58 protein-coding genes and 1 other annotated feature (2 of these 59 only partly in view) are annotated in these 57,671 nt (G+C 35.2%); of the genes, 41 read left to right on the top strand and 17 right to left on the bottom strand.

All coding sequences use genetic code 11. From position 1 onward, the window contains the following. The 8 genes from trpE to EDD66_RS02315 form a co-directional block, all read left to right on the top strand. On the top strand, positions 1-291 hold the end of the coding sequence (gene trpE, locus EDD66_RS02350) for an anthranilate synthase component I (protein WP_123607939.1). 1,170 nt of this gene lie to the left of the window's left edge; 291 of the gene's 1,461 nt are visible here — the last part of the coding sequence; its start codon lies off the left edge, out of view; it ends in the stop codon at positions 289-291. Beyond that, positions 288-869, top strand: coding sequence for an anthranilate synthase component II (locus EDD66_RS02345; protein WP_123607938.1), 582 nt, complete (start codon positions 288-290; stop codon positions 867-869). The genes trpE and EDD66_RS02345 overlap by 4 nt, the downstream gene beginning before the upstream one ends. Beyond that, the gene (trpD, locus tag EDD66_RS02340; protein ID WP_123607937.1) at positions 866-1,873 is read left to right on the top strand and encodes an anthranilate phosphoribosyltransferase; all 1,008 of its coding nucleotides are present in this window, start codon (positions 866-868) and stop codon (positions 1,871-1,873) included. The genes EDD66_RS02345 and trpD overlap by 4 nt, the downstream gene beginning before the upstream one ends. 74 nt (positions 1,874-1,947) lie before the next feature. After that, the gene (gene trpC, locus EDD66_RS02335; RefSeq protein ID WP_123607936.1) at positions 1,948-2,745 is read left to right on the top strand and encodes an indole-3-glycerol phosphate synthase TrpC; all 798 of its coding nucleotides are present in this window, start codon (positions 1,948-1,950) and stop codon (positions 2,743-2,745) included. 25 nt (positions 2,746-2,770) lie between these two features. Continuing rightward, on the top strand, positions 2,771-3,388 hold the full coding sequence (locus EDD66_RS02330; RefSeq protein ID WP_123607935.1) for a phosphoribosylanthranilate isomerase: 618 nt from the start codon (positions 2,771-2,773) through the stop codon (positions 3,386-3,388). A gap of 74 nt (positions 3,389-3,462) precedes the next feature. Continuing rightward, a complete protein-coding gene (gene trpB, locus EDD66_RS02325) occupies positions 3,463-4,647 on the top strand; it encodes a tryptophan synthase subunit beta (RefSeq protein ID WP_123607934.1) in 1,185 nt (394 codons plus the stop codon). After that, entirely contained in the window at positions 4,640-5,410 is a 771-nt protein-coding gene (gene trpA, locus EDD66_RS02320) for a tryptophan synthase subunit alpha (RefSeq protein WP_123607933.1), read from the top strand. The genes trpB and trpA overlap by 8 nt, the downstream gene beginning before the upstream one ends. Positions 5,411-5,470: 60 nt before the next feature. Beyond that, positions 5,471-6,007, top strand: coding sequence for a cysteine hydrolase family protein (locus tag EDD66_RS02315; protein ID WP_123607932.1), 537 nt, complete (start codon positions 5,471-5,473; stop codon positions 6,005-6,007). Positions 6,008-6,509: 502 nt separating this feature from the next. Here the strand turns inward: EDD66_RS02315 and EDD66_RS02305 are convergent. From EDD66_RS02305 to EDD66_RS02275, 7 genes are all read right to left on the bottom strand, one after another. Continuing rightward, on the bottom strand, positions 6,510-7,511 hold the full coding sequence (locus tag EDD66_RS02305; RefSeq protein ID WP_123607931.1) for an asparaginase: 1,002 nt from the start codon (positions 7,509-7,511) through the stop codon (positions 6,510-6,512). An 87-nt stretch (positions 7,512-7,598) separates the two neighbouring features. Next, the gene (locus tag EDD66_RS02300) at positions 7,599-8,330 is read right to left on the bottom strand and encodes an amino acid ABC transporter ATP-binding protein (protein ID WP_123607930.1); all 732 of its coding nucleotides are present in this window, start codon (positions 8,328-8,330) and stop codon (positions 7,599-7,601) included. Further along, a complete protein-coding gene (locus tag EDD66_RS02295) occupies positions 8,311-8,976 on the bottom strand; it encodes an amino acid ABC transporter permease (protein WP_123607929.1) in 666 nt (221 codons plus the stop codon). The genes EDD66_RS02300 and EDD66_RS02295 overlap by 20 nt, the downstream gene beginning before the upstream one ends. 16 nt (positions 8,977-8,992) lie before the next feature. Continuing rightward, a complete protein-coding gene (locus EDD66_RS02290; protein WP_123607928.1) occupies positions 8,993-9,778 on the bottom strand; it encodes a transporter substrate-binding domain-containing protein in 786 nt (261 codons plus the stop codon). Positions 9,779-9,859: 81 nt separating this feature from the next. Continuing rightward, a complete protein-coding gene (locus EDD66_RS02285) occupies positions 9,860-10,522 on the bottom strand; it encodes a GntR family transcriptional regulator (RefSeq protein WP_243115277.1) in 663 nt (220 codons plus the stop codon). Positions 10,523-10,747: 225 nt separating this feature from the next. Beyond that, a complete protein-coding gene (locus EDD66_RS02280; RefSeq protein ID WP_123607926.1) occupies positions 10,748-11,602 on the bottom strand; it encodes an ABC transporter permease in 855 nt (284 codons plus the stop codon). Continuing rightward, positions 11,599-12,513 carry an ABC transporter ATP-binding protein gene (locus EDD66_RS02275; protein WP_123607925.1) on the bottom strand — a complete coding sequence of 305 codons (915 nt, stop codon included), beginning with the start codon at positions 12,511-12,513 and terminating at the stop codon, positions 11,599-11,601. The genes EDD66_RS02280 and EDD66_RS02275 overlap by 4 nt, the downstream gene beginning before the upstream one ends. Before the next feature lie 124 nt (positions 12,514-12,637). Between EDD66_RS02275 and EDD66_RS02270 the strand changes: the two genes are divergently transcribed. Further along, a complete protein-coding gene (locus EDD66_RS02270) occupies positions 12,638-12,976 on the top strand; it encodes a 2'-5' RNA ligase family protein (RefSeq protein ID WP_123607924.1) in 339 nt (112 codons plus the stop codon). Positions 12,977-12,989: 13 nt separating this feature from the next. Here the strand turns inward: EDD66_RS02270 and EDD66_RS02265 are convergent, their stop codons facing one another. Together EDD66_RS02265 and EDD66_RS02260 are read right to left on the bottom strand one after the other, a co-directional pair. Further along, positions 12,990-13,253, bottom strand: coding sequence for a YkgJ family cysteine cluster protein (locus EDD66_RS02265; protein WP_123607923.1), 264 nt, complete (start codon positions 13,251-13,253; stop codon positions 12,990-12,992). Then, positions 13,243-14,046, bottom strand: a complete 804-nt coding sequence (locus EDD66_RS02260; RefSeq protein ID WP_123607922.1) for a CPBP family intramembrane glutamic endopeptidase — start codon at positions 14,044-14,046, stop codon at positions 13,243-13,245. Before EDD66_RS02260 ends, EDD66_RS02265 begins: the two co-directional genes overlap by 11 nt. A 269-nt stretch (positions 14,047-14,315) precedes the next feature. Here EDD66_RS02260 and EDD66_RS02255 point away from each other — a divergent pair, with 269 nt between their 5' ends. Continuing rightward, the gene (locus EDD66_RS02255; protein ID WP_123607921.1) at positions 14,316-14,789 is read left to right on the top strand and encodes an acyl-CoA thioesterase; all 474 of its coding nucleotides are present in this window, start codon (positions 14,316-14,318) and stop codon (positions 14,787-14,789) included. A 133-nt stretch (positions 14,790-14,922) separates the two neighbouring features. Here EDD66_RS02255 and EDD66_RS02250 read toward each other — a convergent pair whose 3' ends face one another. Then, a complete protein-coding gene (locus EDD66_RS02250; protein WP_123607920.1) occupies positions 14,923-15,390 on the bottom strand; it encodes a pyridoxamine 5'-phosphate oxidase family protein in 468 nt (155 codons plus the stop codon). A 541-nt stretch (positions 15,391-15,931) separates the two neighbouring features. Here EDD66_RS02250 and EDD66_RS02245 point away from each other — a divergent pair. The 6 genes from EDD66_RS02245 (at position 15,932) to EDD66_RS02220 (ending at position 25,817) form a co-directional block, all read left to right on the top strand. Then, positions 15,932-17,626, top strand: coding sequence for a methyl-accepting chemotaxis protein (locus EDD66_RS02245; protein ID WP_123607919.1), 1,695 nt, complete (start codon positions 15,932-15,934; stop codon positions 17,624-17,626). A gap of 342 nt (positions 17,627-17,968) precedes the next feature. After that, positions 17,969-19,423 carry an ABC transporter substrate-binding protein gene (locus EDD66_RS02240; protein ID WP_123607918.1) on the top strand — a complete coding sequence of 485 codons (1,455 nt, stop codon included), beginning with the start codon at positions 17,969-17,971 and terminating at the stop codon, positions 19,421-19,423. A 91-nt stretch (positions 19,424-19,514) separates the two neighbouring features. Beyond that, the gene (locus EDD66_RS02235; protein WP_123607917.1) at positions 19,515-20,423 is read left to right on the top strand and encodes a carbohydrate ABC transporter permease; all 909 of its coding nucleotides are present in this window, start codon (positions 19,515-19,517) and stop codon (positions 20,421-20,423) included. 11 nt (positions 20,424-20,434) lie between these two features. Then, positions 20,435-21,313, top strand: coding sequence for a carbohydrate ABC transporter permease (locus EDD66_RS02230; protein ID WP_123607916.1), 879 nt, complete (start codon positions 20,435-20,437; stop codon positions 21,311-21,313). 6 nt (positions 21,314-21,319) lie between these two features. Next, a complete protein-coding gene (locus EDD66_RS02225; protein ID WP_123607915.1) occupies positions 21,320-23,629 on the top strand; it encodes a glycoside hydrolase family 65 protein in 2,310 nt (769 codons plus the stop codon). A 7-nt stretch (positions 23,630-23,636) separates the two neighbouring features. Next, positions 23,637-25,817, top strand: coding sequence for a glycosyl hydrolase family 65 protein (locus tag EDD66_RS02220; protein ID WP_123607914.1), 2,181 nt, complete (start codon positions 23,637-23,639; stop codon positions 25,815-25,817). Between the two features lie 97 nt (positions 25,818-25,914). Here the strand turns inward: EDD66_RS02220 and EDD66_RS02215 are convergent, their stop codons facing one another. Next, positions 25,915-26,937, bottom strand: a complete 1,023-nt coding sequence (locus EDD66_RS02215) for a LacI family DNA-binding transcriptional regulator (protein ID WP_123607913.1) — start codon at positions 26,935-26,937, stop codon at positions 25,915-25,917. Between the two features lie 208 nt (positions 26,938-27,145). On the opposite strand from EDD66_RS02215, the gene pgmB reads away from it, so the two are divergent. From pgmB to EDD66_RS02170, 9 genes are all read left to right on the top strand, one after another. Next, positions 27,146-27,799 (top strand): beta-phosphoglucomutase, encoded by a 654-nt coding sequence (pgmB, locus tag EDD66_RS02210; RefSeq protein WP_123607912.1) that lies wholly within the window; start codon positions 27,146-27,148, stop codon positions 27,797-27,799. Positions 27,800-27,871: 72 nt separating this feature from the next. Continuing rightward, complete coding sequence (locus EDD66_RS02205) at positions 27,872-29,431, top strand: glycosyl hydrolase family 28 protein (RefSeq protein ID WP_123607911.1); 1,560 nt, start codon at positions 27,872-27,874, stop codon at positions 29,429-29,431. A gap of 12 nt (positions 29,432-29,443) precedes the next feature. After that, positions 29,444-30,061: a discoidin domain-containing protein gene (locus EDD66_RS02200; RefSeq protein ID WP_123607910.1), complete on the top strand. Its 618-nt coding sequence runs from the start codon at positions 29,444-29,446 to the stop codon at positions 30,059-30,061. Between the two features lie 92 nt (positions 30,062-30,153). Next, the gene (locus EDD66_RS02195; RefSeq protein WP_123607909.1) at positions 30,154-32,286 is read left to right on the top strand and encodes a methyl-accepting chemotaxis protein; all 2,133 of its coding nucleotides are present in this window, start codon (positions 30,154-30,156) and stop codon (positions 32,284-32,286) included. Positions 32,287-32,346: 60 nt separating this feature from the next. Continuing rightward, positions 32,347-34,065, top strand: coding sequence for a S8 family peptidase (locus tag EDD66_RS02190; RefSeq protein WP_123607908.1), 1,719 nt, complete (start codon positions 32,347-32,349; stop codon positions 34,063-34,065). 304 nt (positions 34,066-34,369) lie between these two features. After that, on the top strand, positions 34,370-34,909 hold the full coding sequence (locus EDD66_RS02185; protein WP_123607907.1) for an NfeD family protein: 540 nt from the start codon (positions 34,370-34,372) through the stop codon (positions 34,907-34,909). A 55-nt stretch (positions 34,910-34,964) separates the two neighbouring features. After that, the gene (locus EDD66_RS02180) at positions 34,965-36,425 is read left to right on the top strand and encodes a flotillin family protein (protein WP_123607906.1); all 1,461 of its coding nucleotides are present in this window, start codon (positions 34,965-34,967) and stop codon (positions 36,423-36,425) included. Positions 36,426-36,641: 216 nt separating this feature from the next. Continuing rightward, positions 36,642-37,616, top strand: a complete 975-nt coding sequence (locus EDD66_RS02175) for a hypothetical protein (protein ID WP_123607905.1) — start codon at positions 36,642-36,644, stop codon at positions 37,614-37,616. A 19-nt stretch (positions 37,617-37,635) separates the two neighbouring features. Next, positions 37,636-37,908: a helix-turn-helix domain-containing protein gene (locus EDD66_RS02170; RefSeq protein ID WP_123607904.1), complete on the top strand. Its 273-nt coding sequence runs from the start codon at positions 37,636-37,638 to the stop codon at positions 37,906-37,908. Between the two features lie 96 nt (positions 37,909-38,004). Here the strand turns inward: EDD66_RS02170 and EDD66_RS02165 are convergent, their stop codons facing one another. Then, positions 38,005-40,008, bottom strand: coding sequence for a methyl-accepting chemotaxis protein (locus tag EDD66_RS02165; RefSeq protein WP_123607903.1), 2,004 nt, complete (start codon positions 40,006-40,008; stop codon positions 38,005-38,007). A gap of 282 nt (positions 40,009-40,290) precedes the next feature. Between EDD66_RS02165 and EDD66_RS02160 the strand changes: the two genes are divergently transcribed. Beyond that, positions 40,291-40,884 (top strand): DNA-3-methyladenine glycosylase, encoded by a 594-nt coding sequence (locus EDD66_RS02160; protein WP_123607902.1) that lies wholly within the window; start codon positions 40,291-40,293, stop codon positions 40,882-40,884. Between the two features lie 84 nt (positions 40,885-40,968). Here EDD66_RS02160 and EDD66_RS02155 read toward each other — a convergent pair whose 3' ends face one another. The 4 genes from EDD66_RS02155 to EDD66_RS02140 form a co-directional block, all read right to left on the bottom strand. Further along, positions 40,969-41,793 carry a hypothetical protein gene (locus EDD66_RS02155; RefSeq protein WP_123607901.1) on the bottom strand — a complete coding sequence of 275 codons (825 nt, stop codon included), beginning with the start codon at positions 41,791-41,793 and terminating at the stop codon, positions 40,969-40,971. 109 nt (positions 41,794-41,902) lie between these two features. After that, positions 41,903-43,282 carry a sensor histidine kinase gene (locus EDD66_RS02150; protein ID WP_170164216.1) on the bottom strand — a complete coding sequence of 460 codons (1,380 nt, stop codon included), beginning with the start codon at positions 43,280-43,282 and terminating at the stop codon, positions 41,903-41,905. A 2-nt stretch (positions 43,283-43,284) separates the two neighbouring features. Next, complete coding sequence (locus EDD66_RS02145; RefSeq protein WP_123607899.1) at positions 43,285-43,941, bottom strand: response regulator transcription factor; 657 nt, start codon at positions 43,939-43,941, stop codon at positions 43,285-43,287. Between the two features lie 68 nt (positions 43,942-44,009). After that, the gene (locus EDD66_RS02140; RefSeq protein ID WP_123607898.1) at positions 44,010-44,384 is read right to left on the bottom strand and encodes a RidA family protein; all 375 of its coding nucleotides are present in this window, start codon (positions 44,382-44,384) and stop codon (positions 44,010-44,012) included. A 146-nt stretch (positions 44,385-44,530) separates the two neighbouring features. Between EDD66_RS02140 and spoIIID the strand changes: the two genes are divergently transcribed. The 8 genes from spoIIID (at position 44,531) to EDD66_RS02100 (ending at position 51,850) form a co-directional block, all read left to right on the top strand. Beyond that, the gene (gene spoIIID, locus EDD66_RS02135) at positions 44,531-44,797 is read left to right on the top strand and encodes a sporulation transcriptional regulator SpoIIID (protein ID WP_123607897.1); all 267 of its coding nucleotides are present in this window, start codon (positions 44,531-44,533) and stop codon (positions 44,795-44,797) included. A 216-nt stretch (positions 44,798-45,013) separates the two neighbouring features. Next, positions 45,014-46,339, top strand: coding sequence for an electron transport complex subunit RsxC (gene rsxC / locus EDD66_RS02130; RefSeq protein ID WP_123607896.1), 1,326 nt, complete (start codon positions 45,014-45,016; stop codon positions 46,337-46,339). Then, the gene (locus tag EDD66_RS02125) at positions 46,336-47,271 is read left to right on the top strand and encodes an RnfABCDGE type electron transport complex subunit D (RefSeq protein WP_123607895.1); all 936 of its coding nucleotides are present in this window, start codon (positions 46,336-46,338) and stop codon (positions 47,269-47,271) included. The genes rsxC and EDD66_RS02125 overlap by 4 nt, the downstream gene beginning before the upstream one ends. Continuing rightward, positions 47,268-47,894 carry an RnfABCDGE type electron transport complex subunit G gene (locus EDD66_RS02120; protein WP_123607894.1) on the top strand — a complete coding sequence of 209 codons (627 nt, stop codon included), beginning with the start codon at positions 47,268-47,270 and terminating at the stop codon, positions 47,892-47,894. Before EDD66_RS02125 ends, EDD66_RS02120 begins: the two co-directional genes overlap by 4 nt. A gap of 1 nt (position 47,895) precedes the next feature. Further along, positions 47,896-48,672, top strand: coding sequence for an electron transport complex subunit RsxE (gene rsxE / locus EDD66_RS02115; protein ID WP_123607893.1), 777 nt, complete (start codon positions 47,896-47,898; stop codon positions 48,670-48,672). A 13-nt stretch (positions 48,673-48,685) separates the two neighbouring features. Beyond that, positions 48,686-49,261: an electron transport complex protein RnfA gene (locus EDD66_RS02110; protein WP_123607892.1), complete on the top strand. Its 576-nt coding sequence runs from the start codon at positions 48,686-48,688 to the stop codon at positions 49,259-49,261. A 15-nt stretch (positions 49,262-49,276) separates the two neighbouring features. Next, positions 49,277-50,068 (top strand): RnfABCDGE type electron transport complex subunit B, encoded by a 792-nt coding sequence (locus EDD66_RS02105; RefSeq protein WP_123607891.1) that lies wholly within the window; start codon positions 49,277-49,279, stop codon positions 50,066-50,068. A gap of 201 nt (positions 50,069-50,269) precedes the next feature. Continuing rightward, positions 50,270-51,850 (top strand): helix-turn-helix domain-containing protein, encoded by a 1,581-nt coding sequence (locus EDD66_RS02100; RefSeq protein WP_123607890.1) that lies wholly within the window; start codon positions 50,270-50,272, stop codon positions 51,848-51,850. 68 nt (positions 51,851-51,918) lie between these two features. Here EDD66_RS02100 and fliD read toward each other — a convergent pair whose 3' ends face one another. Next, positions 51,919-53,184: a flagellar filament capping protein FliD gene (gene fliD, locus EDD66_RS02095; RefSeq protein WP_123607889.1), complete on the bottom strand. Its 1,266-nt coding sequence runs from the start codon at positions 53,182-53,184 to the stop codon at positions 51,919-51,921. A 315-nt stretch (positions 53,185-53,499) separates the two neighbouring features. Here fliD and rpmG point away from each other — a divergent pair, with 315 nt between their 5' ends. The 7 genes from rpmG to rplJ form a co-directional block, all read left to right on the top strand. Next, entirely contained in the window at positions 53,500-53,649 is a 150-nt protein-coding gene (gene rpmG, locus EDD66_RS02090; RefSeq protein ID WP_123607888.1) for a 50S ribosomal protein L33, read from the top strand. Positions 53,650-53,713: 64 nt separating this feature from the next. Beyond that, positions 53,714-53,923 carry a preprotein translocase subunit SecE gene (gene secE / locus EDD66_RS02085; RefSeq protein WP_123607887.1) on the top strand — a complete coding sequence of 70 codons (210 nt, stop codon included), beginning with the start codon at positions 53,714-53,716 and terminating at the stop codon, positions 53,921-53,923. Positions 53,924-53,933: 10 nt separating this feature from the next. Further along, positions 53,934-54,455 carry a transcription termination/antitermination protein NusG gene (nusG, locus tag EDD66_RS02080; protein ID WP_123607886.1) on the top strand — a complete coding sequence of 174 codons (522 nt, stop codon included), beginning with the start codon at positions 53,934-53,936 and terminating at the stop codon, positions 54,453-54,455. 102 nt (positions 54,456-54,557) lie between these two features. Then, on the top strand, positions 54,558-54,983 hold the full coding sequence (rplK, locus tag EDD66_RS02075; RefSeq protein ID WP_123607885.1) for a 50S ribosomal protein L11: 426 nt from the start codon (positions 54,558-54,560) through the stop codon (positions 54,981-54,983). Positions 54,984-55,186: 203 nt separating this feature from the next. Next, positions 55,187-55,879: a 50S ribosomal protein L1 gene (gene rplA / locus EDD66_RS02070; protein ID WP_123607884.1), complete on the top strand. Its 693-nt coding sequence runs from the start codon at positions 55,187-55,189 to the stop codon at positions 55,877-55,879. Positions 55,880-56,345: 466 nt separating this feature from the next. Next, positions 56,346-56,873, top strand: coding sequence for a GNAT family N-acetyltransferase (locus EDD66_RS02065; protein ID WP_123607883.1), 528 nt, complete (start codon positions 56,346-56,348; stop codon positions 56,871-56,873). Positions 56,874-56,997: 124 nt separating this feature from the next. Beyond that, positions 56,998-57,135, top strand: a sequence feature (ribosomal protein L10 leader region). 47 nt (positions 57,136-57,182) lie between these two features. Further along, a protein-coding gene (gene rplJ, locus EDD66_RS02060; RefSeq protein WP_123607882.1) for a 50S ribosomal protein L10 crosses the window boundary here: on the top strand, positions 57,183-57,671 show its 5' portion. The gene runs 6 nt beyond the window's last position; only the first 489 of its 495 coding nucleotides appear in the window; it begins with the start codon at positions 57,183-57,185; its stop codon lies beyond the right edge, outside the window.

Raw genomic sequence — 57,671 nt, 5'->3', positions numbered from 1 at the left:
GGAACATTATCAGGTGCACCCAAAATAAGAGCATGCGAAATTATAGGAGAGCTTGAAAAGAATCCAAGAGGAATCTATGGAGGTGCAATTGGATATATTGACTTCTCAGGGAATATGGATACATGTATTGCAATTCGAATGGCAGTTAAAAAGGACAATAAAGTTTATGTGCAGGCAGGGGCCGGAATTGTCGCAGATAGTATTCCGGTCAGAGAATATGAAGAATCCGGGAACAAAGCCAAGGCAATTATAGAGGCAATTGAACGAGCAAGTGAGGTGGATGATCAATGATACTATTAATTGATAATTATGATAGTTTTACTTATAATCTGATGCAGCTTGCCAGCAGTATCATAGATGACATTAAAGTAATCCGTAATGACGAGATGAGTGCTGATGAGATTGTAAAATTGAATCCATCCCACATTATAATTTCTCCAGGACCAGGATATCCGAGGGATGCAGGTGTATGTGAAGAAATGATTCATAAAATGAAAGGAATGATTCCCATACTGGGAGTGTGCCTGGGACATCAGGCGATCAGTGAAACATTTGGAGCAGAGATTGGTTTAGCAAAACAGTTAATGCATGGGAAACAAAGTACCATTCATATAGCAAATGGGAGCCGTATCTTCAAGGGGCTGGCACCTATGATAGAGGCAGCCAGATACCATTCTTTAATTGTGAAGAGGGAAACCTTGCCAGATGAGTTATTGGTCATAGCAGAAGATGAGAGTGGAGAAGTAATGGCAATCAAACATAGGGATTATGAAATCTATGGATTGCAATTCCATCCGGAATCTATTTTAACTCCACAGGGTGAGCTGATTATGAAGAATTTTTTGAGTATAGGGGGTAATACAGTATGATTCAAGAAGCAATCTATAAATTAATGAATAGAGAAGATTTAACATTGGGTTTAGCAGAAGCGGTGATGGATGAAATTATGGGTGGAGAAGCAACCAATGCACAGATATCTTCCTTCATAACGGCCATGAGAATGAAAGGAGAAAGTATTGATGAGATTACTGCCTGCGCTCTTAGTATGAGAAAACATGGTACAAAACTAAATCCTGATATGGATGTCTTAGAAATTGTTGGAACTGGCGGGGATGAAGCATTTACATTTAATATTTCCACCATATCTTCTTTCGTAATTTCGGCAGCGGGTATTCCAGTGGCAAAGCACGGTAATCGTAGCGTTTCCAGTAAATGTGGAAGTGCAGATGTGCTAGAGGCATTAGGTGTGAACATTGATATCCCTGTAGAAAAAAGTGAAAAAATATTAAAAGAGACCGGGTTATGTTTCATGTTTGCCCCAAGATACCATTCTTCTATGAAATACGCTGCACCAGTAAGAAAAGAATTAGGTGTGAGAACAATCTTTAATATACTGGGACCTTTAGCCAGTCCAGCCAGAGCAAACCTTCAATTACTTGGAGTATATGATGAAAATCTGGTAGAGCCCCTTGCTAAAGTATTAGCAAATTTAGGTGTAAAAAGAGCCATGGTGGTACATGGGCATGATGGTCTGGATGAAGTTACATTAACAGCCTCATCTACTGTCTGCGAAGTGAATAATGGAAACCTGAATAGTTTCTTCTTAGATCCACGGCAGTTAGGTTTTGAATATTGTGAACCGGAAGATTTAGTAGGAGGAGATCCTAAAGAAAATGCTGAGATTGCAAGGAGAATCCTAAATGGTGAGAAAGGCCCAAAGAGAGATATTGTAGTGCTCAATTCTGCTGTCTGCCTGTATATGACTTATAATGATATTACTTTAAGAGAATGTGTAAAAATGGCAGCAGATATGATTGACAGTGGGAAGGCAATGGAACAGTTAAATCAATTCATTAAATTATCCAATGAGTAACTGATGATTGATATTAAAATTGCCGTTTTATGAAAGGAATCTGTGAAGAAAAGATTTAAGAAAGGAGGATCTATATGATCCTTAATACCATTGCTTCTTCCAGCAAAAAGCGTGTGGAAGAAGCAAAAAAGAAAGTGTCTTTGGAAGAATTAAAGAGAAGGATATATGATGGAGATAAGGTGAGGAGATTTCATAACAGAGAAGATTTTGCTTTTGAAAAAGCTCTGAAAAGCAGGGATATATCATTTATCTGCGAAGTGAAAAAGGCATCTCCTTCAAAAGGGATAATTGCAAAAGATTTCCCATATATAGCTATAGCAAAAGATTATGAGGACGCAGGTGCTTCAGCAATATCTGTATTAACGGAACCGGAATATTTTCAAGGAAGCAATATTTATCTGGAAGAGATAAGTAAAGAAGTAAATATTCCTGTACTTCGGAAAGATTTTACTGTAAACGAATATCAGATTTATGAAGCTAAAATAATGGGGGCAGATGCGGTTTTATTAATTTGTACTCTTCTGGATGAAGAAATAATTGAAAGATACCTTAAGATTTGTGACGAACTTAAATTATCCGCTATTGTAGAGGCCCATACGAGGGAAGAAGTCCTGCTGGCATTAAAATCTGGTGCAAGAATCATAGGTGTGAACAATCGTAACCTTGCAACTTTTGAAGTCGATATTCATAACTGTATTCATCTTCGAAAATTAGTACCGGAAGACATTCTTTTTATTGCAGAAAGTGGAATTCAGACAGCAGAAGATATCAAAGAATTAAAATCAGACAAAATAGATGCTGTTCTAATCGGCGAAACTCTTATGAGAAGTGGGAATAAAAAAGAGATGTTAAGGTATCTAAGAGGACGTTAACATCTGATCAGATGAGGATAAGAAAGTGGCAAAAATAAAAATATGCGGTTTAACAAGAACCAAAGATATCATGGCGGTAAATGAAGCATCACCTGATTATATTGGATTTGTATTTGCGAAAAGCAAAAGACAGGTAAATTATGATACAGCAAAAGAGTTAAAATCCTATTTGGATCCCAAAATAAAGTCTGTTGGTGTTTTTGTAAATGAAGATATAGACAATATTGCAACTCTATGTAACGAAAAGATTATTGATTTAGTCCAGTTGCATGGGGATGAAACGAAAGAGTATATAGAGAGGTTAAAAATGAAGATATCCTGCCAGATTATTAAGGCGGTCAGGGTAAAAGAATCCCAAGATATCTTTAAGATCCATCAAATGCCATGTGATTACATTCTTCTGGATGCATATCATGAAGATCAGTATGGCGGAAATGGAATTAGTTTTGACTGGAGCTTAATCTCAATCAGGAACAAGCCATTTTTCTTAGCAGGAGGAATTCATTATGGAAATATACAAAAAGCCATAAAGGAAACGAACCCATACTGTATAGATATAAGCAGTGGTGTGGAAACAGATGGATTGAAAGATCCTGAGAAAATAAAAGAGATTGTTGACTTAGTAAGGATAAGTGCTTATTAAAATATATAAGAAAAACTGGGATAATATTAATTAGAATAAGACAAAGTAAATTCTTTAAGGAGAGTGACAGGAGTATGTTAAAAGGAAGATTTGGAGTACATGGCGGGCAGTATATTCCAGAAACTTTAATGAATGCAGTAATTGAAGTGGAAGAGGCTTATAATCATTATAAGGACGATGAAGATTTCTGTAAGGAATTACAAGAATTGTATAGGAATTATGCCGGAAGACCATCATTATTATATTATGCAAAGAAGATGACGGAAAATCTTGGTGGGGCAAAGATTTATCTAAAAAGAGAAGATTTAAATCATACAGGTTCCCATAAGATCAACAATGTATTAGGACAGATGCTGCTTGCCAAAAAGATGGGTAAAACAAGAGTAATCGCAGAAACAGGAGCAGGTCAGCATGGAGTTGCGACGGCTACAGTTGCAGCACTTATGGGAATGGAATGTGAAATTTTTATGGGAAAAGAAGATACAGACCGGCAGGCCTTGAATGTATTTCGAATGGAACTGCTTGGAGCTAAAGTTCATCCTGTTACCAGTGGAACGAAGACCCTAAAAGATGCTGTCAATGAAACATTAAAAGAATGGACTGCCCGTGTGGAGGATACCTATTATGTATTGGGCTCTGTTATGGGACCTCATCCGTTTCCAACAATTGTACGTGATTTTCAGAGTATTATTGGGAAAGAAGTTAAGAAACAGATAGTAGAATCAGAAGGAAGACTTCCAGATGCCCTGATTGCTTGTGTAGGAGGCGGGAGCAATGCAATGGGACTATTCTATGATTTTATTGATGATAAAGATGTAGATTTAATCGGCTGTGAGGCAGCGGGCCATGGCCTGGATACGGATAAAAATGCAGCTACCATTGCCAATGGAAGTATTGGAATCTTTCATGGTATGAAGTCGTATTTCTGTCAGGATGAATACGGTCAGATTGCACCTGTATATTCCATTTCTGCAGGTCTGGATTATCCTGGAATTGGACCGGAGCATGGGAATCTTCATGATACAGGCAGAGCAAGGTATGTTTCAATCACTGATAAAGAAGCGGTAGAAGCATTTGAATATCTATCAAGAACGGAAGGAATCATACCTGCCATTGAAAGTTCTCATGCGGTTGCATATGCAATGAAGCTGGCACCAACTATGGATAAGGATAAGATTCTTGTCATAAATTTATCTGGCAGAGGAGATAAAGATGTAGCGGCAATTGCTCGTTTAAAGGGGGTCAGAATTCATGAGTAGAATAGAAAAAGTGTTTGAAAAAGGGAAGGCGTTCATACCATTTGTTACGGCAGGAGATCCCTCTCTTAAAGTAACGGAAGAACTTATTATTAAAATGGCGAAAGCCGGGGCTGATATTATAGAAATAGGAATTCCTTTTTCTGATCCGGTAGCGGAAGGGGATGTAATTGCCCAGGCAGATGAACGGGCATTAAAGGCTGGAACTACGACAGATAAGATCTTTAAGATGGTCGAGGGAGTACGTGAAAAGACATATGTTCCTTTGGCATTTATGACATATGCCAATCCAATCTATACTTATGGTTCTGAGAAATTTATTAAAAATTGCTTCCGTTATGGAATTGATGCAATTATCGTTCCGGATCTTCCTTTTGAAGAAAAAGATGAGATAAAACCATACTGTGATAAATACGACATAGATTTAATTTCTTTAATTGCCCCCACTTCCAGAGAGAGGATTAAGATGATTGCAAAGGAGGCAGAAGGATTTGTGTACTGCGTCTCATCTATGGGAGTAACAGGTGTCAGGAAAGAGATTACAACTGATATTAGTGAAATGGTTAAATTAGTGAAAGAAGAAAAAAACATTCCATGTGCAATTGGATTTGGTATCTCAACTCCAGCACAGGCAAAAGAGATGGCCAGGTATGCCGATGGAGTTATTGTAGGCAGTGCCATTGTCAGAATGGTAGGAGAATATGGTGCAGGTTGTGTTGAACCAGTATATGAGTATGTGAAAAAGATGAAAGAGGCAATTATTTAGGATTGACATTAAATTTATATTTGGTTATATTTAACATAAAGTGATAGAGGAGTGGAATCAATGAATAGACTTTTAGTTGTAGTAGATATGCAGAATGACTTTATCAATGGGGCCTTAGGGACGAAAGAAGCAGAACTGATTGTAGGAAACGTAGTGAATAAAATTAAAGAATACCAAAGAAATGGAGATTCTATTATATTTACCCAGGATACTCATTTTGATAATTATCTTGAAACAAATGAAGGTAAAAAACTTCCGGTGAAACATTGTATTAAAAACACAGATGGCTGGGAAATCAGCAAAGAGATACAAAAAATCTGTAATTTAAAAGATCACAAAGTTTATGAAAAAGTCACCTTTGGATCAAGTGAATTAGCAAAAGATCTGGCAGATGGTGTATATAATGAATATTCAGAGATAGAACTAATTGGAATCTGTACGGATATCTGTGTTATTTCAAATACTTTATTAATGAAAACATTTCTTCCGGAGAAATTGATAACGGTTGATGCAGCATGCTGCGCCGGAATAACTCCACAAAGCCACAAACAGGCCTTAGAAGTTATGAAAATGTGTCATATAGATGTGATGGAATAATGTAAATAATAACAGGTAATAATGAAGCTTTGGCGGAATGTCTGGCCAGCGAGTTTCAGGCAAAACATATTAAAGTATCCGTACAGAAGCCCGTCACAATGGGGTCTATCGTTCTGGATATACTTTTTTCGCGGATGCCTAAGGTTCAGCCCGCCCCAGATGTTCTTCAGCAATGTGATCTAGTACTTTTTCTGGGGCCTGTTTGGATGGGCCAAGTGGCATCTCCGCTCCGGACGTACTTAAACGATTTAAAACAAAATCCCAAGTCGTATGGCTTTTTATCCATAAGTGGCGGGGCCGATGGCGGAAATCTGAAACTGTCAAACGAGCTTCTGCGAAGAACAGGAAGGCAGCCCTCCATACTGATAGACCAGCATATTGCGGACTTGATTTCTCCGAGTGGTTCAACTACACGTAAGGAGACTTCCGCTTACCGGATCAATGAAGAGGATCTAAAGCGATTGACTAAGGTTGCAGTAGAAAGGATTAAACAATCCCCGCTTTATTCCGGAAGATTCACTTCTCCTGACAGGCTTTTCTGAAAATACATCCTGATTTCTTCCGGATTTTCTGTTTGCCCCAGAACCCACATAAGCTTTGTGACGGAGGCCTCCGTAGTCATGTCATAGCTTTGCAAAGCCCCTTGCTGTAATATTTTTTGCCCGGTCTGATATATGGATAGATTGCTTCCATCATAGATACATTGGCTTCCTACTAAGATTGTCATACCATTTTTTATGGCATTGCCAATAGATTCTGCTAAATCTCTTCGATAAAAAGGCAATCCACCGATACCAAAAGCTTCAATGAAAACTCCTTTATACCCCATTTGATGAAGCACCTGAAATATATCAGGATCTATTCCTGGAATCAATTTAAGCAAGAATACTTTCGTATTTAATTCTCTTTTAAATTTAAGGGGATCCTTTGGAGGAATAATGGTATACCTGGCCAGGTCCAAACCGTTGGAATTTACCACACCCACATAAGGGCTGTTAATACTTTCAAATGCATCAAAACTAATGGTACGCACTTTGGAAGCACGACATCCAAGGATTACCTTACGGTTAAAAGCTATAAATATACCAGGTACATTACTGGCTGCCATATTAAGAGCCAGACGGCAATTCTCTTCCGCATCTGCAATTGGATTTAAGATAGATAATTGACTTCCAGTAAGAACAACGGGTTTTGATATATTTTGAAGCATGTAAGACAGGGCAGAAGAGGTGTATGCCATAGTATCCGTTCCGTGTATTATAATGATACCATCGAAATTATCCAGATTTTTATAAATTGTATCACCTAGAATCTGCCATTCTTCAGGTTGAATATTGGAACTGTCCAAAGAAAATAAATCTACGGTTTCAATATCAAACTCCTTTGCCATTCCTTCAATTCTTGAAAATATATAATTACTATCCAATACAGGAACTAATCCTTCCCTGCCGTGGGAAGAAGCCAGTGTTCCTCCGGTTGTAATAATGAGAATTCTCTTTTTCATAATGATTCCTTCTTTGACTTTTAGTAAAAAAGTATGTAATAGAACAACCTCTTAAGCAGCTGCGGTAAGAGGTTGAACATTTACTTTTTATTCACAATTAATTACTTTATTTAAAAATTCCTTGCATCGATCACTTGTTGGATTGGTAAATATATTTTCAGGAGTATCGTCTTCTAAAATATAACCTTGATCCATAAAGATAACACGATCGGCAACATCTCTTGCAAATCCCATCTCATGAGTAACGATAACCATGGTCATTCCTTTGGAAGCTAAATCTTTCATAACTTTAAGTACTTCCCCTACCATTTCCGGATCAAGAGCTGAAGTTGGTTCATCAAACAACATGATTTTGGGGTTCATTTCCAGAGCCCTTGCAATAGCAACTCTTTGCTTCTGGCCACCGGATAAAGTATCAGGATATACATCTTTCTTATCAAGTAATCCAACCTGGTCAAGTAATTCTTCCGCTTTCACTTTCGCATCAGCTTTTGACATTTTTTTAAGTTCAACAGGAGCTAAAATCATATTTTCTGTTACTGTAAGATGAGGAAACAGATTAAAATGCTGAAATACCATGCCAATATTTTCGCGTATTTTATCAATTTTTTTATTCTTAACCAAATCATTTCCTAATATGTTAATCGTACCAGCCTGTATCTCTTCCAGACGATTCAGACATCTAAGCAATGTACTTTTACCTGAACCGGAAGGTCCAATGATACATACAACTTCACCTTCAGTGATCTCTAAGGAGATATCTTTTAACACTTCTAATTCACCAAAATGTTTTTTAATATTAGTTGCTTTTATGACCACGGTGTAATCTCCTTTCTACATAAGATGAAAATATACTTAGCGCTGTAATTAAGAGAAAATACATAACTGCTATCACGCCATAGGTTTCTAATGGTTTGAAGTTTCTTGCAACAATAATCTGCCCACTGGCAGTTAATTCCCGGATACTGATAACAGTAAGAATAGAAGTATCTTTCATTGTTACAATAAACTGGTTGATAATTGATGGAATCATTATCTTAACGGCCTGAGGTAAGATAACTTTTTGCATTGTTTTAAAATAACCCAGACCTAAACTTCTGGAAGCTTCCATTTGACCAAAATCTACAGCTAAAATTCCTGCTCGGAATATTTCAGACATATAAGCACCTGCATTTAAGGATAAAGCGATAACACCACAGATAAATGGATCACTTCTAGGTATAATTAAAGGAGCAATACCAAAATAGATGAATAATGCCTGAACCATTAATGGCGTACCTCTAATAATATATAGATAACCAACAGCGATGCCTTCTAATATCTTAATTTTACTTAATCTAAAAATTCCAAACACTATTCCTAAAACAACCGCCACAAGCAATGATATTATTGATAGCTTAATCGTAACCATGATACCGGATAATATGCTTGGCAGATTATCCATGAATATATTAAATAGCTGCATTTTATTCGCTCCTTATTTATTCTCCTACATATTGGCCCACGATTTTATCGTAAGTTCCATCTTCTTTGATCTTTTTCAGACCATCGTTGAACATTTTTAATAATTCCTGGTTATCGTCTTTCTTAACAGCAAAACCATAGTCAACAGTGTATAGTTTGTCACCAGCGATTCTTAATTTAGAATCACCATCCACTTTGATCTTATAAGCAATAACCGGATAATCCTCTAATAAGAAATCGGAGTTACCATTTTCAACATCCAGGAACATAGTTGGTGAATCATCAAAGTAGTTAAGTTTTAGTCCATATTTATCGGTATTATCTTCGGCAAATTGAGAACCTGCTGTCCCTTTTTTAATGGAAGCGGATTTGCTTTGTAAATCTGCTTCGCTATTAATATCTGTATTATTAGCATTAACAACGATGGATAAACCGGATTCAAAATATCCTTCAGAGAAATCAAGTGATTGTTTCCTTTCATCTGTAATACTCATACCAGCAATAGCTCCATCAAGCTGACCTGAAGTGATACCTGGAATAACAGCACTAAAATCCATTGGTTTAAGTTCATATTTAAAACCTTCTGTTTTAGCAATGGCATCTAGAAGTTCAACGTCGATTCCTTTGTATGTACCATTTTCTTCAAATGAGAATGGAGCATATTTAGCATCGCAGGCAATTAAGTATACTTTATCATCAGATGCAGTATCGCCAGCTGTTTCCTTTTTTGAGCCACATCCTGTAAGTGCCGCCATAGCAAGTATTAAAGTACAAGTTAGTGCAATAAATGTTTTTCTTTTCATAGTCATTCTCCCTATTCTTTGATTGATAATTTATTGTTACAATAGTTTCTATAAAGAAAATCCTAAGATTGTTCCTTAATATTATTCGTTCCATACATGATTATCATGAAGGTGTAATCGCTCGTCCAAACTATATATATGGGATACTAATAGTTCCTCGGTTTTCGGAATGTCCCGGTTTATTAAAGCTCTTGCTATTTCAGCATGAGTGACCTTTTCTTCTGGGAAGGTCAGGTAATAAGTATCCTGCATTCGCATACGGGTAAGACTTTCCATCACCTGTCCATACATCTCTACAAGCTGTGAGTTATGTGAGGCTTTTACCATTGCCATATGGAATGAATCATTGAGGTGATTAAATTGCAATAATTCTTCTTGATGTATTCTTGCAGGTAATTGTTCTGCAAGTTGATATAATTGTTCTAATTCTTTATCATTTGCATTCAGGATTGCCAGTCTTGCAGCAGCTTTTTCAAAAATAATACGCATTTCCAGAGATTCTTTCATGTCCTTTCCAGTAACGGGTTTAACAAGGTAACCTTTTCTTGGAAGGGAGATAAGATAACCCTTACTTTCAAGTGTACCTAACGCATCTCTGATTGGAGTTTTACTAACCTGATACTTGTGTGCTAATTCAGCTAAAGTAAGAAATTCTCCATCTGTGATAGCTCCATTAAGAATATCTGATTTAATTTTTTGATAAATTTCTTTTGAATAAGATTCCTCAATACTGCTTAATTCCAATATTAGATCACCTCCTAGTATCCAGATGAAATCCCACTGATATATCAGTCAATACAAATAAAAAAGCGGCAGGCATCCATTCATGCACCGTCGCATTCTTATCTGACATTTAATATGGTGTTGATTATAAATTATATATCAGTATATGTCAAGAATTTTTATAATAGAACTTATTATTTTTTGCTGGAAGTGTAATGAGTTTTACGATAAATTGTCAAGCTTTAATTACTTGGGCTTATATGTAATTTGCTTTATGGATAAGGCACAGAACAACACCGTTATTATCAGTATATATAATATACTGGCATAGGAACTAAGAACTTTATCTCCTAATTCAAAGGATATCCCCATGGATAATCTGAATTCTTCCAGAGCCTCCACCGGTGCTCCTGCAAAGGAAATTTTTTCAGCTTCTTCCATCATTATTTTTCGAAGAAGGACAGCAGAATGGGAAGGCGGAAATATTTTTACTACAGTTTGAACGGAACCAGGTAATTCACCGATTGGTATGTAAACTCCGGTTAAAAAACCAATCAAAGTACCTATTACGGTACTTGCAGTCGCAAAAGCATTGTTACTTTTAAAAAATGAAACCATAAAAAACATCATGAAACTGGAATATAAAACAGTAAGAATTGTTAGCCCTACAACTTTAAGAAAAGCTTCCAGGGATAATAGTTCACCGCCATTCATCAAAACATATATTTCCGCCAGTATTAAAGTTATAAAAGTTAAGATCAGACTTACAATAAAACTATTGATGATATATCCACCGGCTAAAACACTTCTTTTCACTGGCGAGGCCAAAAAGTCTTTATAGATCTTTCTTTGTTTATCCTCTATCATTATTCCCAACGAGCCAAGAACTGTAGTGATTGGAGTTACTGCTAATAAACCAGACATTATCCAGCTATCCATTAAGAATCTGGCACCTGGTGTATCATTCATACCTTTTACTAACATATCACCTAAGAAAAGTACATATAGACCGATTATTACAAATACACCAAGAAGAGAGAAGAATACAGCTGCTTTATCTCGAAAGAAAATCAACAGATTACGTTTTATTAAATTTTTCATTCTCTTAACTCCTTTCCTGTAATATTAATAAATGCATCATCCATAGTACCTTTCATAACCTGAAAACCAATCATTTTACCTTTACATTTCTCTAAGATAGGAAGTGCTTGTAACGTAGATTCCAGCTTTATTGTAACGGCATCTACATTGATTTCATACTTATATCCAAGTTCCATAAGAATCTTTGTTACATCTTCCATATCTGAAGTATGAATTGCCATATAATCAGAACTATAAGCTTCTTTTAGTTCTGAAGGTGTTCCTTTGGCAGTAATTTCACCACTATCTATTACTACAACATAGTCAGCTCTTGCAGCTTCTTCCATATAGTGGGTAGTAAGAAATATAGTCATTCCTTTTTCTTTTTTTAGCCGTTCAATGGTTTCCCATACATTTTGCCTGGTCTGAGGATCAAGTCCTGTAGTGGGCTCGTCTAATATAAGGATCTTAGGAGTATTTATCAGTGCTCTTGCAATATCAGCTCTTCTCCTTTGGCCTCCTGATAATTTACCATAAGGACGGTCTAGAAAATCTTTCACTCCAGTACACTCTGTAGCATATTCTACAGACTTTTTTAATTCTTTGGTATTTATCTCATATAGATTGCCTCTTGTCATTAAATTTTCTTTTACTGTCAAAAGATTATCTAACAGACTATCCTGAAATACGATACCAAGAACAGAACGAATTTTACTATCATCTTTACCTAAAGTATAACCATCAATTAAAATCTCTCCCTCATCAGGTTCCAAAAGGGTGCTGATCATATCGATGGTGGTTGACTTTCCTGCGCCATTAGGGCCTAAGAAGGCAAAGAGCGTTCCTGGTTCTACATAAAAATCAATCCCATTTACAGCCTTCACATTACCATAGGACTTTTTTAGTCCTTTGATCTCAATAATATTATCCATGATTTGTCCTCTTATAATTTCCTGGTAAATTTTTATATAATTGTATATTATCCCAAGGAAATAAGCAACATAAAATGGTAAATATTAGTTAATAAGAGCTTAAACTAAAGTCCAGGAGGTATGTATGCGTTTATTTATTGCGATTCTATTTCATAAAGAAGTGAAAGATTATTTAAAGAGCATTATGAAGGAGTTAAAAGAATCTTCATTACGAGGTAATTTTGTTGACTATAATAATCTGCATCTGACCCTTGTATTCTTAGGAGAACTTGAATCTGACCGAAAAGTAAGACAAGCTATGGAACTGGCGGTTAATAAAGCCGGTGTAAATGAATTTCCCATATCTATAAACGGCTTAGGAAACTTTAAACGTAGAGAAGATAAGCCTGATGAAATCGGAGAGGGAGAATGGAAAACTGGTCTATACAGAGGTGTACGGGGTGAAGTTGGAGTAAGAGATTAGAGAGATAACCAGATTACTGACTATCCCTTCCCGTAATCTTCTCCAGCTCCTCCAGATATTTAAAGGCTTCCTTATCACTCGTTCCGCACATTTCCACCGAAGCCCTTAAACTTCCACATACTGCTGGCCGCTCTTTTTTGCCGAATAACTTACATTTATTATCATCTGTTAGTTGAATACACCTTATTCCCGGGGGCTTGCCATCGGACATACCTGGGATTGGCGATGATATGGAGGGTGCAATGCAGCAGGCTGCGCACCCAATTCTACATTTCATAAAGATATCTCCTTTTATTGTATATCACAACGGTTACAATTGAAACAAGGACAATCACAGAATTTGCGGCAATTGTTCCCGCCCAAGTCATAGTAATGGTGCCAAAGATGGGGGACGCCGCATTGAACATGGTGTGGAATAATACGCACATAAACACACGGCCTTTTCCTGATATTTTATAGATTGCCCCGTTGAAAAACCGAAACGCCACGAGTTGAACTGCAAACATCCAAAAGTTAATGAGTCCCTCTCCGTGATTTGTCCCCGGAATGAAGAAGAGAGGGATATGCCATAAAGCCCAAATGATCCCCAAAAAAATAGAAGATAAAATAAAGCCATATTTTTTGTCAAGCTCAGGCTGCAATATGTACATCCAGCCAGCTTCCTCCAAGCCACCGATAATAAGACTACCAGGCAGGGAAAGTAAGAACGTATAAAATGGAAGTACCATTTCCGTGCGGCCTGAAACAGCAATATGTATCAAAAAATACAGTACAAGCCCTCCAACAACGAACAAATAGAGAGAGATATTATTTTTAGCATAAAAAACAGTTTTCAACCATTCTTTAAAATCTGCTATTTTGTTATTTTTCTTCAGGACGATATATGAAGCAATAGCGGGAGACAAAATATAGATTGCAAAAGGAATATTCATTCCAAATTGCTGTAAGGAGTGAACCCAGTTGTGAACCAAATATCCGAATTGTCCAAGAGCAATCAAAGAACCTGACACAAGATAGGCTATGCAAAATGTCAGCATCGTAAATTGTATTGCAATTTTTTTGTCTGTCACGATTTCTTCACCTCACATTTTGAAGTATACATTAATTTTGACGGATGGACGCCTTATCGTCCAAAGGCGAAGTACCGAATCAAAAATATCACTTCAAAATTATACCATATGCATTAAGCTGAAACAATAATATTTCTCTACCTTAAAAAGTTCCTCAATCATTAGATAAAAACAGGCTGCCATCTATACAGAAACTTAAGTTAAAGGTATAATATTTAAGTACAATATATTGTGGTTAAATTTAATTTTAATATAACAGGAGATATTATATGAAGAAAGAGAAAAGAGTACAAGATACTATAATGGAACAGGCGTATCTTATCATGCATAAACATATTAATGGTTACGGGAGGTTGTTTGGTGGTCAATTGCTTCAATGGATTGATGAAATGGCAGGAATTATCAGCAAACGTTATTCTGAGACAGAAGTAACAACAGCAGCTATTGACAATCTTAATTTTAGGGGTGGAGCATATCTGAATAATACAATTGTTCTAGTTGGAAGAGTGACTTATGTAGGAAAGACTTCTATGGAGATTAGAATTGATACGTATGTTGAGGCATTGGATGGTATGAGAAAGATGATTAACAGAGCATATATTGTAATGGTTGCCATTGATGATAAAGGAAACCCGGTTGTGGTACCAAAACTTATCGTAGAGACAGAAGCCCAGAAAGGGGAATGGGAAGGTGGTAAAAGACGATATGCTCTGCGAAAAGAAAGAAGAAGAGAAGGATTCTGATGAAAATTTAAATTAATATTTAAATATGTAAAGAAGGTATGAATTATTATAAATGAATCATACCTTCTTCTTTTATTTGTTCACAGTAAAAGGGCAATCTGGCAGTTTTATACCGCAATTTACACAATCTCTTCTATAAATAAACTTTTCCGGTAATCTTATCTACAGTCAACTTAAGAACAGTAACAGCATTCACTGCCCTCTCATCATATGATAAATCTTCTCTAGGAGTATATTGTTTCATTAAGGCTCTTAATCCAGTCATTTTTTCGGAATCAGAGGCAATTTCTATGGTACCATAACCAATGACGCTTTCATAATTCATAGTATAATCGCATGCCTTTTCTCCTTCAATTAGTTTATTAGAACAATCCATTTCGAAGCATACTTTATTATTCTTCTGAATAAGGGATATTTTTTTCCCTTCTTTGGCACAGTGGAAGTATAAAATTATCTTTTTGCTTTGAATGTCAAATCCAAAGTTAAGAGGAACGATATAAGGATATTCTTCATCTAGAAAAGCCACACGGCATACATTACTTTTCTTAATAATCTCAACAATTCTATCCAATTCAGTTATTTCACGATCTTTTCTTCTCATCACTAATATCCTTTCTGAAGTAATATTAATGATTATAAAACATAGAGTTATTAATTACAATATTATGTTATAACTTATTATTGGATAACATTGTTATAAAAAAGACAAATAAATATGGCTAAATTATGGGAAAATTTACATATTATGTTCATGTTGAGAAATTATTAGCTTTAAATAGCAAAATTATCAGAGTTCAGTAATTTACTGTATTATACAGATATGGTAAAATAGTCCTCAATCTGTATAGGCTTAATAGTAATAATGATAAAAATTTAACAAGTATATTAACCTTTGATAGGAGTTCATTGATATACTGGGAAGATTTCTATGTTTTGCTAATATCTTCAGGCTGATAAGCTAATGAAATGTCTTATATGGATAATGCATAAGGGAGAAGGGAATGAACGCCTATGGGGGACTAAATTGATATGGAAATCCATATGAGAAAGTTATTGCTCATCTGGATCAACCATAGAAATATCGTTAAAAACCAGTCGTTATCAAAATATAATATTAAGTTAAAACTATGGAGGTATAACAAATGATAAAAAACATGAAAATAAAAGGGAAACTTCTAATATTATTTATAACAAGCTTAGTTCTTTTTGGCACAATTGTTAATGTAGTTGTATTTACCCAATTTAACAAATATGTAACTGAAAATTCTTTAATGACAGATTCAAATCTGAGCATAGAACTAGTGGATGCCCTATATGGCGGACAGTGGAATGTGAAAGAGGACCAACTTTATAAAGGCGATCAACTTATCAATGAAAACACAGAATTAGTTGACAATATTAAAAATGCAGCTGGTGTTGAATGCACTATATTTTTAAATGATACAAGGATTGCTACAACAGTGCTAAAAGATGGGAACAGAGCTACCGGAACACAGGCTGAGGCAAAAGTTATAAAGGCTGTAATAGAAAAAGGCAGTACATATATGGGATCTACAAATATTTTAAATACTCCTTATAAAACTGTATATGTACCAATAAAAGATCAAAGTGGAAGCAATATAGGTATGTTTTTTATAGGTATCCAGGAAAAAGAAATTTTTGACCAGGTATTTTCAATATTAATGGGCATATGTATTGCAACTTTCATATTAATCATACTCTCTGTTATTGTAATTTCTCTCTTTACAAAAACCATCATCACAAATCCAATTAAAAGCTCCATTCAATATCTTGGCATTCTTGCCAATGGTGATCTTACATTTGATATATCTCCAAAACTACTCAATAAGAAAGATGAATTTGGAGAGATAGCAGATGCATTAAATAAACTGCAAAAATCATTAAAAAATATAGTAAATGGAATTAAAGAGAAATCAAAACTTATCGATAATCATTCTGCAAATCTGACAACGGTGTCCGTAGAGATGACTTCTGCCTCTGAAAATGTTACCGTATCAATCCAGGAAATAGCGGGAGGAACAAGTAATCAGGCACAGGATTTAGATGCAATTTCCAATATTACAAACATATTTGGTGAACATATAGAAAGCATAGTGAGTGCAATCGAAGAGATTAATACGAATACAAATGAAATTAGTAATATGTCAATTGAGAGTTCAGCAAGCATGGAAGAATTATCAAATTCCATTAAAGAAATTGAAAAAGTATCCAATAACAATATGGAGGCCATGGAAAATCTGGGAACTAAAATATCTCAAATTAGTGAAATATCAAATGTAATTAATGGAATCGCAAGTCAAACAAATCTTTTGGCATTAAATGCATCCATAGAAGCTGCCAGAGCAGGAGAAGCAGGGAAAGGATTTGCAGTCGTTGCAGATGAAATCAGAAATTTGGCAGAAGAAAGTAGAAAATCATCTGAAAATATTACAGCATTAATCAATGATATTATGGCTAACAGTATAAATATGACTAAAGCTTCTGAAGATATGAATACAGAATTAAAGGAAGAAATGAAGAACGTGAATAGAACAGTAGAATCTTTCAACAATATTATAAATGCGATTAATATCATGGCTCCAAAGATGCAGGAAATTGATTCATCTTCTTTATCAATACAATCAGATAAAAATAAGATTGTAACAAAAATTGAAGGAGCAGCTTCCGTTTCTGAGGAAGTATCAGCATCGTCAGAGGAGATATCAGCATCCTCAGAAGAAATGCAGACCTCTATTGAGGAAGTAGCCAAGACGGCTAAGACATTAAGTATTATGACGAAAGAAATGCTGGAGGAAGTAAATCAATTTAAACTATAGTTAAAGTAAATAAAATATACAAAAATTACTGCTCATGATATATGAGCAGTAATTTTTCCGTGACGCCTCCAGGTTCTATCATGTCCTGATACGGTAAGAATTTGATCAAAACATGGAGTTTATGGAACAACTATATGAAATATGCATAAAAGTATAGCTTCAAAGTAGTTGGTTTGTTGTATAAAAATTATATTGAAAATTTTTTTAATATATTATTGACAAAATAAATACTAAATGCTAATATTAGTTTAACGTTAAACTATATATAAAGTTCATATATAGATTGACAAGTTTAACGTTAAACACTATTATATTCATATAACTATGGAAGGGGATTACATAATGAAAAAAATTTGCATTTTAATGTGTTTCGTTCTTATGATAAGCCTGCTATCTGGCTGTGGTAAGAAAGAAGAACCGGCAACGAATGATGGAGCAGTAACGGAGGAAAATACGAATACAGAAGCAGAAGGTACGGATGCTGCGGCTGAGAAAGTAACTTTGAAATTAGGGATCTGGCCGGAGGATACTTTGACAGACGATATTAAACTTCATGAAGGTTATGTTAAAACTTTCAATGCTGCTCATCCTAATGTTGAAGTAGTTCCAGCTTATTACAAATATGCTACAGATACTTTTGTATCATTAGCAGAATCAGGAAATTTACCAACAATATTTGAAAGTTGGTATACAGAACCTCAAAAACTTATTAACGGTGGTTTTGTAGCTGATATTACTGATATTTTAGAAGAACGTGGTTGGTTAGATGCAATTAACCCTTCTATCAGTGATTTACTTTCGAAAGATGGACGCATTTATGGTATTCCTCGTGATGGATATGCACTTGGACTTATGCTGAATGTTGAACTCTTTGAAGAAGCAGGTTTAGTTGATGATAACGGTGTTCCTAAATATCCAAAGACTTGGACAGAATTGGCTGAGACAGCGAAGGCGATTAAAGATGCAACTGGTCAGGCGGGCATTTGCTTATTAGCAAAAGACAATGCTGGTGGATGGCATTTTAGTAATATTGCCTGGGCATTTGGTGCAACTTTAACAGAACAAGGTACAGACGGAAAATTTACAGCCAATGTTGATTCGAAAGAAGCAATTGCAGCTATGGAATATGTGAAATCATTAAAATGGGAATATGACGTGTTAACTCCAGATCCAACAAACGAAGATTGGGGCACTGGTTTTGTTAACTTAGGTACTGGGACAGCAGCTATGTATATTGCAGCAAATGATGCTGTAAATCAACCTACACAAGTAAATGGCCTCCCAGTAGATAAATTATCTTTGGTTCCACTACCAGCAGGTCCAGATGGACAGCAATATTCATTATCAGGTGGTACCCCTTATATGTTCTCTAAAGATGCAACGAAGGAAGAAATTGAAGCAGCCCTGGATTATCTTGAAATCATGGGTAAAGCTCCTGTTGCCACAGAGGATGCAATTGCAGGTATGAAAGCAGATAATCAAAACAAGATTAATAACGGTGTTCCTGTAATACCTCGTTTCCCTTGCTGGATCAATGAAGATTTATTAGCAGCAGAGAAAGCTGTAACAGATGAATTTAATAATGTAGATATGAAGTTATATAACGATTATTATGAAGCAATTAAAAAAGAAGGAAATCTTCGCTTAGAAGAAGTTGGTTCTGCTCAGGATCTCTATGCCGAACTTACTAAAGTTTTACAAGCAGTTATTACAGATAAAAATGCTAATGTTCCTGCTTTAATGAAACAAGCGGATGAGAATTATCAAAAACTTCTTGATACAAATGTAAATAAATAGTTTATTGATTATGGGGTTTCTTTCATAAGGAGCCCCATAAAATATAAGGCTGAAAAAAGTAGTCATGTTAGTAAAATTGGAGGTGGGTAAAATGGATGAAACGAGAGAAAAGAAAATGACAATTAAGAGAACATCGAAATACAAGAGCGATATTGCTGGTTGGCTCATAATATTACCTTCAATTATATTATTTGCTTTTTTTGTTTGGGAACCTTTAATTGAAAGTATCAGACTTTCCCTATATTCAGCAAAAGGGATGCAAACAATAGAATTTGTTGGTTTTGATAATTATGCTAAAATTTTTAATCATCCAGATTTTGCAGCAGCATTACGCAATACATTTATATACATAGTATGGTCATTAGTAATTGGATTTTTCGTACCAATATTCTTAGGAGTTCTACTTACAGAAACAGTACATCTAAAAGGGTTTTTTCGATTTGGAATATACTTTCCCAATATTATGCCAGGAATTGCAACCGTTATGATGTGGGGATATTTCTTCAGGCCGGGTCCAACAGGTGTTCTAAATATTTTATTAGAGAAAATAGGTATTGAACCACAGGTTTGGTTAACCAATCCCTCCTGGACGATCCCATTGATTATTCTCACAATGACATGGAAAGGAGCAGGATCTACGGCTCTTATCTATATGGCCAATATTAGTGGGATTAATCCGGAATTATATGAAGCAGCTACCATAGATGGAGCAAGTATACTAAAAAGAGTCCGTCATATTACAATGCCAAGTATCTTTAGTTTAGGTAAAACGTTACTGATTCTTCAAGTAATTGCAGTATTTCAGATTTTATATGAACCTCTGATCATGACAAATGGAGGACCTAATAATGCGAGCATATCAATTATGCAGTTAGTTTATAATTACGCATTCAGAGACTTTAATTATCCAATGGCAGCAGCATTATCAGTTATGATTTGCCTTGTTTTAGTGGTTTTAAGTGGAACATATTTTAAGATTACAAAAGAGAAAGAATATTAGGAGGGGATAATATGTTTTTTGAAAAATATAATAAAAAGACAGATGGAACGATACGTTTTTATGACCTCCATTCTACAAAAACTAAGATCATGTGTGTAGTCATATTTGTATTATGTCTGGGGATCATGGTATTTTCTCTATTCCCTTCCATCTGGGTGTTTTTAGCAAGTTTTAAAGACATTAAAGAATTTCGCAGAAATACAACAATTCTACCTGAGTCTTTTAATATACAAACATATATTAAGACATGGAATGACTTAAAGTTCATACAATATTACATTAATTCATTTATATCTGTAACAGGATGTGCAATTTGTGCAGTTGTATTTAATGGATTACTGGCATATGGATTAGGGGTTTTGAAGCCAAGAGGCTATAAGATTATATATGGACTGGTAATGTGGAGTTTACTAATTCCAACAACCACAAGTGTTGTAGCATTATTTGTCAACATCAACCGTGTTGGGTTAAATAAGTCATTTATACCAATCTGGCTATCCTTAGGAGCCAATGCATTTTACGTTATATTATTTAAACAATTCTTCGAAGGGATACCAAAAGAATTTATTGAGGCAGCAAAGCTGGATGGTGCCAGCAGTTTAAGAATATTTAGAAGTGTAATCCTGCCTCTTTCCCAGTCAATTGTTATGGTGGTGATCATATTTGCAGTGAATGCAGCATGGTCAGATTTCTTATTACCGTATCTTGTATTAGGAGGATCAGGGAAAGAAACAGTTATGGTGAGGCTTTTTCAATTTAACACTTCCAACGCAACGGATGTAGAAGTGTTAAGGGGGGTAGCTTTCTCAATTATCCCACCAATTATACTATTTGCAATATTTCAAAAACAAATTACACTTAGCGTTTCAGCAGGAGGCATAAAGGGGTAGACGACGATGGCAAAGATAGCAGACAAATATTTTGTGACAGACCCTTGGAATATTATTGAGGAAGGATTCAATCCGGAATATTCCAGTGTATCCGAATCCATATTCTCCTTAGGGAATGAATATATGGGAGTTCGTGGATATTTTGAGGAAGGGTATTCAGGAAAAAGCTTAATTGGCAGTTATTTTAATGGAATATATGAAAGACAAGAAGGAGAACGTTCCGCCTATAAGGGAATGGTCAATATTACTGAGTTTATGGTAAATTCAGTGAACTGGCTATATCTTAGGATTAAAATAGACGATGAGATTCTGGACTTATCAAACAGTAAGATAAAAGATTTTAAACGAGTTTTAAATCTATATACAGGCGTATTTACTCGTTCCTTTGTATGGATTACAAAATCAGGGAAAGAGATTTTTTTAGAATTTGAAAGATATTTATGTATGATGGATGCTCATTTGGCAGGTCAAAAATTAGAAATAAAACCACTTAATTTTTCAGGAGACATCATTATTGAGGCTGGACTTGATTTTTCTAACCCACATGAAATGGTACGGGAAAATTTATGGAATCTTGAAGATAAGAAAACTGATGAACTATCTTGCAGGATTTTAGGGTCCACCATTGGAACGAAACAAAAAGTTTTCTCCTGCTGTAAGTTTTCGGGAGATATGACTACTATGGGGGATCTAAAGGCTTCCAGCAAAATTGTAGGAAAGATATTCAGGGTATCATTGCAGGAAGGAAAAGTATCTACTTTTAAACGTATTGTCAAAAATATATCCTGGAATGGAGCACGCCAGTCAAGAAGTTTATGTGAGTTTTATAGTGAATGTGAAACAGCACTTTCTTCACTGGAGGAGTATGATTATGAATTTTTAAAGAAGAGCAGTGCCGAATGGTGGAAAAATACCTGGGATATTTCTGATATTGAGATTAAAGGAGATGAATTAAATCAACAAGGAATCAGATATTGTATCTTCCAGATGCATCAGACATATCATGGCGTACAGGAAGGTGCAGTGATTGGTGCCAAAGGATTAACCGGTGAGGCATATAGTGGAAATACTTTCTGGGATACGGAAACTTATTGCCTTCCATTCTATATCTTTAATAATGTAAAGGCTGCAAAACAATTGTTAATGTTTCGTTATGATACATTAGAAGAGGCAAAAAAGAGAGCAAAAGAGCTTGATTGTGAAGGGGCCTTTTATCCAATCGCTACTATAAGTGGAAAAGAATGCTGTACATTATGGCAGCATGCCAGTCTTCAGCTTCAGGCAACAACTGCAGTGGCATATGGATTATGGCATTATGAGAATGTAACAAAAGATAAAGAATTCATCTATACCTATGGAATTCCAATGCTTATAGAGATAGCCAGAATGTTAGCGTCCAGAGGGGATTGGAATAATGATAGAACTTATTATGGGTACTATGGAGTTATGGGACCCGACGAATTCCAGATGATGGTGAATAATAATTGTTATACCAACTATCTTGGCAAGGAGACTCTTGACTATACTCTTCAGGTCCTAAATCAATATAGAGAAACCAGGCCTGATAATTATGATAATATTTTGGAAAAGTATAACTTAACAAAGACAGAATTAGATTATTGGCAGAAGATTAGTGAAAAAATGTTTATTCCATATGATGAAGAAAGAAAGATCTATGAACAACATGAAGGCTTTTTTCATTTGCCTCATGTAGATGTAGATAAAATACCGACCACAGATTTTCCATTATATCATCACTGGACTTACGATAGAATTTATCGTAATGACATGATTAAACAGCCAGATGTGTTAATGTTCTTATTTCTATATAATGATAGATTCAGTACAGATGTAATTAAGAAAAATTATGAGTATTATACACCTAGATGTATTCATGAAAGTTCACTTTCTCCTTCTGTACATTCCATCCTTGCAACACAGATTGGCAAGGATAAGGTAGCATATGACTTTTTTGGATTTGCCACAAGAATGGATCTGGATAATTATAATCGTAATACTCATGAAGGGCTGCATACCACTTCTATTGCAGCAGCATGGATGAATATTGTATATGGTTTCGGTGGAATGAGGTCAGATGGAAAAATGCTGAAATTTGCTCCATCTATTCCAGACAAATGGGAGGGATATTCTTTCTGTGTAACATATGCAGGTGATACCATTAAGGTTCTGATAGATAAGTCCGGTGCATCTTTTCATACTTTAAATGGAACTAATGTCAAGATAAAGGTATATCAGAAAGAATATACTATTAATGGTAATGAAATAAAGTTACCATTCGTATTTGAAGAGGAGTGATAGGCAGATGAAGTGGAGTATTAGTCAGGATTATTTTAATGGAGAAGAGATTTCTAAAAATGGAAATAAATATCTCATTGGAAATGGATATCTGGGAATTCGCGGCACATTACAAGAATATGATAAATCTTCTTATCCGGCAATTAATCTTTCTGGCATTTATGATAAATACAAAGATGGGTGGCGTGAGCCACTCAATGCTCCTAATGGGCTGTACACATATATAGAAGTAAATGGTAAATCTTTCAGGCTGCCCAATGTAGCTCCCAGGGAACACTCCCAGCAGCTGGATATCAGGTATGGTATATTTACCCGTACTACAGTATGGGAGGTGGATCAGGGGAATATTACAATCCATGCAGAACAATTTGCAAGTTTACCTGTCAAACATCTGATTGGTTTCAAGTTCTGTGTAAGAGCTGATTTTGATGGGGATATAAGTATAATTACCGGAATTGATGGGGATGTATGGGATATTCATGGCCCTCATTATAAAGAAATTACCCTGAACAGGAATGAGGAGCAGATAACAGCATTTGCTGTTACCAATGAAGAGGACAGAGTAAGTGTAAGTGAAGAAATATTTAAAGATTTTGTGTCAGATGAAAATATCATTAGAGAAAATAAGAAAATATTTCGCAAGTTTAACGTTAAAGCAAAAAAGGATAACACATATACTTTCTATAAATACATCAGTATTTTTACAAGCAATGATGATAGTAATCCCAATAAAGCTTCCATGGAACTACTAAATCAGAAGAGAACATCTGATTATGAAGTGTTATTAGAAGAGCATAAAAGAGAATGGGAGAAACTTTGGGAAAAATCAGAAGTCCTCATTGAAGGTGATGACGAGGCAATGCTTGCCTTGAATTATTCTATCTATCATCTTCATTGTATAGCTCCAAGACATTTAAGCAGCTTATCCATCCCTGCAAGAGGGCTTTCGGGGCAGACCTATAAGGGAGCGGTCTTCTGGGATACAGAGATGTTCATGTTAGATTTATTTCTATATACAGAGCCGGAAGTGGTGAAAACTCTTTTAAAATACAGGGTAGACACTTTGGGAGGAGCACTAAAAAAAGCAAGGCATTATGGGTACGAAGGTGCATTCTATCCATGGGAGAGCCAGGAGGGCGGTTATGATGCCTGCACGGATTATAATGTAACCGATGTATTTACTGGAAGGCCTGTAAGAACTTATTTTAAAGATAAACAGGTTCATATTTCTTCTGCCATTGTTTATGGAATCATGAAATATGTCCACTATACCAAAGATTATGGTTTTCTATTGGAGGGTGGAGCAAAGGTAATCATTGAATGTGCCAGGTTCTATCAGAATCTGTTAGTAAAGAAAGTCACTGGCACAAAGTATGAAATTCATGATGTCATTGGACCAGATGAGTATCATGAACGTATTAACAATAATGTCTATACCAATCGAATGGCTAAGTTCACTTTTGAATCCGCACTATTTGCAATAGAGAAACTAAAAGATCTGGATACTAAATATTTTGATGAATTAGATGGGGAATATAATCTGAATATTTTTGCAAATCAACTAAAGGATGCAATAAAGAATATATATATAAAAGAACCGGATAGAAATGGAATCATAGAGCAATTTGATGGATATTTTGACTTGGAAGAAGTTTCAATTGAGGAATTGAAACAGAGAATTCTGGATGAGAGAGAGTACTGGGGAGGTGCCAATGGAATTGCATCCCATACTAGAATTATTAAGCAGGCAGATGTAGTCACAATGCTTAATTTATTTAAGGATGAATATAGCACAGTTATTAAGGAAAAGAATTTTGATTATTATGAACCAAGAACAGAGCATGGTTCTTCTCTTAGTGCCTGTATGTATGCTATGCTCGCTTGTAAATGCGGAAAACCTGAAAAAGCATATCCCTTCTTTTTAAAAACAGCAAATGCGGACTTAATGGGTGGAGGAAAAGAATGGGCCGGATTGGTCTATATCGGAGGAACTCATCCTGCTGCTGCCGGCGGTGCATATAAGACGGTAGTTGAAGGTTTTGGGGGACTGACTATAGAAGAGGACGAGTTAGTAATTAAACCCCATCTTCCGAAGCGGTGGAAAAGTCTGATATTTAATGTCTTACACAATGGAAAATGGAGCCGGATCAAGATACAGGGGGATCAAGTAACTATCCAGATAATCTAAATAGCCGGCTGGCCTAACCACAGAGAAACCCCGCAGATTAAAAACAGGACTGTCTGAATCCAGTCCTGTTGGCAAGTAAAAGTATATGCTAATGTGATCATATCTGGCCGTTGATTTTTTTAACACTATTTCTTTTCACTAATGAAACAGGTAAGATGACTTCTTTATTCTTGATTGGAACTCCTTCCAATCGTTTCATCATGAAATCAACTGCTAATTCACCTTTTAAGGTAGCATCCTGATGGATAGTAGTAAGAGATGGAGTAGTAAGCTGACATAGATTAATATCATCGAATCCGATCATGGAGATATCATCAGGAACTTTTTTACCACTTTGCTGCAGGCCAGCCATAATGCCAGCAGCTAAAATATCCGCAGTTGCAAACACAGCTGTGAAATCATTGCGTTTTGCCAGCTTTTTACCTAAATCAATACCATTTTCAACATGAATCTCTTGCTGATATATAAAATCTTCACGGAATGGCAGAGATGCTTCTAAGAGTGCTTGTTTATAACCTTTTAAACGTTCATCGACAACACCATTAGGTTTAATAAAAGGTGATGCAAATATAATGTTCTTATGGCCTTGTTCAATCAAATATCTGGTTGCAAGGTAACCACCTTTATAATCTTCTAATCCTACATTATACATATTAGATTGTTTTATATAACTATCAACTAATACTACAGGGATATCGAACTTTGACAATGTCTCAAAGAATTCATCTTTAAAAATACCCGTAAAAAACATACCATCTACATTCCAATTACGTAGAAATGAAATTAAATCATTGCTGTCTTCTACTGTGCGCAGCATTAAATAATATCCATTCTTACGTAGAGTATGTTCAATAGAACCGATGAATGCAGAATGGAATGGATCTTCTACGAAGCTTCCACTACTGCTGGGTACAAGGTGATTGATGACGCCGATCACTTTAGAAGAATTAGATACTAAAGAACGAGCTGACATATTGGGTACATAACCTAATGTTTCAATGGCATCGTTAATACGTGATATGGTTTCTGCTGAAACTCGGCCAGATTTTCCGTGAATTACATTAGATACGGTAGTACAGCTTACGCCAACAATTTGTGCTATATCTTTAATGGTTGCCATAGTAGATTCCTTTCTATAAAGTTTAATGTTAAACCTATTTTAGTTTAACACCAATTTCATCAGTTGTACAGTATATATTTCGATGAAAATACACTATAAATTACTTAATTAGACTCAGACAAGTATGGAAGAAAAACATGATCACACTTTAAGTTTATGCTGGATAAAATCCAGCTTCCCGGTCTTGAGCGGCATGGAGGAGAAAAATATGATAAAAGGAATAATTTTTGATTTAGATGGAGTTTTAGTGTCTACAGATAAATTGCACTTTGAGGCTTGGAAAAAGCTTGCGCAAAAACTTGGGATTCATGATTTTACCCATGAAGATAACGTAAGGCAAAAGGGAGTCAGTCGGATGGAGTCTTTAGAGGTAGTCCTTGAGAAGACGGATAACAAGTATTCTGCAGAAGAAAAAGAAGAATTTGCAGAGACTAAGAATTGTTATTATGTGGAGATGTTAAAGTCCTTGGACTCTGAAGCAATCCTAAAAGATGCGAAAGAAGCACTTATTATGTTAAGAGAGAGGGGACTTAAAATTGCAATCGGTTCAGTGAGTAAGAACGCTCCTATAATACTGGAACGTACGGGTCTGATTGATTTCATTGATGAAGTGAGTTGTGGCTTAGATATTACCAGATCAAAACCAGATCCGGAAGTATTTCTTGTAGCCGCGGATAAATTAGGTTTAAGCTATAAAGAATGCCTTGTGGCAGAGGATTCCAAAGCAGGAATCATTGCAGCGAAAGCAGCAAATATGAAAACACTGGGAGTAGGACCTGATCATATGAACTTAGATGCAGACTATCAATCAGAAACCCTTTTAAGCCATGTAGATTGGGAGGAAATTTTGTCAAAAAATTAATGAGTGCTATATGAAATTCAAAGTAACTGCAAGAATTAGAATAGCCAATGCTGAGCTAAAGGAGAGTTGGAAATGGGAGACAAGGGAAAAACAGTGATAATAAATACAGGATTAATTCTATTATTCATTATGACATTTATCATGGGAGCCATACTAAAGAACAAAATAGATACAAGAGCGGTATTTGCTAAAGTGAAGGATAGTAAAATTGTTCTCTATGAAGGCCCCAAATCACTAAAAGATGCTGCAAAAGAGGATTTACTGGCCACCAGTGAAAAGCAGAGAGACTTTTCCCTGATGCATTGCATAGATACTCTCGTTTCAGTGAATGGGCATGAACTTTATGTATATGATACAAATGTAAACCATACCTATCAATGGGTGAGTAATTATCTCCCGCCAATTTCCCGTACACCTGTTACTTATTTCGATTTTGAGGGAACAGTTTTTGTTGAAGTTAAGGTGCCTGACATGAGGCTTGATTCTGTTCAGATAAGTCCGAAAGAATATGGAATCGAACCGGAGATTGATAAAGATAATCATACAGTAACATTTTTAATTAGTAATCCGGATTCCTATACAGTAGTATTTAATAATTCAGTGGAGAGAGCAGTTCACATCTTTGCAAACCCTATAGAGAAGAATCCACCGAAAGATGGAGATGAAGGGGTTATCTTTATTGGACCTGGTGAATGGAAGATTGAAAATATAGCCCTGGAAGATAATCAAACACTATATATTGCAGGGGGGGCAGTAGTACACGGCACTATCCAGGGGAACTATGTTCAAAATGTTAAGGTAAAAGGAAGAGGAATTGTTGATGGTTCTCTGTTTGCAGGATGGCAGGGAAAAGAAGCCCATATACCAATTAATTTTGTTGGATGTAAGAATATAGAAGTAGAAGATTTATTATTTTTAAACTCTAATGCATGGACATTCAATTCCTTTGAATCAAAAGAGGCTAAAATAAGTAATATTAAAATTATTTCTCCAAGACCAAATGGAGATGGAATCACACTCCAGTCCTGTGAAAATTTCTTAGTTCAAAATTCATTCGTGCGAAGCTGGGATGATTCACTGGTAGTGAAAAACTATGGAGCAAACACAGATAATATTACATTTAAGAATATGCAGGTCTGGACGGATCTTGCTCAATCAATGGAAGTAGGTTATGAAACCAATAAAGGAAAGAAAGAGGATGCAAGAATCAGCAGAGTAGCTTTTGAAGATGTGACAGTATTATATAATTTTCATAAGCCAGTCATCTCCATTCATAATGCAGATGATGCATTGGTAGAAGAGATTAGTTTTAAGAATATTACTGTTGAAAATGCTTTCATGGGGTCAGGAGATGCTGGTGAGAATAACCAATTGATTGACCTTGGAATCATTAACAATAGTAACTGGTCAACAACGAAGGAGAGAGGACAAATTCGAAATATTACCATTGATGGAGTGAATGTTCTTTCCGGAGATTTCCCACCATCGAAAATTGCTGGATTTGACAAGTTACATACGATAGAAAATGTGATGATTAAAAACCTTAATATATTGGGTAAATCAATTAAAGATGCAAATGATGGGAAGTTTGTCATAGATGGAGCAACAACAAAAAATATCACAATAGAGTAGGGGGAGGATTCGATGGAGAAAAGAAAAATTGGAATACTTATTCTTATAATAATTAATCTTGGACTTTTTATTAGTATCCTTGCTGTGAATCATACAATGAAATTAAGTGTGGAATCAGGTAATGTAACAATGGTACATGGGCCAGATCAAACTGAGCCAATGGAACATGAGAAATTTGCGAAAGAAGAATATATTCCAGTTATTCCAGAAGGGGAGAATATAGCTCTTGGGAAAAAAGTCAAGGCAAGTGGTTTTCAAGATGTATATACTCCGAGAAAAGCAGTAGATGGAAGAGTGGAAGGAGTTTCCTACTGGGAAGGGAAAGGGGAGAGCTATCCTAACATAATCACTGTAGATTTAGAGAAGGAACAAAATATCCATGCAATCAGATTATGTTTGAATCCTGCTTCTGTTTGGGGAAAACGTACACAGGAATTCTCTGTTCTGACAAGTATGGATGGAAAAGAATTTAAGGAGATTATACCTTCTGCCTCCTATGATTTTAATCCTGATACGGGAAACCAGGTTATACTCACATTGGAAGATATTAAAACACGTTTTGTACAACTAAGCTTTACTATGAATACAGGAGCAAAAGGAGCTCAGCTGGCAGAATTTGAAGTCTACTAAGTTTTGCTCCGGAATTGTATTAATTATTTCACAAATAGATATGATTTTAAAGTTTCCCAATCGCCCATTATAATAATACTAAGGAGGAGAGTATGGAACTTAGAAAATGGTTTCCATTATGGTATAAGGTTAAAATAAATAAAAGTAAGAAGGATGATTTAAAAGCCTCCCGGATGTATCCAAAGAAGATGATCTTTACCGGGATACGAATGAAATTAATAGGTGGGTTTATCATCCCAGTGGGGTTTATTATATTTTTAGGAATTGTATCTTATCAGAAAGCATCGGAAGGAATTATTAAAAGCTACGAAGCTTCAAGCCAGACAAGCCTTAATATGTTAAGCAGGTACTATAATTTAGGATTGCAATCTGTTATAACGAAAGCAACCCAGATAAATACCAATGAATCTTTAAAACGGTATTTTTCTGGATATTATCAGGACAACAAAGTAGAGGAAATTGGCAGAAGGAAAGAAGCGGATAGTTTTGTGTATGCCACTTCCATTGCAGATAAGATTGTGAGCAATATATATGTTTTTGCAGAATATGGAGAAGGTATATGCTCTGCTGGAACATTAAGTAAGGATGTATATGCTGGTTTCTTAGATTCCAATGAAGGCAAGGTACTTATTAACTCAGGAAATAAAGGGATCTGGCTAGGGTTTCATCCGTATTTAAATGAAGCAGCAGGGTCAGAAGATAACAATTATGGAATTTCTTATTGTCGAAATCTTCAGGATACTTCTAATGGGGATATTGGATACATTATTATTGACGTGAAAGAAGAATTTATTAAAGAAGCGCTGGCAGATTTAAATTTTGGCGGTACCGGTATTGCTGGTTTCATTACAGAGGATGGAAGAGAAATCATAATTGGAGAAGAGAAGAAAGGGTTTTCATTTAGCAGCCAGAATTTCTATAAATCTTCCCTTGCAGGCAAAGAAGAGACAGGATCAAATTATGTAACTTATGAGGAAGAAGATTACCTTTACATCTATTCTAAAGTACAGGGAGGAAACTCTACCATATGTTCTTTAATACCGAAAGATGTGATTATTAAACAGGCCAACGAGGTTAAAACCGTAACCATTCTTGTAGTGATTCTTGCCAGTATCATTGCGACGATGATCGGCACTTTTATATCAGGAGGAATTAGTAAGACGATACATAAGATAAATCATATATTAATCAAGGTTTCAAAAGGAGACTTATCAATGAATCTTACTATTAAGAGAAAAGATGAATTCTCAATATTAGGTAATTGCATCACTGCAATGATTGAAAACATGAAAACATTGATTATTAAAATGGCTGATGCAAGCGAAGAAGTATCAATTTCAGCAGAAAAAGCATCAAGTAATTCTGATGTGTTTTTACAAGGAACAAAACAAATTACGGCAGCAGTTAATGATATTGAACAGGGTCTATCCCAACAGGCCATAGATGCAGAAAAATGCTTATTACAAATGGAGGGATTATCGGGACAGATAGATATGCTTACTGAAAATACGGAATATATGAATCATATAGCAAATGAAACAAAAGCTGTGATTCATTCAGGAATAAATACAGTGGATGAATTAAGTGAAAAATCCAAAGATACGGAGGCAATCACTTATTCTGTAATAAAAGACATACAAAATCTGGAGATAGATTCCAAGTCTGTTATAAGCATTGTCAGTACTATCAATGGAATTGCAGAGCAAACCAATCTATTAGCCCTGAATGCATCTATTGAGGCGGCAAGAGCGGGAGCGGCAGGAAAAGGCTTTTCGGTCGTTGCAGAAGAAATCAGAAAACTTTCTCAACAAACAGCTTTAGCCGCAATCGAGATTGATAATATTATAGGAAAAATGCAGGAACAAACGGGAAGGACGGTTCAGACAGCAAAAGATGCGAAGGCAATTGTTTCTTCTCAGGAAAATGCTCTGAGTCAAACAATAGAATCATTTAATGAAATTAATCTTAAAGTAGAAGAATTAATTCATAGCTTATTTAAAATATCAGGAGGTATTAAAGATATAAGTCAGACGAAGAATGATACATTGGGAGCTGTGGAAAGTATTTCTGCTACTTCTGAAGAAACAGCTGCAGCAGCCGGGGAACTTGGAATTACAGCAGAGCATGAGTTAGATGAAGTTGCTGTTTTAAATCATGCAGCAGAAAAGTTAAGAATGGAAGCTGAAAATTTGAAAGAAGCAGTGAATGTATTTAGTATAACATAATCTATAATAATTCTACGTAAAATAGTATAAATATTATTTACTTGAAAAGGGCTTTCTAATATGTTAATGAATGAAGAATGTAGAAGTCGTATCATTGATAATGAATATGTAGATTTCATTTTTGAATATTCAATAACAACTGGGGAATTAGAGCAACGATTTCCAACAGAATGCATACAGCCTGTAACATCAAGATTTGCAGTTGTATATTTTGCCAGAAATAGAATTACAAGGCAAACAATAGATGAGTTTGGATATGGAGCCTATCCCTCTTGCTTTGGACTGAATGATATTTCTAATCTGGAGGCATCCGGAATTACCAGGCTTCAGGCACTGCCTTCTTTTGCCCTGCGTGGAAGTGGTATTCTGATTGGTATTATAGATACTGGAGTTCAATATACAAACCGAGTTTTTTTAAATCCAGATGATACTACAAGAATTGTATCTATTTGGGACCAGACAATTGACAGCCCCAACTTCCCAAGACCTCACTATTATGGAACAGAATATACAAGAGAACAGATAAATGAGGCACTTGCCAGCGAAGATCCCTTATCAATTGTTCCCAGCACAGATGAAAACGGGCATGGAACACTTTTAGGAGCCCTTGCAGCAGGCTCGTTAGATGCAGAAAATAATTTTGTTGGTGTTGTGCCTGATGCAGAATTTGTGGTGGTCAAATTAAAACAGGCGAAACAATGCCTTAGAAATTTTTTTTCCATTCCGGAGGAAGCTGTCTGCTTTCAGGAAACAGACATTTTGCAGGGGATTAATTATCTGTATAATATGTCCAGGTCATTAAACAGACCAATAGCCATTTGTATGGGTCTTGGAACTTCACAGGGAGCACATGATGGAAGAGGTGTATTAAGCAGCACTATTGCCGCACTGAATGATGAGGCAGGAGTCTGTATCGTAAATTCAGCAGGGAATGAGGGGAATAGCGGACATCATTTCTATGGCATAGTAAATCCTGACGTGGGATATGATGAGATGGAATTAAGAGTCGGAGAAAATGTGAACGGGTTCTCCATGGAAATATGGGGATATGCTCCCAACACATATTCTATTGATATTCTTTCACCAACAGGGGAGTATATACCAAGAATTCCAGCAAGAATAGGAGAAAGCAGAGATATTAATTTTCTCTTTGAGCAGACTTCCATACTGATAAACTATTTTCTTATTGAACAGCAAACAGGAGATCAATTAATTCTGGTCAGATTTCGAAATCCAACTGCCGGTATATGGCGCTTTAGAGTTTATGCCAGAGGGGATGTTGAGTTGAGTTTTCATTGTTGGTTACCAATTACAGAATTTTTATCCACAGAAACGCATTTTGTCGAATCCAATCCCAACGTGACATTAACTTCCCCTGGAAATACTGAAATACCCATTACGGCTACGGCATATAATCACGTTACCGATAGTATCTATATTAACGCAAGCAGAGGGTTTACAAGAGATAATGTTATTAAACCGGACTTTGCAGCTCCAGGTGTTAATATTTATGGACCGACTCTTAATAATACTTATGGATATTTTTCTGGAACGAGTTTAGCAGCAGCTCAGACCACTGGTGTTGCTGCCATGTTATTAGAGTGGGGAATTCTCCGGGGAAATGTTCCCAATATGGATGGACAGGAAGTCAGAAGATATTTAATACGAGGCACAAGGCGCAGCCTGAACGAAACTTATCCAAATAATTCATGGGGATATGGAATTATGGATATCTACAACACATATTTGGCTTTAAGAGGTGAAACTGTTGAAGGGTAGTATGAGAAGGGGATGTTTCAACAACCCCTTCTTTTTAGCATACTCTAATGGAATTCTCATATTCCTGTAATTAGGAATTAATCATGGAGGAGTATCATATTACTATGTCAATTGGTTGGTAAATATAGTATAATGATTGTGAAAACAATTTTTCTTGCTTGCAAGGGAAAAATTGTTCGCGGGACCATCGTAAGTTTTATGGTATAGGATGATAAGCAGATTAATCTGCGATATATGATGGTTTAGAGTTTATATGTGATATATGTTGCACATGGCAATATACCTTTTATGGGAGGGAAACAATATGTTAGCAGTATTTCAAGTTTGCTTTTTTGTGGGGTTGGGTTTAACATTTCTATCATTTTTATTTGGAAGCATATTTGACATAGCTGGTATTGATGGATTAAATCTTGATTTACTGGACTTTGATATATTTTTACCAATCAGTCCTGTCCTAATTTTCTTATTTTTAACTGTATTCGGAGGAACAGGATGGATATTATTAGATACCACTACTTTCTTATTACCATTTTTTATTTTTATCATTTCTTTGGTAGTTGGAGCTGTATTATGCTGGTCAATCTATCGTTTTATTATGATTCCTTTAAAGAAAGCAGAAAATACAAGTTCACCTGCAGAGGAAGAATTAATTGGAATAAGAGCAATTGTGACAGAAACTATCTTCTCAGGGGGCTTTGGTGAGATCCGATACGTGGTGAATGACAATAGCTATACAGCACCGGCGAAGGGAATAAAGGGAGAAGAGATCAAAACAGGAAAAGATGTGGCAATATGCTGGATTAAAGAACATGTTTTTTATGTAGTGGAAATGAAGGATATATAGCAGAGACTGGAAAGTCTATGTTCATATATAATAAATTTATTTAGGAGGCTAAGATTTGGAAACATTATTTATTGCAGGAGGAATAATTGCGGCAGTTATATTTGTTCTGATAATATTTACAGCTACATGGAAGAGAGTTCCACAAGATAAGGCTCTTGTAGTTACCGGATTAAGGAAGAGAGTGATATCTGGTGGTGGTGGTATCGTTATTCCATTACTAGAACGTTCTGATCGTATTTCGCTTGAAAATATGAAGATTGAAGTCAGGACAGAAGGTGCAAGAACAGAACAGGGCGTTGATATTCGTGCTGATGGTGTCGCAGTTATTAAAGTAAAAAGTGATAAAGAGAGTATTCTCAATGCGGTGGAACAGTTCAATACAGGAAGAGAGCAGCAGACCATTGATATTATCAAGGATACTGCCAAAGATGTATTAGAAGGTAAGCTTAGAGAAATTATATCTAAGATGACAGTGGAAGAAATATATAAGGACCGTGAGAAATTTGCTTCTCAGGTGCAGGAAGTTGCAGCAGTTGGATTATCCAGCATGGGACTTGAATTAAAAGCTTTCACCATTCGTGATATTTCAGATAAAAATGGATATCTGGAAGCTCTTGGGAAACCGAGAATTGCAGAGGTAAAGAAGAATGCTGCAATTGCGGAAGCTGACATGGAGAGAGAAACAAGAGTTAAAGTTTCAGAAGCGGAAAGACTTGGAGCCGAAGCTAAAATTTTAGCAGAAACATATGTAGCAGAAGCGAGTAAAGAAAAAGAATTAAAGGTTCAAGCATATCGTGAAGAACAAGAAACATATAAGGCACGTGCTGACTCAGCTTATGAAATTGAAAAGAATAAAGTGGCAAAAGAAGTTACAGAAACAGCCATGTTAGTAGAACTGACCAAGAAAGAAAAAGAAAGTGAAATTCAGGAAAAAGAAGCTGTCAGACGTGAAAAAGAACTTCTTGCGACAGTAAATAAGCAGGCAGATGCGGATATGTATCGAATGAGTAAAGATGCAGATGCCAAAAAATATGCCGAATTAAAAGAAGCAGAAGCGTTTAGTCAGGCGATAAAGGTAAAAGCAGAAGCAGAGGCAGAAGCGATTCGAATAAAAGGTGAAGCAGAAGCAGCAGCAATTTTGGCAAAAGGTGCTGCAGAAGCAAAAACTATGGAAAAGAAAGCGGAAGCTTATAAACTATATAATGATGCTGCAGTCACACAAATGATCGTGGAAAAATTACCAGAAATTGCCAGTGCAGTAGCTTCTCCACTAACCAAGACAGAAAAAATCGTGGTTATTGATAATGGTGGGGGAAGCTCGGATTTATCAGGTGCCGCAAAAGTTTCAGGTTATGTAACGGATATTGTTGGACAGCTGCCTGAAACAATCGAAGCCATGACAGGAATTAATTTTTTAGATGCAATTAAATCAAAGCTGGAATCAGAGAAACAAAGTGATGAAATAAAAGATACGAATATTGATATCGTGGAGGATTCAGATAGTATCAGCATATAAATAAATTATGATAGAGTTTGGAAGAAGAATGAAAAGGAGGAAAATGAATATGTCATTTTCCTCTTTTTCATTTATAGGTTGACAAATTAGAAAAAAAGCATAATATATATAGTAAGTAGTATGTAATAAGTAGTAAGTAATAAGTAGTAAGTAATAAGTAAAATATTAGAATAAAGAAATAGTATTTTTAAATACTATTTGAAGGGAGTTAATAATATGATTGACTTATCACTGGCAAAGGGATTTGCTGCTATAGCACTGAATGGCGAAGTATGTAATCATTATTCTTTGGCAAAAAAACATAAGATGAGATGTGTTTTTGCGTCAGTATTTTTCGATTTTTATCTTAAAGGTATCATAAAAAGATCAGATGGAAAATATGTAATTAGCAATTCAATTGAGGAAATGGAGCCTTATGAACAATATGTTTATGAGCTGCTCAGAGAAGAGCCGTCTAAGGCTTTACAGCAATGGATTAATACAATCAGTAAAGTTTCATATAAAGTATGTTCTAAACTGGAAGGTTTCCTGGTTGAAGATTTAATGGATCAGAATTTAATGAATGATGTTTCTGACCTGTTGGAATGTGATATGTTTTACACTACAGCTGGAATAAATATCAGGAAATATCGAACCGTCCCAGAACAATATCAGTTTGAACTGGAAGCTTTAAGAGCAGAGGTTTTAGAGGAAGGTATGATTTCTGATGAAGCCATTATTCTTCTGTGGCTATTAGATCAAAGTCATAAATTGAATGATGTATTCTCCAAGTCAGAGATAGAACGATTATCAAATATAAAGGATCATTTATATAAAACAAATTCACTGGCACAGGAAGTAATTCCATTACAGATCAAAGCTATATTATTAAATGGGTGGGTAAGATTTCTTAAAGGAAAGAAAAGATTATTTCAAACAAAAATAGGAATGGGAGTTGCATTTATATTCCCAGGGTTAGAAAGAGAGCAGTCTATCTTTATAGATACAGAACAATGGTTCGCGGACAAAGGAAGCAGACTTACACAGACAGTTGCACTATTAGAATCAAAAGGCCATATTTGCAAAATCAAGTCTTTTGGCCAGGTTTCTTTAGTGGAAGTTGACAATGTATTATATGAATTGATACCTGAAGCTGTGACTGTAAACAGAATACCAATCCATGGTGTTCGTCTTAGAAGATACCGGATGTAATAGAAAGGAGATATGGATATTGTCCAGACAGAGAAGTCTTGAAGCTATTCTTTCTTCTGAATATGTTACAATTGGTGAATTAGTAAGAATTACAGAAACAAGATATAGTACGTTAAAATATTATACGGAAGAGGGAATGATTCCTTTTGAGCAAGAGGAAGAAAAACTAACACGTAGATATAAAAGAGATATTACAATAAAACAAATAGAGAGAATTAAGAAATTAAAAAAGTTCGGTTTATCTATTGATGAATTAAAAAAAGAATTAAAAGAGAATCCGAATGAACTATGAATCAATAGAACAGAACCGTGACAAGAAATTCCGGCATATTAAAAGGAACCCTAAGGAAAACAGCTTAAGGGTTCCTTTTTGATGTTTGATCTTGCTTTAATAAGTAAATTTACTTATTTCCAATTGTAATTCTTCTGCTAATCTTGCAAGAGATTCACTTGCATTTGCAATTTCCTCCATTGATGCAGTCTGTTCTTCAACAGAAGCAGAAGCTTCTTCTGTTCCAGCCGCATTTTCTTCAGAAATAGCAGATAGATTTTCGATGGTTGCAACAATATCTTCTTTCTTTTGCTCCATAACAGAACTTGCATTATTAAGCTTACCTATAATTGTCTGGATCATTCCAATAGCTTCGCTGATTCCGTTAAATTTCTCAGTGGTATTATTGACACTTAGTGTTTGAGATTCCATAATGGATCCAACAGATTCAATTGCTTTTACGGAAGATTCGGTTTTATCAGAAAGTTCATTTATAACACTGTCTATCTCATTTGTAAATCGATTGGATTGTTCTGCTAATTCACGGATTTCATCAGCGACAACAGCAAATCCTTTTCCAGCTTCGCCAGCTCTGGCAGCTTCAATAGCAGCATTTAGAGCAAGTAGGTTTGTTTGCTCAGCAATACTCTTTATCATATTACTTGCAGTTTTAATTTTATCAGCACTTTTATCTGTTTCAATGATGACTTCGCGAATATTTACAGCTGCTTCGCTTGAATCTTTATTCTTTTGGCCAAGATCTTCAATCGCTTCTAAACCTAAGTCTTTCAGTTCTGCTACTTCACTGATTGATCCGGCTAAAGAGTCTATATAATCCTGAACTTTATTAATTAATTTGCTAAGAGCATTTACGTTATTCGCACCTTGTTCTGTTTCCTGAGCCTGGTCTGTGGCGCCTTTAGAGATTTCTTCAATTGTTCTTGCTATTTCATTGGATGCCAGTGCAGATTGCTGGGTAGTTGAAGTTAATTCTTCTGAAGAAGCAGCAACCTGTTCTGCATTATGGGCAACTGTTTGAACTAAATTTTTGATATTTTCAATCATGGAGGATACTGCGACAGATATAGCTCCGATTTCATCCCCTCTTTTTAAAATCTTTTGGTCACTTTTGGTTGTAGTATAAGATAAATCATATTCAGCCATTTTATTAATGATTATAGAAAGTCTCTTAATTGGTTTGGCAATGAACATACCAACAATGATACCTGCTGCAATGCCTAAAATAAGGATTACAATAGTAAAACCAAAGATCAGTGTTCTAAGATTATTCATAGGGGCCAGAATGTCACTTTCATAATTGCCAATGCCTAAAGTCCAGTTGGTTCCTGGAATTGGAGACATGGCAGTAAGGCGGTTTGCCCCATCATAGTTATAGTTGAGTATTCCCGCTTTTTCAGTACCAAGATTTTTCAGAGCAATACCAAAATCTTTGAGAGGACCATTCTCTTCTATTTGTGTAAATACATTAACCTGACCTAACACCAGATCTCTGTTTGGATGTGAATAGAAAGTAGAATCTGCTCCTACAATAAAGGCATATCCTCTTTCGCCAATGCCCAATTCATCAGTAATATCATTCAAAGCAGTACCGTCTCTTCTTGCTATTAATGCGCCTACCACTTTCCCATGCTGTTCAATAGGGACAGCATACATGATGACAGGACTATTGGTTACTTTACTGATTAGTACATCAGATACATTGGATTCTCCATTTAATGCTTTTTGAATGTATTCGCGATCTCCCAGCTGGGATGTTTCTCCACTTACAACATAATTAGCAGCCCCATCAGGAGTTACGATTGCCATGTCTAGATATCCCAATCGTTCAACATCAGGAGTTAAACTGCTTTTTTGCATGCCCCAAAACATTGTAGTTATGGTATCCCTCTGTGCTATTTCACCTAATACCTTTAAGTGCATATCAACAATTGCCTGAACACGATGTGCACCTTCATCAGATATTTTTAACATATCATCTTTCTGGGTCTGAAGTATGGCATTAGAACTATATATCAGAGAAACAAGCCCAATACTTAAAGATACACATAGTACTATGAGCCCAACAAAGGCACCAATTTTTTTAGATAAGTTTATTTTCAAAAATTACCACTCACTTTCTTTTTTCGACATATTTTTCTGAATTATACCATTTGGCTATATGAATAGCAATTAGTTTTAAGAAATATTTGTACATATTTGAAAATATAATTGAAAGCTCGTAAAAAGATTGCTAGAATAAAAACGGGAAAAGAAATCTTATACAATAAAACATTATTAGAAGATGCTTTTTTGGAGTTACCATATTGTCTGCAATCCTGTCAATAACTACAAAGTATTTGGGTATAATATAATTACTGACAGCATGTATAAGGAGTGAATGATATGAAGATAAAGAGAGAGTTCTATCTAAGAAGTGCACTGGAAGTAGCTCCCGATTTACTTGGGTTAAATCTGGTACATAAAAGCCCAGAAGGGATTACAAAAGGGAAAATAGTAGAAGTAGAAGCATATCTTGGACCGCTGGATAAAGCGGCTCATTCCTATAAAGCTCCCAAATCATTGCGGACCATGATTCAATATGGAAAAGGTGGGTTTGCCTATATATACCTGATTTATGGTATGTACTATTGTATGAATATTGTAACCAACAAGAGGGATATTCCAGAAGTAGTTTTAATCCGGGCATTAGAACCTGTGGATGGGATTGAACTTATGAAACAGAGACGCAGTACGGAAAAACTTCAGAATTTGTGCAGCGGACCAGGAAAACTATGCCAGGCTATGGGGATTGATAAATCCCATTATGGAGCAGATTTATGCAAAGGGATTCTTTATCTGGAGACTCCGGAATTGAATAAGGATTTTGAAATTGAAACATCCAGGCGTATTAACATTGATTATGCAGAAGAAGCAAGAGACTATCTTTGGAGATATACAATAAAGAATAATCCTTTTGTTTCGGTCAAAAATAAATAGGTGCAGACGAAGTTCTTTAACAAATTGCAAGAATCTCGTCAGCACCTTATTTTTATGAAAGAATTTTTAGTTTTTTTACTGGAATCAGTTAAATTTAAAGGTATCTATCATAGCATGCATTCTTGCACCATAGCCTTCTTCGGCTTCTACAAAATATTGCTTTTCTACCATATAGATAGACCCCTCAGACTCTAGCAAATATAATTCCCGAACGGAAGAATTCCATTTGTTCCCTGATTTTGCTTTCAGATGAACTGCTTTATAATTATTACCGATTGTAGTGTCAGGAAGCTGCTCCACACTTTTATATCCATGGGAAAGAGCTTCTTTCATTTCTTTTGTATATTTGTCTAAAGTTGTTTTTTCTTCCACACGGCTAATATTTAAATATACATATGGATAGATTTCTGGATCAGGATTTTCTGCCATAAAACTGTCACTGCCTTCGGAACTTGAATATTTAAATCTGCTTTCATCGTAAACCATATTATAGCCCAGCATTTTGTTATTAAAATAAGTTCCTTTGACTGTTTCTTTCGTTCCTTCAATCTCAATTGTAAGAGAAGTACTTTTCTCAGTAGTAGTGGCATTTCCTTTCTTGCTATCACTACCGGATTTTTTTGTCTTATCATTTGCATCAGTCTTATCAGGATCAGGGATGGTGTGTGATTCAGTTTCTTTGGAAATACTATCGGTTGAATCTGTTTCAGTGATACTGGACTCATCTTCTTTTAACGATTCCGGATCCTCTATATCTTCAGATAGATCAGCAGCGTTTGCTTCGATGACTTGATTACTTTTTGTATTTTGAATAGTAATTGTTTCTTTTTCTATATTCGCTTTGGAACAACCATACAGACTCACTGTAGATATCAGTGCAAATAAAATAACTAATGTTTGTTTCTTCATATATATTCCTTCCTTCTTCATAGCTTGAAATAAGTTAATTTGTTACTATGAATATATTATAAAAGTTAAAGATATCAGGTAAACAAACAAGTTGTAACAAAGTTGTAAATTAAAAGTTGATTTTTATTACAGTACCTATTTCTTCTTTGGAATCAATGATAAGCTCAATACCATGTAACTGGGCTATGTTCTTGCATATGGATAATCCAAGACCAGCACCACCTGTTTTTCTGGATCTTGATTTGTCTACCCGGTAGAAGGGCATAGTCACCATATTAATTTTATCGGCAGGAATTCCATGCCCATTATCCCATATTTCAATGACAGGTTTATGATTTTCTTCATATCCGCTTAGTTGAATGGTTCCTCTATTTGGTAAAGCCTGAATACTATTTTTAATTAAATTGCTTAATAGGATATAAATTAATGTTTTATCCATAGTAATATTTTCAATTTGAATATTGCTCAGGAATGTAATCTTCTTTTCCACTAATTGATGATAAAAAGTATCTTTTAAATCATTGAAAAGTTCCTCTAAATTTACCATGGATAAATCAATCTGTTTTTCCCTGGCCAATGTAAGAGTCATTAGTTTATTATATATTTCCTTCATTCTCTTCGCTTCCATATGAATGGAATTTGCAGCAATAAGGCGTTGTTCATTGGTGGTATTCACATTTAAAAGAAACTCTGAATACCCTTGTATAGAGGTAAGAGGGGTATTCATCTCATGAGCCAGATCATCAATAAAGGTTTGTTTCTCATTTGCCCGATCTTCCAGCTCCAGGGTTCTGGTTTCTACAGCAACTGCCATGTTATTAAAGGCGATCCCTAAATCATTAAATTCATCTTTGGTTTTTGGAATTCTCTCAGAGTAATCTCCCTGAGAAATTTTTATGGCGCCCTTTTGTAATATGCGCAGCGGACTGGTAATCCATTTGGAATACAAATAAGAGAATAAGCCTAAGATGATTGTTACAATTATAGTTAGTGTAAGAGCTAAATGGATATTTTGAGTTCTTGAAATATAAATATAACTAATATTTCTTGCATATATAAGAATAGAATTATTGTCCGGTGAAATCATAGTTGAAATTAGAATATAATGTTTAGAATCGTTCTCTATAATATGAGCCATTTTATTATTTTCATCCGCCGTTAATAAGTCTTTGTAGTCTGCTTCATCTATTGTTCCCAGTCCGTTATAGATACGTTCTTGTCCCTGATATAGTATTAGGTGGATATCTTTCTGAGAATAATAATCATCAAATCTTGACAGGACAGTTTTTATGGTTTCCTTTGAAGTAGTGGTTATATCCAAGCTATTAAGAATGGACAATTCTATGGCATCCAGTTCACTTAAGGAGCGTTCTTCTTCCCTTTTTACATTTTCCAAATGTGTATTATTAATCATGAAATAAATGCTGGCAGACAGAGTTGCTACAGAAAGTATTAATGTACTTAGAAATATTTTGATCCATAATTTCATAGTCATTGTACCTCCAGACGATATCCATATTTATATACTGTTTTAATCACATCTTCCCAATCTAATTTTTTTCTCAATCTTTGAATGTGCATATCTACAGTTCTGGTTTCTCCGATATAGTCATATCCCCATGCTAATTCCAGTAATCTCTCTCTTGTTAATGCCAGATTCCGGTTTTGTATTAATACTTCTAATAATGTGAATTCCTGAGCTGTCAGGTCAATATTCGTATCATTTTTCATGACTACATGTTCTTGTAAACGGACTTCTACATCTCTATATTTAAAAACATCATTGGTTTTTCCGTTCCTTCTAAGAACAACATTGATCCGTGCCAGCAGCTCCAGGGTTTCAAAGGGCTTCACAATATAATCTTCTGCTCCAAGATTCAATCCTTTTACCCTGTCATTTAAAGAATCTTTTGCAGTTAAAAAAATAACAGGGATTCCTGCTTCTTTAAATTTGTCTAACAAACGATAACCATCCTGGCCGGGAAGCATAATATCCAGAAGACATAGGTCAAAATGGTTATTTTTTAAAGATTCTATGGCTTCATGACCATCAAATGCCTGTGCCGCTGTATAACCTACCATCGTCAGATTCATTATGATTAAGTTGCTAATTAATTCTTCATCTTCTACAACAAGTATATGTGCCATAAATCTATCCTTTCTAAGAATTTTTAACCCCCTAGGTGAAGAATATTCAACATAGAGGGTTTTGTAATTTAAATTTCAGCAATTACTTCCACTTCGCAGAGAACATTCTTAGGAAGTTCTTTTACAGCCACACAGGAGCGGGCCGGTTTGCTAACAAAATAATTACTATAAACTTTATTAAATTCTGCAAAATCCGACATATCTTTTAAAAAGCAGGTAGTTTTAATTACTTTTTCAAAAGAAGATCCCGCTTCTTTTAAAACTTCACCAATATTTTTCATTACTTGTTCTGCCTGTATTTCAATATTTCCTTCAATTACCTCACCAGTAGATGGGTCGATTGGAATCTGGCCTGAAGTAAATAAAAGATTGCCAAAGGCAATTCCTTGGGAATAAGGACCAATGGCAGCGGGTGCATTGTCTGTATGAATAATTTTTAACATAAATAATACTTCCTTTCTGGTAATTTGTAATATCTTAAATTATAGATATAAATTTTCAATTCGTCAATAAAGTATATAATCAATAAGTACTAACCCTTGCTCTTGATGCATACAATGTAAAAACAAGTATCATAGGGGGATTCTTTTTGAAAGGATACATAGAAGAAAGAGCGGTGGATATCGCCAATTACATAATTGATTATAATGCAACCGTCAGACAAACAGCCAAGCAGTTTGGAATTTCAAAATCCACGGTACATAAGGATGTCACAGAGCGATTAATCCAGATAAATCCGTCACTTGCCCATAAAGCTAGACTTGTATTAGACCTTAACAAATCAGAGCGTCATATAAGAGGTGGCCTGGCTACTAAGGAGAAATATCTTCATAAAAGTACTGCAAATATACATTAACAGATGGTGGAGTATAAAGAGAACCAAAAGGAATTGCATCCTATTTTTAGTGATTGCAATTCCTTTTTGTGTTTTGATATGTGAATAATTTATCATTTATTGCAATCGTATATTGAATGTATTAGAATTAATGTATCACTATCTGTGTACATTATACAGGATAATTTATGCAGATTAATCATCAAAAAGAAATATACGTAGAAGAGAGGAAATAAGATGGGACTTTTGACTTTTAAAGGTGGTATCCATCCTAATGATGGAAAAGACTTATCAAAATCTGAAAAGATCAAGACTTTACTACCTAAGGGCGAGTTAGTATTTCCCCTTTCGCAACATATAGGTGCACCTGGGAAACCGGTTGTTGCGGTAGGAGACAAAGTTGTAGTTGGGCAAATCATTGCTGAAGCATCAAGTTTCATATCAGCCAATGTAATTAGTTCAGTATCTGGAACAGTAAAAGCAATTGAAAAGAGATTGTCAGTATCTGGAGATAAGATGGAGTCAATTATCATCGAAAATGATAATGAGTATAATACAATTGATGGATTTGGAACTCATAGAGATTATACAAAATTATCAAAAGAAGAGATAAGAAATATTGTGAAGGAAGCAGGTATCGTTGGTCTAGGCGGTGCAGGATTCCCAACACATGTAAAACTTACTCCAAAGGATGACAGCAAGATTGAATATATACTTGTTAATGGGGCTGAATGTGAACCTTATCTGACGTCTGATTATAGGGAAATGTTAGAAGAGCCTGAGAAGATTGTAGAAGGCCTTAAAGTAGTAAAAAGATTATTTGAAAATGCAAAAGCACTTATTGTTATTGAAGATAATAAGCCTGATGCTATTGAAAAGATAAAACAAGTTATTAAACCAGAAGATGAGATTGAAGTAAAAGTACTGAAAACAAAATATCCCCAGGGTTCAGAGCGCCAATTAATAGGGGCAGTAACCGGGCGTAAAATAAGTGCTGGTCAACTTCCGGCAGAAGTAGGATGCCTTGTAGATAATATTGATACTATTATCGCCATCTATAATGCTGTGTGTAAAAATATACCGTTAATCCGTAAGATTATTACTGTGACAGGGGATGCAATCGCTAATCCAGGCAACTTTAGTGTTAGACTAGGGACGAATTATACAGAACTGCTTGAAGCAGCCGGCGGTTATAAAACAGAACCTGCGAAAGTAATTTCTGGAGGACCTATGATGGGAATTTCACTATTCTCTATTGATGTTCCGGTGGTTAAGAATTCTTCTGCACTATTATGCCTGACAAAAGATGAAGTGGCAGAATATGAACCAACACCATGTATCAAATGTGGTAATTGTGTATCTGTCTGTCCATGTCGTTTAGTTCCACAAAAGATGTATGAATATGCGATTCATTCAGATCATGAAGGATATGAGAAAATGAACGGTATGGAATGTTATGAATGTGGATGCTGTTCTTATATATGTCCAGCAAAAATTCGATTAACACAGGCATTCAAAGAGACTAGAAGAAGTATCATGAAGGAAAGGAGTGCTAAAAAGTGAGTAATCTACTGAATGTATCAGCATCACCTCATATTAGAAGAAAAACTACATCTTCAGATCTTATGTTTGATGTAATTCTCGCATTAATGCCTGCATCTTTATATGGTGTATATCAATTTGGTTTAAATGCTTTTTTAATCATAATAACATCTATAGCAACATGTGTTTTATCCGAGTATACTTATGAAAAACTTATGAAAAAACCAGTAACTACGGGGGATTACAGTGCTTTCTTAACAGGTCTGCTATTAGCACTGAATTTACCTTCCACGGTTCCTCTTTGGATTCCGGTAATTGGTAGTGTTTTTGCAATTATAGTTGTAAAACAATTGTATGGGGGCTTGGGTCAGAACTTTATGAATCCGGCTCTTGCAGCAAGATGTTTCCTGTTGATCTCTTTTGCCGGCAGAATGACAACATTCACTTTAGACGGAGTATCGGGAGCAACACCTCTTGCCATGTTAAAAGAAACTGGGGAAACAGTAAGTTTGACCAGCTTATTTGCAGGTAATATCATGGGTACGATTGGGGAAACATCAGCGATTGCATTATTAATTGGTGCTATTTACCTTATTGTTAAGAAAGTTATAAGTATCAGAATTCCACTTACTTACTTAGGAACATTCCTTATATTTTTAATAATATTTGGGGGACAAGGGTTTAATATTACCTTCTTATTATCCCACTTGCTTGGTGGTGGTTTAATTTTAGGAGCATTCTTTATGGCTACGGATTATGTTACCAGCCCGATTACATTAACAGGACAAATTGTGTATGGTATTGTACTGGGTATTTTCACAGGAATCTTTAGAATCTTTGGTGGATCGTCTGAAGGTGTATCTTATGCAATCATATTCTGTAATTTATTAGTTCCTTTGATTGAAAAAGTTACAATTCCGGTGCCATATGGGAGAGGGAGGAAAACGGCATGAAGTATACTAAAATAATAAAAGATGCACTTGTTTTATTTGTGATAACGTTGATTGCTGGTGTTGCCCTTGGATTTGTATATGAGATAACAAAAGAACCAATTAAAGATGCAAAGGCAGCAGCCAAGCAGGAAGCATATCTTGCTGTTTATGGTGATGCCAAGAACTTTGAACAGAATGCTAAATTAGATGAAACAGTAAAGCAATATGAAGCTATTTTAGCTGAAGGTGGCTATTCTAATGTTACTATTGATGAAGCATTAGAAGCAAGAGATGCTGGTGGAAATGTAATCGGTATGGTATTAACTGTAACTACAAAGGAAGGTTATGGTGGTGATATTACTATAACTCTTGGTGTCAGTAAAGATAAGTTAGTAAAAGGAATGGAAATACTTACTATCAATGAAACTGCCGGCCTGGGTATGAAAGCCAAGGAGGATAAGTTTAAGTCACAATATAAAGAAAAAACAGTGGATCAGTTTATTGTGACAAAGACTGGTTCTACTGCTGATAATGAAGTTGATGCACTTAGTGGGGCAACAATTACATCAAATGCCGTAACTGGTGCTGTGAATGCTGGTATCTATTTTGCCAATGCTTATATAGGGTTAGGGGGAGAACAATAATATGAATAAATATTTAGAAAGATTATTTAATGGAATCTTTAAAGAAAATCCTATCTTTATATTAATGCTTGGCCTATGTCCAACATTAGCGGTTACGACTTCAGCTAGTAATGGTCTTGGTATGGGACTTACAACAACAGCGGTGCTTATGGGTTCCAATATATTAATTTCTATGCTTCGTAAGGCAATTCCCGATCGAGTGAGAATGCCTGCGTATATCGTTGTAGTTGCATCTTTAGTAACAGTTGTTCAATTTTTATTAGAGGCCTATCTTCCTGCACTTAATGAAACTTTAGGGATATATATTCCACTAATCGTTGTTAACTGTATTATCCTGGGTAGAGCTGAGTCCTATGCTGCAAAGAATACCATAGGTCTATCCGCTCTTGATGGGATTGGCATGGGATTAGGATTTACAATAGCACTTGCTTCTATTGGTGCAGTCAGAGAAATAATTGGAAATGGATCTATTTTTGATAAGATTATTATGCCTAGTTCTTATGAACCGGCTATTATCTTTATCTTAGCTCCGGGAGCTTTCTTTGTTCTATCAATTTTAACAGCACTTCAGAACAAGTTTAAATTAAAATCTGCTACAAATGGTGTTAATGGATCAGTTACTGGTTGTGGAGCACATTGTGCAGGATGTAGCAGCAGCAATAATTGTTCAGCAATAAATGGAATTGAAGAAGCAAAAATGGTTGCCAACAATGCAGAAAAATTAGTAAAAGAAAAAGAAGCTGAGAATAACGATTCATTAAAGAGCAATAGGGAATAGGAGGAGATTTAATATGAAAGAATTGTTAATTATTTTAATTGGATCAGCATTAGTAAATAATGTAGTGTTAAGTCAATTCCTTGGGCTCTGTTCCTTCGTAGGAGTTTCTACAAAAATTAAAATAGCAGCGGGAATGGGAGCAGCAGTAATTTTTGTTATGACAATTGCATCTGCAGTAGCGAGTATAATTTATGATTTAGTTCTTGTTCCGGCAAATTTAACATATATGCAAACTATCGTATTCATTTTAGTTATTGCTGCATTGGTACAATTTGTGGAAATGGTACTTAAAAAATATAGTAAAGGCTTATATAATGCTCTTGGAGTATACCTTCCATTAATCACTACAAACTGTGCGGTACTTGGTGTTGCACTCATTAATGTTAAGAAAGATTATGGTTTCGTAACTAGTGTAGTAAATGGAATAGGAACAGCTTTAGGATATACAATTGCAATTATTATTATGGCTGGTATTCGTGAAAAGATGGAACATAATGACATACCACTTTCCTTTAAAGGTTCACCAATCGTTTTAGTTACTTCAGGTCTTATGGCGATTGCCTTCTTTGGATTTGCTGGTTTACTATAATAGGAGGAAACGGATATGAGCATTATTGGCGTTATAATTGCAACCCTGGTAGTAGGTATCACTGGCTTAATTATAGGTATATTACTAGGAGTGGCAGGAGAAAAATTCAAGGTTGAAGTAGATGAAAGGGAAATACGTATTCGTGAAGCTCTTCCTGGATATAATTGTGGTGGATGCGGATATGCAGGATGTGATGCCCTGGCAGCTGCAATTTCATCCGGAGAGAAACCTGTGGATGGATGTCCTGTAGGAGGCGCGGCTGTAGCTGAAAAAGTTGCAGAAGTTATGGGTGTAGAAATCAATGAGACGGAAAAGCAGGTTGCTTTCGTAAAATGTGCCGGAACTTGCGATAAAACAAAGAATAAATATAATTATTATGGAATTGCAGACTGTAGAAAGATTGAATATGTTCCCGGACGGGGAGAAAAGCAATGTATTTACGGATGTATGGGATATGGAAGTTGTGTGAGGGTCTGTCCATTTGACGCAATTCATATTGTAGATGGTATTGCTCTTGTTGATAGAGAAAAATGTACTGCCTGCAGCAAGTGTATTGCAGAATGTCCTAATGATCTAATTGAATTGGTACCTTACACTTCAGAACAGCACGTACGCTGTAACTCCAAAGATAAAGGTAAAGACGTTAAATTATCATGTAGTGCAGGCTGCATTGCCTGTAAACTATGTGAAAAAGTTTGCCCTACAGGAGCAATAAAGGTAAATGATAATATTGCACATATTGACTATAGCTTATGTAACAATTGCGGTGAGTGCGCAAAGAAATGTCCTGTAAAAGTTATTTCGTAGTTTAACATATGATTTTAAGAAAAGAGCCAAGTTTCCCTGAAACATGGCTCTTTTAATACTATGCTTATTCTTTTCTTTTTTAATAAACTGTTGTACAATTATATTTAGTATAGGAAGAAATAAATTCATACTCTTAATTCAAAAAGTATAACAATAGCAATCATAGAATGATTTCTTAGTTTACAGGTGAGGGCAAGATTAATGTATAAAATATTAGTAGCAGATGAAGATGCTCAAAATGCCACGATAATAGGTAGAATGGCAGAAAAAATGGCCAGAAAGATAAAACTTATAGAACATACTGCATCGGGAGGAGAAACGATTCAAAAGATAAAGGAGCTAAAGCCGGATATTCTGGTTTTAGATGTAAAATTATCTGGTATAAATGGGATTGAAGTAGTAAGAAGAATCCGGGTATTTAATAAAAAGGTCCATATTATCATCTTGACTTCTTATTCTTATTTTGAACTGGCTAAGGAATTCATTGGATTAAATGTGGATGGGTACTTGTTAAAACCAATTAATACAGAGGAGCTCCTGCGTACATTAAGTGCAGTTTTTCACAAGATCAGTGGAGAAGAGAAAGAAAGAGAAATAGCGTATCAAAAAGAAATGGATAGGGTAACAGGACTTAAGTTCACGGAATATAGTCTGATATATTCCCTTCTTTTTAATGGAGATTATCAAAGTTCCATAGGGCTTTATACTAACCTGCTGGGATTAGAGTCGGAAGGTTATGTAATAGATGTAGAGTTAGGACATCAATTTATTGAAAAATCAAAAAACGGAGATAAATTATCACTGGTGCTTTACGAATGTATTAAAAATATCGTATCTAAGCATCACACTTGTGTTGTAGGACCGTGTATAGTAAACCGGCTTGTTGTCTATGTATGTGATAAAAAGAGTCCTGATACTGAGAAGCAAAAGCAAAAGATCTTAAAGTTATGTAACCTTATCATTAAAAATATTAAAGAACAATTGAACATTGTTGTTTATATTGGGGTTGGAGGAATTTATGGCATAGAGCAATTGTATTTATCTTATGAAGAGGCAATTAAAAGTCTGAGGTATAAGAGAGATGATTTTAGAGAAAGTATTCATATTGCAGATATTGAAGATAAAATGACAATTGTACATGATAGTTATATAGAATTGGAACGACTGCTTATTGAAAGTGTGAAAACAGGTCAATCAGATTCCATGGATTATTTTACAAGCTTATTAGATATGCTGAAAGTACTGTCCTTAGAAGACAGGAAGAACAAGATAATTGAATTATTAATATTAGCATGCCATTCTGCAAGAATAGAGGGACCGAATGAAGGTACTTTCCTGGATTACTTGAGTTATATTGAAGAATTAAGAGACATTCAGGAGACAAATCTGGATGGCTGGGCCTATCGAAAACTGCAGTATTTAATAAAAACCATTCGACTAAGAAAGACAGCAAAAGTTCCTTATGTGATTCACAGTGCCATTGCTTTTATTGAAAAACATTATACAGAATCTATTTCACTGGAAGAAGTTGCGAATCATGTTGGCTTGACGCCCCAATATTTCAGCACCTATTTTAAAGAAGAGATGGATTGTAACTTAATAGATTATATTACAAAATTAAGGATTGAGAAAGCAAAAGAAATCATTCGTAATTCACAAATGAGTGTACAAGAGATCTGCTTTATAGTAGGATACCATGATCCTAATTATTTTAGCAGGATTTTCAAAAAATATGTTGGTGTCACTCCTACTAAGTACAAAAAAGAGTATGGGGGAGTATAATATGGGTTTGAACTAATAACTTAAAAAGGTGCTGCATTTTGTAACAGCACCTTTTTTCAATATCTGAACTAACAATAGTAATTATATATCATACCGCTATATAAAGATATGATATATGGATTATAATATATAGGTTTTGCTATATTGGGATAAGTAACTACTTTCTTATCAAGATAAATCATAGGATCCAGCATGATTTGATTCAGCTTGTATTTAAGTTTTGCAATATAGCCATCTTCATTTAATAAAAGTTCTTCAATTGCTCCATCTTTGGCAGCAGAGTAAGAGAGGGAATCATCTAATATTATACTGCCGGTATCATCAAGGGCTAATCCACAAGATTCTAATTCATTTATATAATCTGTAAATATATGATGCAGCTCATTTTTGAGTATGGCAGAAGTTTTCTGGGTGTCTCCCTGATTGCTTATTAAGTCAATTAGATTATTATAAGTGTTGATGATAATAGAAAAACTCTCAAGTATTTTATCTGTGTCGGGAGTATAAGTGATTTGGATTTCTTCGCTTGATGTCTGATGGAGGGAGATTTTGATTATTTTATTATAAGTAAAACAATTAGAGATTGATTCTTTTTCTATTCCGTTAATCTCAAATTTTGAGTTCTTAGGATATTGAAGAACATTATCTAATCCAAAATATTCTACAATCCCACGGGAATTAATGTCTGCAGGAATATCTTTAATAGTAAAAGCCAGCTGTCGATTGGAACCTGTAAATTCAGCTTTTAAGACACTTTGAACCGTTTCTTTCTTATGGTTTTCCACAAAGGATGCAATAACACCTAATTTAGAACGATTAATGAATTTTATTAATTTCAAGAGATTTTCTTTGTTGGTGCATTTCTCTGTAATGTTAAATTGAAATTCATAAGTATTATCTTCTATATCTATAGTAAAAGAATATATCCCAATTGGCAGACTACTATTATAAGTAGATACTTCATTGCCGGAGTTTATTTGAGATAGTGCAAGAGAATTTACTTTAAGGGTAAATTCTTCCGGCAGTTCTTCATAGTTTGAGCCGATAATATCAACATGAGCAATTTTATCATTACTGGAACTTGCTTTTTTATATTGAAATACGGAATCCTTGTTATCCCTGTTATATTGATTTAATATTGAATTTAATTTAATGGTTGATTTTTTTAAGGACAAAGCATATGCCCTGTTCTCTTCGGATAATTCAAACATATAGAGAGGAGAACGGGTGCTGAATTTAATTACCTTATTATATATAGATCTCTTAATATTTAATCTATGTTTTCTTTGGTTTATCTGATCTAAATTAGTTTTTGACTGATCATAATAAATCATAAAAGCGATCTCCTTTCTATAAATATTGTTATGCAATATAAATAATGAATTATCACTATTATATAGCTATATTCGACTTTTGTACACAAAAAAGTGATAGGATACTATAAAATTTCTATTTTACCTGAATAAGGATTATAAAAATATATAAAATAATAATACTTGCAAATTTTATTTAAAAGTGTTAAACTGATAAGCACTTCAAATAAATATTGACGTAGGAAGAAGATTATGATATATTAGACTAGCGATGGAAGAGGTCTTTTTTTTATGCCTAAAAACAAGTAAAACGAAATTTAAGCGGAGGTGGAAGTCGTGCGCGTAAGAATCACATTGGCATGTACAGAATGTAAACAACGTAATTATAACATGACGAAGGATAAGAAAACTCATCCTGACAGAATGGAAACTAAGAAATATTGTAAGTTCTGTAAATCACACACAACACACAAAGAAACTAAATAATTATATCTAAGATTCATAATGGACAAAGGATATGCTTTGTACTAAGTGAAAAGGAAGTGACGAAATGGGAGAAACTGCAAATACTACAGAGAAAGCCCCAAAGAAAAGTTGGTTTAAAGGTCTTAAATCAGAATTTAAGAAAATCGCTTGGCCTGACAGAGAATCACTTACAAAACAAACAGTGGCTGTAATTGCTGTATCCGTAGCTTTAGGTATAATTATCGCCATAATTGATTATATTGTTCAATTTGGTGTTAAGTTCTTAATAGGATAAGGGTGATTATATGTCAGAAACAAATTGGTACGTTGTTCACACATATTCAGGATATGAGAACAAGGTGAAAGCCAACATTGAGAAAACAATTGAAAACAGAAAGCTTCAAGACCAAATATTAGAAGTATCTGTTCCTATGCAGGATGTTGTTGAAGTTAAAAATGGTGTTAAGAAGCAAGTTCAGAAAAAGTTATTTCCTGGCTATGTACTTCTTAATATGGAAATGAATGATGACACATGGTATGTAGTGCGTAATACCAGAGGTGTTACAGGATTTGTTGGTCCTGGATCAAAACCGGTTCCATTAACTGAACAAGAGATGAGAAACATGGGAATTAAGAATAGAAGTAAAGATGTTCTTATTGACCTTGAACTTGGAGATACTATCATGGTAGTATCCGGAGCGTGGGAAGGTACCACTGGTATTATCAAACAGATTAACAATCATAAACAGATTGTTACTATTAATGTAGATATGTTTGGTCGTGAAACACCTGTGGAAATTAGTTTTACGGATATCAAAAAGTTGTAAACGAGAAACATCTAGTCACTAGGTTAATGATAATCAGTGAACATAACTAGATGGTGGGAGGGAAATTCCCGCAAACACCACAATTACAGGAGGTATGCTATAATGGCAAAGAAAGTTACAGGTTATATTAAATTACAAATCCCTGCTGGAAAGGCTACACCAGCACCACCAGTAGGACCAGCATTAGGACAACATGGTGTAAATATTGTTCAATTTACAAAAGAATTTAATGCGAAGACTGCAAACCAGGATGGAATGATTATTCCAGTTGTTATTACTGTATATCAGGATAGAAGTTTTAGCTTCATTACTAAAACTCCACCTGCAGCAGTGTTATTAAAGAAAGCTTGCAATCTTAAATCAGGATCAAGTGTTCCTAATAAAACAAAAGTTGCTACAATTACAAAAGCAGAAGTTCAAAAAATCGCTGAGCTTAAAATGCCAGATTTAAATGCAGCAACAATTGAATCAGCAATTAGTATGATTTCCGGTACTGCAAGAAGTATGGGTATCACAGTAGTTGATTAATTAGAAATTCGCAAAGCGTATTTCTAATAGTTATAAAATTAGAAACTTATTATCGTTTTTAGCTAAGTAAAAAGATTTCATACGGCAAAGATACAAAAAGTTCATTAGCAGAACTTATAATCATAGGTAATGAATTATTATTAATTCAGATGCCAACACGTGGGAGGGTTAACTCCCGATAATACCACTAGGAGGTTAAAAGAATGAAAAGAGGAAAGAAATACGTAGAAGCTGCAAAACTTATAGACAGAGCTACTCTTTATGATACAGCAGATGCGATTAATTTAGTTAAAAAATCAGCTGTTGCAAAATTTGATGAAACAGTAGAAGCTCATATCAGACTTGGTGTTGATGGACGTCATGCTGACCAACAGGTTCGTGGTGCGGTTGTATTACCACACGGTACAGGTAGAACAGTTAAAGTTCTTGTATTTGCGAAAGGTGATAAAGCGACTGAAGCAGAAGCAGCAGGAGCAGATCATGTTGGTGGTGAAGAATTAATCCCAAGAATTCAAAATGATGGATTCTTAGATTTTGACGTAGTTGTTGCAACTCCAGATATGATGGGTGTAGTTGGACGTCTTGGTCGTGTACTTGGACCAAAAGGTTTAATGCCAAACCCTAAAGCAGGAACTGTTACAATGGATGTTACAAAAGCTGTTAACGATATTAAAGCAGGTAAGATCGAGTATAGACTTGATAAAACAAATATTATCCACGTGCCAGTTGGAAAAGCTTCATTTACTGAAGAACAATTAGCGGACAACTTCCAAACGCTTATGAATGCAATTAATAAAGCAAAACCAGCTTCAGTGAAAGGTCAATATTTAAGAAGTGTTACATTATCTTCTACAATGGGACCTGGTGTTAAATTAAACACAATGAAATTAGCTTAAGGTTTAGAATATTAAATTGTATGATAGATTAACCCCTGGGTATTTTACCCGGGGGTTTTTGTGGTTTAAACCTATGTAGTTTAACCGATATGACGCTTTGCCTCTAGGGGTTAATAGAAGCCTTGGTATAAATAATCATTCGGGCTGCCTTTCCCTCCTGATGGTATGTTCTTTACAAGCCTCTAAGCTGAGAATAATGAATGCCATGGACATTCATTATCCTTAAGAGTCTTGACAGAACATGAACACCATCATCGGCCGGACGACGCCCAAATGATTATTTATACTAAGGCTTCATTTAGGTTATGAGGCAAAGCTGGTTATGAATAAACACGTATATCTGCTGTACCATAAATTCGTATATTTAGAAAATAAAATGGTAGTAATTTATGAGTTGTTAGAGTACAATAATTATTAGTTTACAGGTGAATTGTGGGTTATAATAATATTGTGAGGATAAGTATTTATGAAAACACCAATTTTAGATACTAAAAGATTGATTTTACGTCCACTCTGTATGGATGATGCTGAAAGGGTATTCAGCTGTTGGGAAAATGATCCTGATGTTGCGAAGTATATGTTCTGGGTCAGTCATGATGATATAAACAAGACGAAAAGCTGGGTAGAGTGGGAAGTAAGCAAGATTGTCTCAGATGACTGGTATCGATGGGGATTTGTAGAAAAAGAAACAGGACTTTTAATTGGGACAGGACTTATATATTTGGAAGAAGAGTATGGAAAATTTGAGATAGGATATAATCTGGGAAAAGAAGCATGGGGAAAAGGATATGCCACAGAGGCTATGAAAGAGACGATAAAGTTTGCTAAAGAAAAATTAGAACTGAGAGAAATAGTAGGAAGACATGCCAAAGAAAATACAGGTTCTGAAAATGTTTTAAAGAAATTAGGTTTTGAATATGTGAAGGACATTTCTTATGAGTGTAATCATGGCAAGGTCATCATGGAAGGGAAAGAGTATATTTTAAAAATATAAATCCATAAAAAAGATCTATTATTGAGAGATTAAATTTTTAGGAAAGAGAAATACTTTTGATAAATTTTGTTGACAAACCTATCATTCTATGATAATCTAAACAAGGTTCAAAAATTAAGAAATTAATTTAGACCCAAAACTGCCGAAGACAGTAGGTGCCGCAAGGCATAAGGAGAAAACGCCTACCGAGGAATATAAGAGATCATAATGATGACTTATTTTAACCTCTCTGTCTTTGATAGAGAGGTTTTTTATCGGCGGTACACCCTGGGGCGAAAGCCCAAAAATCTATAAGGAGGTACACAAAGAATGGCAAAGGTAGAATTAAAACAACCAATTGTTGAAGAAATCAAAGGACATGTTGCAAATGCAAAATCTGCAGTGTTAGTTGACTACCGTGGCTTAACTGTTGAAGAAGACACTGCTCTTCGTAAAAAGTTAAGAGAAGCGGGTGTTGTATACAAAGTATACAAGAATACAATGTTAAAACGTGCTTTTGAAGGTACAGTGTTTGCTGAATTAGACAAACACCTAGACGGACCAACTGCAATCGCTTTTGGACTTGATGATGCAACTGCACCAGCAAGAATCTTAAATGATGTTGCAAAAACAGCACCAAACCTTGAATTCAAAGCAGGTATGGTAGAAGGAACATATTATGATGCAGAAGGTATCAAAGTGATTGCTACTATCCCATCAAGAGAAGTTCTTATTTCCAAATTACTTGGAAGTTTACAATCACCAATTACAAACTTCGCTCGTGTTCTTAAGCAAATTGCTGAGAAACAAGGAGAAGTA

The sequence above is a fragment of the Mobilisporobacter senegalensis genome, from assembly GCF_003752155.1.
Lineage (GTDB): Bacteria > Bacillota > Clostridia > Lachnospirales > Lachnospiraceae > Mobilisporobacter > Mobilisporobacter senegalensis.
Note: the sequence above shows the minus strand (reverse complement) of the source record. Positions and strands in the feature narration are given on the sequence as shown.

Coding starts and splice junctions, on each gene's coding strand:
- EDD66_RS02255 (WP_123607921.1), top strand. CDS start 14,316: ATGAAGAAAGAGAAAAGAGTACAAGATACTATAATGGAACAGGCGTAT.
- EDD66_RS02295 (WP_123607929.1), bottom strand. CDS start 8,976: ATGCAGCTATTTAATATATTCATGGATAATCTGCCAAGCATATTATCC.
- EDD66_RS02200 (WP_123607910.1), top strand. CDS start 29,444: ATGGAGAAAAGAAAAATTGGAATACTTATTCTTATAATAATTAATCTT.
- trpA (WP_123607933.1), top strand. CDS start 4,640: ATGAGTAGAATAGAAAAAGTGTTTGAAAAAGGGAAGGCGTTCATACCA.
- EDD66_RS02275 (WP_123607925.1), bottom strand. CDS start 12,513: ATGGATAATATTATTGAGATCAAAGGACTAAAAAAGTCCTATGGTAAT.
- secE (WP_123607887.1), top strand. CDS start 53,714: ATGGGAGAAACTGCAAATACTACAGAGAAAGCCCCAAAGAAAAGTTGG.
- EDD66_RS02160 (WP_123607902.1), top strand. CDS start 40,291: ATGAAGATAAAGAGAGAGTTCTATCTAAGAAGTGCACTGGAAGTAGCT.
- EDD66_RS02150 (WP_170164216.1), bottom strand. CDS start 43,282: ATGAAATTATGGATCAAAATATTTCTAAGTACATTAATACTTTCTGTA.
- EDD66_RS02155 (WP_123607901.1), bottom strand. CDS start 41,793: ATGAAGAAACAAACATTAGTTATTTTATTTGCACTGATATCTACAGTG.
- EDD66_RS02315 (WP_123607932.1), top strand. CDS start 5,471: ATGAATAGACTTTTAGTTGTAGTAGATATGCAGAATGACTTTATCAAT.
- EDD66_RS02230 (WP_123607916.1), top strand. CDS start 20,435: ATGTTTTTTGAAAAATATAATAAAAAGACAGATGGAACGATACGTTTT.
- EDD66_RS02345 (WP_123607938.1), top strand. CDS start 288: ATGATACTATTAATTGATAATTATGATAGTTTTACTTATAATCTGATG.
- EDD66_RS02195 (WP_123607909.1), top strand. CDS start 30,154: ATGGAACTTAGAAAATGGTTTCCATTATGGTATAAGGTTAAAATAAAT.
- EDD66_RS02290 (WP_123607928.1), bottom strand. CDS start 9,778: ATGAAAAGAAAAACATTTATTGCACTAACTTGTACTTTAATACTTGCT.
- EDD66_RS02215 (WP_123607913.1), bottom strand. CDS start 26,937: ATGGCAACCATTAAAGATATAGCACAAATTGTTGGCGTAAGCTGTACT.
- EDD66_RS02280 (WP_123607926.1), bottom strand. CDS start 11,602: ATGAAAAATTTAATAAAACGTAATCTGTTGATTTTCTTTCGAGATAAA.
- EDD66_RS02185 (WP_123607907.1), top strand. CDS start 34,370: ATGTTAGCAGTATTTCAAGTTTGCTTTTTTGTGGGGTTGGGTTTAACA.
- EDD66_RS02190 (WP_123607908.1), top strand. CDS start 32,347: ATGTTAATGAATGAAGAATGTAGAAGTCGTATCATTGATAATGAATAT.
- EDD66_RS02225 (WP_123607915.1), top strand. CDS start 21,320: ATGGCAAAGATAGCAGACAAATATTTTGTGACAGACCCTTGGAATATT.
- EDD66_RS02250 (WP_123607920.1), bottom strand. CDS start 15,390: ATGAGAAGAAAAGATCGTGAAATAACTGAATTGGATAGAATTGTTGAG.
- EDD66_RS02175 (WP_123607905.1), top strand. CDS start 36,642: ATGATTGACTTATCACTGGCAAAGGGATTTGCTGCTATAGCACTGAAT.
- rsxE (WP_123607893.1), top strand. CDS start 47,896: ATGAATAAATATTTAGAAAGATTATTTAATGGAATCTTTAAAGAAAAT.
- rplK (WP_123607885.1), top strand. CDS start 54,558: ATGGCAAAGAAAGTTACAGGTTATATTAAATTACAAATCCCTGCTGGA.
- trpC (WP_123607936.1), top strand. CDS start 1,948: ATGATCCTTAATACCATTGCTTCTTCCAGCAAAAAGCGTGTGGAAGAA.
- EDD66_RS02235 (WP_123607917.1), top strand. CDS start 19,515: ATGGATGAAACGAGAGAAAAGAAAATGACAATTAAGAGAACATCGAAA.
- EDD66_RS02305 (WP_123607931.1), bottom strand. CDS start 7,511: ATGAAAAAGAGAATTCTCATTATTACAACCGGAGGAACACTGGCTTCT.
- EDD66_RS02065 (WP_123607883.1), top strand. CDS start 56,346: ATGAAAACACCAATTTTAGATACTAAAAGATTGATTTTACGTCCACTC.
- trpD (WP_123607937.1), top strand. CDS start 866: ATGATTCAAGAAGCAATCTATAAATTAATGAATAGAGAAGATTTAACA.
- nusG (WP_123607886.1), top strand. CDS start 53,934: ATGTCAGAAACAAATTGGTACGTTGTTCACACATATTCAGGATATGAG.
- EDD66_RS02245 (WP_123607919.1), top strand. CDS start 15,932: ATGATAAAAAACATGAAAATAAAAGGGAAACTTCTAATATTATTTATA.
- EDD66_RS02110 (WP_123607892.1), top strand. CDS start 48,686: ATGAAAGAATTGTTAATTATTTTAATTGGATCAGCATTAGTAAATAAT.
- rplA (WP_123607884.1), top strand. CDS start 55,187: ATGAAAAGAGGAAAGAAATACGTAGAAGCTGCAAAACTTATAGACAGA.
- EDD66_RS02265 (WP_123607923.1), bottom strand. CDS start 13,253: ATGAAATGTAGAATTGGGTGCGCAGCCTGCTGCATTGCACCCTCCATA.
- EDD66_RS02145 (WP_123607899.1), bottom strand. CDS start 43,941: ATGGCACATATACTTGTTGTAGAAGATGAAGAATTAATTAGCAACTTA.
- EDD66_RS02120 (WP_123607894.1), top strand. CDS start 47,268: ATGAAGTATACTAAAATAATAAAAGATGCACTTGTTTTATTTGTGATA.
- EDD66_RS02240 (WP_123607918.1), top strand. CDS start 17,969: ATGAAAAAAATTTGCATTTTAATGTGTTTCGTTCTTATGATAAGCCTG.
- pgmB (WP_123607912.1), top strand. CDS start 27,146: ATGATAAAAGGAATAATTTTTGATTTAGATGGAGTTTTAGTGTCTACA.
- EDD66_RS02140 (WP_123607898.1), bottom strand. CDS start 44,384: ATGTTAAAAATTATTCATACAGACAATGCACCCGCTGCCATTGGTCCT.
- EDD66_RS02105 (WP_123607891.1), top strand. CDS start 49,277: ATGAGCATTATTGGCGTTATAATTGCAACCCTGGTAGTAGGTATCACT.
- EDD66_RS02100 (WP_123607890.1), top strand. CDS start 50,270: ATGTATAAAATATTAGTAGCAGATGAAGATGCTCAAAATGCCACGATA.
- EDD66_RS02270 (WP_123607924.1), top strand. CDS start 12,638: ATGCGTTTATTTATTGCGATTCTATTTCATAAAGAAGTGAAAGATTAT.
- trpB (WP_123607934.1), top strand. CDS start 3,463: ATGTTAAAAGGAAGATTTGGAGTACATGGCGGGCAGTATATTCCAGAA.
- EDD66_RS02220 (WP_123607914.1), top strand. CDS start 23,637: ATGAAGTGGAGTATTAGTCAGGATTATTTTAATGGAGAAGAGATTTCT.
- EDD66_RS02205 (WP_123607911.1), top strand. CDS start 27,872: ATGGGAGACAAGGGAAAAACAGTGATAATAAATACAGGATTAATTCTA.
- fliD (WP_123607889.1), bottom strand. CDS start 53,184: ATGATTTATTATGATCAGTCAAAAACTAATTTAGATCAGATAAACCAA.
- rsxC (WP_123607896.1), top strand. CDS start 45,014: ATGGGACTTTTGACTTTTAAAGGTGGTATCCATCCTAATGATGGAAAA.